Annotated in this window: 56 protein-coding genes and 1 pseudogene (1 of these 57 running past the window's edge); 22 read left to right on the top strand and 35 right to left on the bottom strand. The window is 57.2% G+C overall.

Going from position 1 to position 56,450, the window contains the following annotated elements; all coding sequences use genetic code 11:
- The 5 genes and pseudogenes from cspE to mgrB all read right to left on the bottom strand — a co-directional run.
- On the bottom strand, window positions 1-104 hold the 5' end (the start) of the coding sequence (cspE, locus tag DBY73_RS18195; protein ID WP_001062678.1) for a transcription antiterminator/RNA stability regulator CspE. It extends 106 nt beyond the left edge of the window; the window shows 104 of its 210 coding nt (coding positions 1-104); the start codon lies at window positions 102-104; its stop codon lies beyond the left edge, outside the window.
- Between the two features lie 13 nt (window positions 105-117).
- A pseudogene (locus DBY73_RS18190) lies at window positions 118-262 on the bottom strand (DUF2627 domain-containing protein).
- Between the two features lie 522 nt (window positions 263-784).
- On the bottom strand, window positions 785-1,774 hold the full coding sequence (locus tag DBY73_RS18185; protein ID WP_112012456.1) for an MBL fold metallo-hydrolase: 990 nt from the start codon (window positions 1,772-1,774) through the stop codon (window positions 785-787).
- 23 nt (window positions 1,775-1,797) lie between these two features.
- Window positions 1,798-2,088 (bottom strand): YebO family protein, encoded by a 291-nt coding sequence (locus DBY73_RS18180; RefSeq protein ID WP_112012455.1) that lies wholly within the window; start codon window positions 2,086-2,088, stop codon window positions 1,798-1,800.
- A gap of 73 nt (window positions 2,089-2,161) precedes the next feature.
- Window positions 2,162-2,305 (bottom strand): PhoP/PhoQ regulator MgrB, encoded by a 144-nt coding sequence (mgrB, locus tag DBY73_RS18175; RefSeq protein ID WP_112012454.1) that lies wholly within the window; start codon window positions 2,303-2,305, stop codon window positions 2,162-2,164.
- Window positions 2,306-2,464: 159 nt separating this feature from the next.
- Here mgrB and DBY73_RS18170 point away from each other — a divergent pair, with 159 nt between their 5' ends.
- Entirely contained in the window at window positions 2,465-2,704 is a 240-nt protein-coding gene (locus DBY73_RS18170; protein WP_112012453.1) for a YobH family protein, read from the top strand.
- A 65-nt stretch (window positions 2,705-2,769) separates the two neighbouring features.
- Here DBY73_RS18170 and kdgR read toward each other — a convergent pair whose 3' ends face one another.
- From kdgR to DBY73_RS18145, 5 genes are all read right to left on the bottom strand, one after another.
- Entirely contained in the window at window positions 2,770-3,561 is a 792-nt protein-coding gene (kdgR, locus tag DBY73_RS18165) for a DNA-binding transcriptional regulator KdgR (RefSeq protein WP_112012452.1), read from the bottom strand.
- Window positions 3,562-3,757: 196 nt separating this feature from the next.
- Complete coding sequence (gene htpX / locus DBY73_RS18160; protein ID WP_112012451.1) at window positions 3,758-4,639, bottom strand: protease HtpX; 882 nt, start codon at window positions 4,637-4,639, stop codon at window positions 3,758-3,760.
- A 193-nt stretch (window positions 4,640-4,832) separates the two neighbouring features.
- Window positions 4,833-6,881 carry a carboxy terminal-processing peptidase gene (gene prc, locus DBY73_RS18155; RefSeq protein ID WP_112012450.1) on the bottom strand — a complete coding sequence of 683 codons (2,049 nt, stop codon included), beginning with the start codon at window positions 6,879-6,881 and terminating at the stop codon, window positions 4,833-4,835.
- A gap of 19 nt (window positions 6,882-6,900) precedes the next feature.
- Window positions 6,901-7,581: an RNA chaperone ProQ gene (gene proQ / locus DBY73_RS18150; RefSeq protein ID WP_112012449.1), complete on the bottom strand. Its 681-nt coding sequence runs from the start codon at window positions 7,579-7,581 to the stop codon at window positions 6,901-6,903.
- 96 nt (window positions 7,582-7,677) lie between these two features.
- Window positions 7,678-8,175 carry a GAF domain-containing protein gene (locus tag DBY73_RS18145; protein WP_112012448.1) on the bottom strand — a complete coding sequence of 166 codons (498 nt, stop codon included), beginning with the start codon at window positions 8,173-8,175 and terminating at the stop codon, window positions 7,678-7,680.
- Window positions 8,176-8,307: 132 nt separating this feature from the next.
- On the opposite strand from DBY73_RS18145, the gene yebS reads away from it, so the two are divergent.
- The 4 genes from yebS (at window position 8,308) to DBY73_RS18125 (ending at window position 14,055) form a co-directional block, all read left to right on the top strand.
- On the top strand, window positions 8,308-9,591 hold the full coding sequence (yebS, locus tag DBY73_RS18140) for a membrane integrity lipid transport subunit YebS (RefSeq protein WP_112012507.1): 1,284 nt from the start codon (window positions 8,308-8,310) through the stop codon (window positions 9,589-9,591).
- A complete protein-coding gene (locus tag DBY73_RS18135) occupies window positions 9,560-12,193 on the top strand; it encodes a PqiB family protein (RefSeq protein WP_112012447.1) in 2,634 nt (877 codons plus the stop codon). The genes yebS and DBY73_RS18135 overlap by 32 nt, the downstream gene beginning before the upstream one ends.
- A 77-nt stretch (window positions 12,194-12,270) precedes the next feature.
- Window positions 12,271-13,713 carry a 16S rRNA (cytosine(1407)-C(5))-methyltransferase RsmF gene (gene rsmF, locus DBY73_RS18130; RefSeq protein ID WP_112012446.1) on the top strand — a complete coding sequence of 481 codons (1,443 nt, stop codon included), beginning with the start codon at window positions 12,271-12,273 and terminating at the stop codon, window positions 13,711-13,713.
- A 102-nt stretch (window positions 13,714-13,815) separates the two neighbouring features.
- Window positions 13,816-14,055 carry a YebV family protein gene (locus DBY73_RS18125; protein ID WP_112012445.1) on the top strand — a complete coding sequence of 80 codons (240 nt, stop codon included), beginning with the start codon at window positions 13,816-13,818 and terminating at the stop codon, window positions 14,053-14,055.
- Window positions 14,056-14,089: 34 nt separating this feature from the next.
- Here DBY73_RS18125 and pphA read toward each other — a convergent pair whose 3' ends face one another.
- A complete protein-coding gene (gene pphA, locus DBY73_RS18120) occupies window positions 14,090-14,734 on the bottom strand; it encodes a protein-serine/threonine phosphatase (RefSeq protein ID WP_112012444.1) in 645 nt (214 codons plus the stop codon).
- A gap of 166 nt (window positions 14,735-14,900) precedes the next feature.
- Between pphA and DBY73_RS18115 the strand changes: the two genes are divergently transcribed.
- The 3 genes from DBY73_RS18115 to DBY73_RS22190 all read left to right on the top strand — a co-directional run bounded on the left by DBY73_RS18115 (window position 14,901) and on the right by DBY73_RS22190 (window position 16,970).
- Window positions 14,901-15,842: a VirK/YbjX family protein gene (locus tag DBY73_RS18115; protein WP_112012443.1), complete on the top strand. Its 942-nt coding sequence runs from the start codon at window positions 14,901-14,903 to the stop codon at window positions 15,840-15,842.
- Between the two features lie 326 nt (window positions 15,843-16,168).
- Window positions 16,169-16,528, top strand: coding sequence for a hypothetical protein (locus DBY73_RS18110; RefSeq protein WP_112012442.1), 360 nt, complete (start codon window positions 16,169-16,171; stop codon window positions 16,526-16,528).
- A gap of 289 nt (window positions 16,529-16,817) precedes the next feature.
- Window positions 16,818-16,970, top strand: coding sequence for a hypothetical protein (locus DBY73_RS22190; RefSeq protein ID WP_181573258.1), 153 nt, complete (start codon window positions 16,818-16,820; stop codon window positions 16,968-16,970).
- Between the two features lie 121 nt (window positions 16,971-17,091).
- Here the strand turns inward: DBY73_RS22190 and DBY73_RS18100 are convergent, their stop codons facing one another.
- The 3 genes from DBY73_RS18100 to yobA are packed head-to-tail and all read right to left on the bottom strand — an operon-like array spanning window position 17,092 to window position 18,685.
- Window positions 17,092-17,433, bottom strand: a complete 342-nt coding sequence (locus tag DBY73_RS18100; RefSeq protein ID WP_112012441.1) for a YebY family protein — start codon at window positions 17,431-17,433, stop codon at window positions 17,092-17,094.
- Window positions 17,434-17,442: 9 nt separating this feature from the next.
- The gene (gene copD, locus DBY73_RS18095; protein WP_112012440.1) at window positions 17,443-18,312 is read right to left on the bottom strand and encodes a copper homeostasis membrane protein CopD; all 870 of its coding nucleotides are present in this window, start codon (window positions 18,310-18,312) and stop codon (window positions 17,443-17,445) included.
- 1 nt (window position 18,313) lies between these two features.
- Window positions 18,314-18,685: a CopC domain-containing protein YobA gene (gene yobA / locus DBY73_RS18090; protein ID WP_112012439.1), complete on the bottom strand. Its 372-nt coding sequence runs from the start codon at window positions 18,683-18,685 to the stop codon at window positions 18,314-18,316.
- Between the two features lie 137 nt (window positions 18,686-18,822).
- Here yobA and DBY73_RS18085 point away from each other — a divergent pair, with 137 nt between their 5' ends.
- The 3 genes from DBY73_RS18085 (at window position 18,823) to exoX (ending at window position 20,500) form a co-directional block, all read left to right on the top strand.
- Window positions 18,823-19,053, top strand: coding sequence for a DNA polymerase III subunit theta (locus DBY73_RS18085; protein ID WP_013096102.1), 231 nt, complete (start codon window positions 18,823-18,825; stop codon window positions 19,051-19,053).
- A 109-nt stretch (window positions 19,054-19,162) separates the two neighbouring features.
- Complete coding sequence (locus tag DBY73_RS18080; protein ID WP_112012438.1) at window positions 19,163-19,813, top strand: nitrilase-related carbon-nitrogen hydrolase; 651 nt, start codon at window positions 19,163-19,165, stop codon at window positions 19,811-19,813.
- Between the two features lie 24 nt (window positions 19,814-19,837).
- On the top strand, window positions 19,838-20,500 hold the full coding sequence (exoX, locus tag DBY73_RS18075) for an exodeoxyribonuclease X (RefSeq protein ID WP_112012437.1): 663 nt from the start codon (window positions 19,838-19,840) through the stop codon (window positions 20,498-20,500).
- Here exoX and ptrB read toward each other — a convergent pair.
- Entirely contained in the window at window positions 20,482-22,557 is a 2,076-nt protein-coding gene (gene ptrB, locus DBY73_RS18070) for an oligopeptidase B (protein WP_112012436.1), read from the bottom strand. The genes exoX and ptrB overlap by 19 nt on opposite strands.
- Before the next feature lie 85 nt (window positions 22,558-22,642).
- Entirely contained in the window at window positions 22,643-23,293 is a 651-nt protein-coding gene (locus DBY73_RS18065) for a tellurite resistance TerB family protein (protein WP_112012435.1), read from the bottom strand.
- Between the two features lie 171 nt (window positions 23,294-23,464).
- Between DBY73_RS18065 and purT the strand changes: the two genes are divergently transcribed.
- The gene (gene purT / locus DBY73_RS18060; protein ID WP_112012434.1) at window positions 23,465-24,643 is read left to right on the top strand and encodes a formate-dependent phosphoribosylglycinamide formyltransferase; all 1,179 of its coding nucleotides are present in this window, start codon (window positions 23,465-23,467) and stop codon (window positions 24,641-24,643) included.
- Window positions 24,644-24,687: 44 nt separating this feature from the next.
- On the opposite strand, the gene kdgA is transcribed toward purT, so the two are convergent.
- The 3 genes from kdgA to zwf form a co-directional block, all read right to left on the bottom strand.
- Window positions 24,688-25,329 (bottom strand): bifunctional 4-hydroxy-2-oxoglutarate aldolase/2-dehydro-3-deoxy-phosphogluconate aldolase, encoded by a 642-nt coding sequence (gene kdgA / locus DBY73_RS18055; RefSeq protein ID WP_006176036.1) that lies wholly within the window; start codon window positions 25,327-25,329, stop codon window positions 24,688-24,690.
- Between the two features lie 39 nt (window positions 25,330-25,368).
- Complete coding sequence (gene edd, locus DBY73_RS18050; protein WP_112012433.1) at window positions 25,369-27,180, bottom strand: phosphogluconate dehydratase; 1,812 nt, start codon at window positions 27,178-27,180, stop codon at window positions 25,369-25,371.
- Between the two features lie 231 nt (window positions 27,181-27,411).
- Window positions 27,412-28,887, bottom strand: a complete 1,476-nt coding sequence (zwf, locus tag DBY73_RS18045) for a glucose-6-phosphate dehydrogenase (RefSeq protein ID WP_112012432.1) — start codon at window positions 28,885-28,887, stop codon at window positions 27,412-27,414.
- 358 nt (window positions 28,888-29,245) lie between these two features.
- On the opposite strand from zwf, the gene DBY73_RS18040 reads away from it, so the two are divergent.
- Window positions 29,246-30,115: a MurR/RpiR family transcriptional regulator gene (locus DBY73_RS18040; protein ID WP_112012505.1), complete on the top strand. Its 870-nt coding sequence runs from the start codon at window positions 29,246-29,248 to the stop codon at window positions 30,113-30,115.
- A 123-nt stretch (window positions 30,116-30,238) separates the two neighbouring features.
- Window positions 30,239-31,681 carry a pyruvate kinase gene (gene pyk, locus DBY73_RS18035; protein ID WP_112012431.1) on the top strand — a complete coding sequence of 481 codons (1,443 nt, stop codon included), beginning with the start codon at window positions 30,239-30,241 and terminating at the stop codon, window positions 31,679-31,681.
- Between the two features lie 51 nt (window positions 31,682-31,732).
- On the opposite strand, the gene lpxM is transcribed toward pyk, so the two are convergent.
- From lpxM to znuA, 3 genes are all read right to left on the bottom strand, one after another.
- Complete coding sequence (gene lpxM / locus DBY73_RS18030; protein WP_112012430.1) at window positions 31,733-32,704, bottom strand: lauroyl-Kdo(2)-lipid IV(A) myristoyltransferase; 972 nt, start codon at window positions 32,702-32,704, stop codon at window positions 31,733-31,735.
- A 117-nt stretch (window positions 32,705-32,821) separates the two neighbouring features.
- On the bottom strand, window positions 32,822-34,141 hold the full coding sequence (gene mepM / locus DBY73_RS18020; RefSeq protein ID WP_112012429.1) for a murein DD-endopeptidase MepM: 1,320 nt from the start codon (window positions 34,139-34,141) through the stop codon (window positions 32,822-32,824).
- Between the two features lie 15 nt (window positions 34,142-34,156).
- Window positions 34,157-35,101: a zinc ABC transporter substrate-binding protein ZnuA gene (znuA, locus tag DBY73_RS18015; protein WP_146745791.1), complete on the bottom strand. Its 945-nt coding sequence runs from the start codon at window positions 35,099-35,101 to the stop codon at window positions 34,157-34,159.
- A 77-nt stretch (window positions 35,102-35,178) separates the two neighbouring features.
- On the opposite strand from znuA, the gene znuC reads away from it, so the two are divergent.
- A complete protein-coding gene (gene znuC, locus DBY73_RS18010; RefSeq protein WP_112012428.1) occupies window positions 35,179-35,934 on the top strand; it encodes a zinc ABC transporter ATP-binding protein ZnuC in 756 nt (251 codons plus the stop codon).
- On the top strand, window positions 35,931-36,716 hold the full coding sequence (znuB, locus tag DBY73_RS18005) for a zinc ABC transporter permease subunit ZnuB (RefSeq protein WP_112012427.1): 786 nt from the start codon (window positions 35,931-35,933) through the stop codon (window positions 36,714-36,716). Before znuC ends, znuB begins: the two co-directional genes overlap by 4 nt.
- A 59-nt stretch (window positions 36,717-36,775) precedes the next feature.
- Here znuB and ruvB read toward each other — a convergent pair whose 3' ends face one another.
- The 6 genes from ruvB to aspS all read right to left on the bottom strand — a co-directional run bounded on the left by ruvB (window position 36,776) and on the right by aspS (window position 42,153).
- The gene (ruvB, locus tag DBY73_RS18000; RefSeq protein ID WP_112012426.1) at window positions 36,776-37,786 is read right to left on the bottom strand and encodes a Holliday junction branch migration DNA helicase RuvB; all 1,011 of its coding nucleotides are present in this window, start codon (window positions 37,784-37,786) and stop codon (window positions 36,776-36,778) included.
- An 8-nt stretch (window positions 37,787-37,794) separates the two neighbouring features.
- Complete coding sequence (gene ruvA / locus DBY73_RS17995) at window positions 37,795-38,406, bottom strand: Holliday junction branch migration protein RuvA (RefSeq protein WP_112012425.1); 612 nt, start codon at window positions 38,404-38,406, stop codon at window positions 37,795-37,797.
- Between the two features lie 205 nt (window positions 38,407-38,611).
- On the bottom strand, window positions 38,612-39,133 hold the full coding sequence (gene ruvC / locus DBY73_RS17985) for a crossover junction endodeoxyribonuclease RuvC (RefSeq protein WP_014884319.1): 522 nt from the start codon (window positions 39,131-39,133) through the stop codon (window positions 38,612-38,614).
- Between the two features lie 34 nt (window positions 39,134-39,167).
- A complete protein-coding gene (locus DBY73_RS17980) occupies window positions 39,168-39,908 on the bottom strand; it encodes a YebC/PmpR family DNA-binding transcriptional regulator (RefSeq protein ID WP_003859747.1) in 741 nt (246 codons plus the stop codon).
- A gap of 27 nt (window positions 39,909-39,935) precedes the next feature.
- Window positions 39,936-40,379 (bottom strand): dihydroneopterin triphosphate diphosphatase, encoded by a 444-nt coding sequence (nudB, locus tag DBY73_RS17975; protein WP_112012423.1) that lies wholly within the window; start codon window positions 40,377-40,379, stop codon window positions 39,936-39,938.
- A gap of 1 nt (window position 40,380) precedes the next feature.
- Window positions 40,381-42,153: an aspartate--tRNA ligase gene (gene aspS, locus DBY73_RS17970; RefSeq protein ID WP_112012422.1), complete on the bottom strand. Its 1,773-nt coding sequence runs from the start codon at window positions 42,151-42,153 to the stop codon at window positions 40,381-40,383.
- A 263-nt stretch (window positions 42,154-42,416) separates the two neighbouring features.
- Here aspS and DBY73_RS17965 point away from each other — a divergent pair, with 263 nt between their 5' ends.
- The 5 genes from DBY73_RS17965 to cmoB are packed head-to-tail and all read left to right on the top strand — an operon-like array spanning window position 42,417 to window position 45,997.
- Window positions 42,417-42,983, top strand: a complete 567-nt coding sequence (locus DBY73_RS17965) for a hydrolase (protein WP_112012421.1) — start codon at window positions 42,417-42,419, stop codon at window positions 42,981-42,983.
- The gene (locus tag DBY73_RS17960; RefSeq protein ID WP_112012420.1) at window positions 42,980-43,798 is read left to right on the top strand and encodes a DUF72 domain-containing protein; all 819 of its coding nucleotides are present in this window, start codon (window positions 42,980-42,982) and stop codon (window positions 43,796-43,798) included. Before DBY73_RS17965 ends, DBY73_RS17960 begins: the two co-directional genes overlap by 4 nt.
- Window positions 43,799-43,849: 51 nt before the next feature.
- Entirely contained in the window at window positions 43,850-44,245 is a 396-nt protein-coding gene (locus DBY73_RS17955) for an MAPEG family protein (protein ID WP_112012419.1), read from the top strand.
- Between the two features lie 40 nt (window positions 44,246-44,285).
- The gene (cmoA, locus tag DBY73_RS17950; RefSeq protein WP_112012418.1) at window positions 44,286-45,029 is read left to right on the top strand and encodes a carboxy-S-adenosyl-L-methionine synthase CmoA; all 744 of its coding nucleotides are present in this window, start codon (window positions 44,286-44,288) and stop codon (window positions 45,027-45,029) included.
- A complete protein-coding gene (gene cmoB, locus DBY73_RS17945) occupies window positions 45,026-45,997 on the top strand; it encodes a tRNA 5-methoxyuridine(34)/uridine 5-oxyacetic acid(34) synthase CmoB (RefSeq protein ID WP_112012417.1) in 972 nt (323 codons plus the stop codon). The genes cmoA and cmoB overlap by 4 nt, the downstream gene beginning before the upstream one ends.
- A 192-nt stretch (window positions 45,998-46,189) precedes the next feature.
- Here the strand turns inward: cmoB and cutC are convergent, their stop codons facing one another.
- Window positions 46,190-46,933 (bottom strand): copper homeostasis protein CutC, encoded by a 744-nt coding sequence (gene cutC, locus DBY73_RS17935; RefSeq protein WP_112012415.1) that lies wholly within the window; start codon window positions 46,931-46,933, stop codon window positions 46,190-46,192.
- 69 nt (window positions 46,934-47,002) lie between these two features.
- The gene (locus DBY73_RS17930; RefSeq protein ID WP_112012414.1) at window positions 47,003-47,572 is read right to left on the bottom strand and encodes a VOC family protein; all 570 of its coding nucleotides are present in this window, start codon (window positions 47,570-47,572) and stop codon (window positions 47,003-47,005) included.
- Window positions 47,573-47,811: 239 nt separating this feature from the next.
- On the opposite strand from DBY73_RS17930, the gene argS reads away from it, so the two are divergent.
- The gene (argS, locus tag DBY73_RS17925; protein WP_112012413.1) at window positions 47,812-49,545 is read left to right on the top strand and encodes an arginine--tRNA ligase; all 1,734 of its coding nucleotides are present in this window, start codon (window positions 47,812-47,814) and stop codon (window positions 49,543-49,545) included.
- 35 nt (window positions 49,546-49,580) lie between these two features.
- Here argS and DBY73_RS17920 read toward each other — a convergent pair whose 3' ends face one another.
- The 5 genes from DBY73_RS17920 to flhB all read right to left on the bottom strand — a co-directional run bounded on the left by DBY73_RS17920 (window position 49,581) and on the right by flhB (window position 56,181).
- On the bottom strand, window positions 49,581-50,720 hold the full coding sequence (locus tag DBY73_RS17920) for a glycoside hydrolase family 105 protein (protein WP_112012412.1): 1,140 nt from the start codon (window positions 50,718-50,720) through the stop codon (window positions 49,581-49,583).
- A gap of 4 nt (window positions 50,721-50,724) precedes the next feature.
- Entirely contained in the window at window positions 50,725-52,308 is a 1,584-nt protein-coding gene (locus DBY73_RS17915) for an MFS transporter (RefSeq protein ID WP_112012411.1), read from the bottom strand.
- Window positions 52,309-52,569: 261 nt separating this feature from the next.
- A complete protein-coding gene (locus DBY73_RS17910; RefSeq protein ID WP_146745788.1) occupies window positions 52,570-52,965 on the bottom strand; it encodes a flagellar protein FlhE in 396 nt (131 codons plus the stop codon).
- Window positions 52,962-55,040, bottom strand: a complete 2,079-nt coding sequence (gene flhA / locus DBY73_RS17905) for a flagellar biosynthesis protein FlhA (RefSeq protein ID WP_112012409.1) — start codon at window positions 55,038-55,040, stop codon at window positions 52,962-52,964. Before flhA ends, DBY73_RS17910 begins: the two co-directional genes overlap by 4 nt.
- Entirely contained in the window at window positions 55,033-56,181 is a 1,149-nt protein-coding gene (gene flhB / locus DBY73_RS17900) for a flagellar biosynthesis protein FlhB (protein WP_112012408.1), read from the bottom strand. Before flhB ends, flhA begins: the two co-directional genes overlap by 8 nt.
- Window positions 56,182-56,450 lie beyond the last annotated feature (269 nt).

Raw genomic sequence — 56,450 nt, 5'->3', positions numbered from 1 at the left:
GCAGAGAAGTGTACGAACACGTCTTTGCTGCCGTCAGCAGGAGTAATGAAGCCAAAACCTTTAGATTCGTTGAACCACTTAACTTGACCTTTAATCTTTGCCATTTTGCAAAATTCCTTAGAGTGTTTTCTTAGCCCGCAGGCATTAACTGAGATAAAACTGAGACATTACTGCATGAGGCACTAATATAAGGTTCGGCAGAGAAGCGGTATTCAACGACAACGTGTTTACTCAGGACTTCTTTACTGAAAATGCCACACATAAACAGAACTGTACCTCGTTTGACCCAAAACGTGTTATCACATACAACGTTTAATATGGCAAGCCATTTTTAAACGTGTCTCGATCCGCCGCACAAATTCTGGCACTCTCCCGTGCTGCTTTGCGCATTTATGCGCTAAGAATTGGGCACGCTGCCAGCCCTGACCGCCTGACCGCTGCATTCGCAACCGCTGTAATCAAAGACTTTTTTACCATAGCTCAATCATTTCAAACCGTCCAGGCGAAATGGAAACTTTCTTTAATGCTCTGCCTGAGTTAGAACAAATTGTGAAAAGTTATGCAGGAAACGGTACAACGCCAAGAAAGTGTGTCTATGTAAGCCACGCGTTTTAAACACGCGTAAGCTGTATTAAAAAGCAACAGTTAATAACAGGTGTTATGCACTAAAATAATGAAACTTTTATGACTTTGCCTCAAAAAAAGGCAAGCAAAACGTTTCGATAAAAATAAACGTTATGTTGAAGTTTTCAAATACAGAATATATGCAAAGTGCATTTCTTTTTTACAAGGATAAATATTCACCAATTTTCAGTGATCTAAAAGAGGGATTAACCGGAGCTAAATCATTTAGCGCCTGCGCGAGCTCATGAACCGGCTCATCGAGCGATTCATCCCCCAGCTCAAACACGCCCCAGTGGATGGGAAATGCCAGCGGCTGGCCTAAAGCGGTCCAGAGATCGACGGCGCTCTGCGGGTCCATATGGTGGATGGACATGAACCATCGCGGTGCATATGCACCAATAGGCAGCGCGGCGGCGTCTATCTTTCCCAGCCGCTCGGGGATCGTCAGCAGCTCCGGGGAGTATCCCGTGTCGCCGCTAAACCAAAAGCGTCGCTGACGCCCCTCAAACACCCAGCCGCACCACAGGGAACGATTGCGATCCCACAGGGTTCGCATACTCCAGTGCTGTGCCGGGACGGCGGTAAAGGTCATTCCCCGCCACGTTATGCTCTGCCACCAGTCGAGCTCAACGATGTTTCGTGCGCCGCGCCGACGAAACCATTCCCCCAGGCCAAGTGGGATAAACACGGTAAGGGCTGGAAAACGCCTGAGGAGACAGCGCACCGTCGCGGTATCAAGATGATCGTAATGGTTATGGGAAATGACCAGCGCATCCAGATGGGGCAGGCGTTCAGGAGTGATACAGGGTGGCGTTTTGCGCCGGGGCCCCATAAACGGCAAAGGAGACGCGCGTTGGGAGAGAACCGGATCGGTCAGGATAGTGTTGCCGTCCATTCGCAGCAGCACGCTGGCATGGCCAAGCCACCATGCTCCATCTTCAGCGAAGTCATTAAGCGCGGCGGGCTGCCACCAGCGCTTGAGAAATGCGTCGTATCCCAGCGAGGGGGGCTTTGGCAAACCGGTGGCTTTACGCGCTTTGCGCCACCGTTCAACGTCGCCTGGCTGATGCCCGACAGACGCCGTGTTGCGAAAACCCTCTTCAGTATGGTGCTTCAGAGAGGCGTCGTACCAGGGATTTTTCCAGACCACGGCCACCTCCTGCAAATCACCGGTTAGCGCTCCGCCACCAGGCGAATAAAATCGTCTTCATCTTCCCGACCGCCCGCTACGGCCGCGTTAGCATCAGCCTTCTCTTCCGGCTCGTTCGCTTCGCACAGACGGCGCAGCAGCGCAGTCTGACGCTTTTGCTGATCGAGCAGCGCTTCCAGCAGCTCAATGTGTTCATTCGTACGGGAGCTGGCGCGGTTAACGAAAAACCACAGGATTAGCCCAACGACCAGAACAACGAACGACACCACCAGGGAAGCCATACCCAGCAGCCCCGAATTGATTAACTCACCCATTTTACCACCTCATAAAAACGGCTAGTTTACCACTGGCGGGAAGGAAGGAAATCACCTGGCAGAAAAATGCTAACTACCAGGGAATAAACTGGTTAATTGCACAAACGCCGCTAAAAAATTGTACGTCCTGATCGCACATCACGTTGATTGTTTGCGTCCACAGCAGCACGCATGCAATCAATACAATAATCAGAACCACCCAGCGTATTTTTTTCACTCCACACTCCGTTTTATGACCCGATGCGACCAGGTTAACACGGCCACCTTAAACAGAAACTAACCGTAAGCCAACAGGCTCATTTCAGAATCATGCACTTGTTTCCCCCGCCAAACGCTTTACGCTTACTGTATGAAAACAACGATAAAAGAGGCAATGATGCGTTTAATCATTCGTACTGTTATAGCGGTCGCTATTTTATGGATTGGCCTGCTGTTAACGGGCTATGGCGTGCTTGTGGGGAGCACCGAAAATGCGGCAGGCTTAGGCATTCAGTGCAGGTATTTAACCGCTCAGGGCATGAGCACCGCACAGTATATCCATTCGGACAGCGGCATCATCGGGATGACCCACTGTCCGGTCCTGCGTAAATCATCCGTCGTGATTGATAACGGCTAATTCTGCCTGCCGGACGCATAAAAAACGCCGCAAAACATGCGGCGTTTTTTATTTTTGTGTAAGGTTTAGAACGGATAGTCGTTATAGCCCATCTGCTCAGAAATTTTGCGCGCGGCAGTGTGCAGCATAGCAACGTACTCGTGCAAACGTTCTTCCGAGAAGCGCAGCGTCGGGAATGAGATGCTCAGGCCAGCAATCACCACGCCAAACCTGTCGAATACCGGTACGCCGATACAGCGCAGTCCTTCTTCCTGCTCTTCGTTATCTTCGCCATAGCCCTGCTCACGCACTTTATCGAGCACCGTTAGTAGTTCGTCAGTGGTCGTGATGGTGCGCTCGGTGCTGCGCTTGTAATCAACGCCGCCGAGGATCTGCTTCACTTCTTCACGATCGCGCCACGCCAGCAGCACTTTACCAATCGCGGTGCTGTACAGCGGGTTGCGGCGACCAATGCGTGAATACATGCGCAGGTTGTACATGGAGTCGATTTTGTGGATGTAGACAATGCTGTCTTCGTCCAGCGCCCCCAGGTGAATAGTCTCTTTGGTCAGGCGAGATAGCTCACGCATCTGGATATCTGCGCTGCGGACAAGATCCACGTTCTGCAACGCACGAGCGCCTAACTCAAAGAGCTTAAGCGTGAGGGAATATTTTTCTGACTCCCCTTCCTGAGCGACATAGCCTAACGACTTCATGGTTTGCAAAAAGCGATAAACGGTGCTTTTCGACATCATCACACGCTGTGATAACTCTGTAATACCAATTTCACGCTCTTCTCCAAGCGCCTGTAAGATGCCAAACACCTTCAGCACGGAAGAAACAGAATCTGGCTGCTTATCCAAATCTGCAATTGCCATTTATCACCTCATGGAGAGTGTTTTATAAAAATCAGAACGATTTTTTATTATAATTTCAAGCGGTCCCTGCCGCAATCAGTCTGGATGCACTTCGTTAGAAATCTGCGACATAACCTCGCGGCAGCGCTCCTGTCAGAGGGATACCCTACAGGCGTAAAAAAGCCGGGCAATTGCCCGGCTCGTTTAACGTGTGCTGTTACTTAAGATACTCACCGCTGCGCAGCGCTTCAATGCGCTTATCCAGCGGCGGGTGTGACATAAATAGCTCACTGAGCGATTTGGATTTACCGTTAATGCAGAAAGCCATCATGCTGTTTGCTTCCTGCGGCTCATAGCTGGTTTTCAGGCGCTGGAGCGCAGCAATCATCTTCTCACGGCCAACAAGCTTCGCAGAGCCCGCATCCGCGTGGAACTCGCGGTGGCGCGAGAACCACATGGTAATGATGCTCGCCAGAATACCGAACACCAGCTCCAGCACCATCGATACCGCGAAATAGATCAGCGGGTTGCCGTTGCTCTCTTCGCCTTCGTCGCGGTTGCCACCCATGAAACCGGCCGCAATCTGCGCCAGAATACGCGAGATAAAGATAACGAAGGTGTTCACCACGCCCTGAATCAGGGTCATGGTGACCATGTCACCGTTGGCAATATGGCTGATTTCATGGGCGATGACGGCTTCGGCTTCGTCACGGCTCATGTTCTGCAACAGCCCGGTGCTCACCGCCACCAGAGACGCATCGCGACGGGCACCCGTTGCAAAGGCGTTAATATCCGGCGCATGGTAAATAGCCACCTGCGGCATAGCGATGCCTGCCTGGCGGGACTGCTGGGAAACCGTATCCACCAGCCAGCGTTCCATATCGTTGCGCGGCTGCTCAATCACCTCCCCGCCTACGGATTTCAGGGCCATCCACTTTGACATCAGCAGGGAAATGAAGGACCCGCCAAAACCGAACAGCAGCGCCATAATCAGCAGACCCTGAACGCTGCTCGATTGTATTCCCGTCAGGCTTAGCACGAGCCCAAAGACCACCATAACCGCCAGGTTGGTGAGCAGGAAGAGCGCGATTCGCATCATAATTTTCTTTTAACCTCTGTTTAACAAAACGCACTATGCGATTACCCACATCGTATGGGTATTGTGGCTATTTTCAAGGATTCAGGGGGCGTAAGTCACCAGAAAGACACAACTTTACACAATTGAAGCATGGACTGACGGGACGATGCAGAACTAAAAAAAACAGGCACAATGTCTTGTGCCTGTTGGGGAGTTATTTTGCCGGTGCGGGCTGCACGGCAGGTTTGTCTTTTTCCAGACGGGCCAAATCGAGTGCGATATGTACCGTTTCATCCAGATAGGGATCCGGCTCCTGGTAATCTTTAGGAAGATCGTCCAGTTTCTTGAGCAGCGGTTTGCCTTCACGTTTGAAGCGGTCATTGACTCGCGCAAGGCGTGTTGCATCGTCCTCATTGTTCTCTTTTTCACGCTGGGCGTAGTTCAGAGAAACAATATTCCGCTTGTCTTTCAGGGCATTGAAGCGAGCAATATCCTTCATGATGTACTGGAACTCAGGATCTTTAGCAATACGCTCGTTATGACTTTTCAGCAGCTCAGGACCAAACGGCGTCATGTCACCGGATTTCACGAACGTTGCGGCGTTAATGCTATCCCACGGCAGTGCGTTGTCTTCAAACTTCTCGCCCGTTTCGGTCTCTTCCGTGCCCGTTGGCATCAGGATATCCGGCGTGACGCCTTTACGCTGGGTACTGCCACCGTTCACGCGATAGAACTTCTGAATGGTGTACTGTACGGAACCCAGTGCAGGCCACTCAGGACGCAGCATCTGGTCGTAAATGCGGTTCAGCGAACGGTACTGCTGAACGGTACCTTTACCAAACGTCGGTTCACCGACAATTAGCGCGCGTCCGTAGTCCTGCATAGCGGCAGCAAAGATTTCAGATGCCGAGGCGCTGAAGCGATCGACTAAGACCACCAGCGGGCCTTTGTAGTAGACCACGCCATCGGTGTCCGCATCTTCACGCACTTTACCGTTGTTATCCCGGACCTGAACAACCGGTCCAGAAGGAATAAACAGGCCAGACAGGGAAACCGCTTCGGTTAATGCCCCGCCGCCGTTGGTGCGCAGATCGATGATAACGCTGCTGACATTTTGCTTTTCAAGCTTCTGCAGCTGTACCTTTACATCGTCCGTCAGGCCAACGTAGAAGCCCGGAATATCCAGCACGCCAACCTTTTCTTTACCCACGGTTTTCACCGACATTTTCACCGCGCGATCTTCCAGACGGATACGCTCACGGGTCAGGGTAACGATGCGGGTTTTGGTGCCCTTGCCCGCAGGCAGGATTTCAAGACGCACCTTGCTGCCTTTCGGACCTTTAATCAGCGCAACCACGTCATCAAGACGCCAGCCGATCACGTCAACCATGCCCTTGCCGGTTTGGCCTACGCCGACAATACGGTCACCCACGCTGATCGCTTTGCTTTTCGCAGCAGGGCCACCGGCGACCATTGAGTTAATAACGGTATAGTCATCGTCCATTTGCAATACCGCGCCGATACCTTCCAGAGACAGGCTCATCTCGGTATTGAACTGCTCAGTGTTGCGCGGAGAGAGGTAGTTGGTGTGCGGGTCGATTTCGTGCGCGAACGCGGTCATCGCCAGAGAGAACACATCTTCGCTGTTGGTTTGCGCCAGACGACGAATGGCAAACTTGTAGCGGCGATTGAGGGTTTCACGAATTTCTTTTTCGTCTTTCCCCGCCAGCTTCAGGCTGAGTTCGTCATATTTAACTTTCCCGTCCCACAGCGCATTCAGCTCGGCTTCGTCTTTTGGCCAGGGCGCTTTGCTGCGGTCCAGGTTGAAATTGTCGTTGCCGGTAAAGTCCATCGGACGTTCCAGCACTTTCAGCGCGTATTGATAACGTTCAAAGCGGCGCTTTTGCGACAGATTATAGAGATCGTAAAACAGATCTAGCTTGCCGGAGCGCAGCTCATCACCCACTTCGGTTTTGCGTTTGGCAAACTGTTCGACGTCGCTGGCCAGAAGCACGTTATGGCTGTAATCCAGCAGGTTCAGATAACGGTCGAAAATTTTGGCCGAAAAGGCCTGATCAAGATCGAACTGACGATAGTGCGAACGAGTGAAGCGCGACGTCACGCGCTCACTCACCGTCGCGTGCTGGGTCTCTTCCTTTAAAACCGGAAGCTGATCGGCACGCGTAATATCGTCCACAGCGAAAGCGTGGCCTGTTATAGCAAACAGGCCAGCCAGCGCGGTGAGCTTAAAAAAAGTGTTCATGCCAGGCTTGGCCTCCGTTTCAGAACAACAAGTGTTCTGCGCGTACAATCATTGACATACCAGAAGTCAGCTGTACACGAACGCCATCTTTGGTGATTTCCGTTACGGTGGCGTCCATCGCGTTGTTGCCCGCTTTGACCTTCAGCGCCTGGCCTACGTTCAGCGCGTTGATGTCAGAGACAGGGGTATGCTGCTGTTCTTCACGCGGTGCACGCGGGGCTTTTGCCGGTTTGTCAGCACGCGGTTTACGATCGTTATTGTCGTTACGACGCGGTGCAGGGCGCGGTTTACGCTCACGACGCGGCGCTTCTTCACCGTTCGCCGCGGCGGCTTCGCGTTTCTTCGCCTGCTGCTCGGCACGCTGTGCCTGAACGCGCGCTTTGGCTTCTTCAAGCTGCTTGCGGGCATGCTCTACGTGCTGCTCATCCAGCTCACCACACGGGTTGCCATCAAGATCGACACGCGTTGCGCCCGGTTTAATACCGTAAAGGTAACGCCAGCTCGAAGTATAAAGACGTAAAGCAGAGCGGAGCTGAGTTTTGCTGAGATTCATCTCACCCTCAACGCGCGCTACCAGATCCTGAAAAATACCGACCTTCAGGGGACGCGCCTCACCCTCAGCGCTGAAGCACTGTGGGAAACGCTCTGCCAGAAATGCGATAACTTCTTTACTGCTATTCAACTTAGGTTGATTTTCCATGAAATTTCCTGATTACAACGGACGTTGCCAACTCGCGCAGGCATGAACAGGCGACATTATAATGACGTCATCCGTAAATGCTACGTTATCCGTTGATTATCCTGCGACGCTCGCAAAGAATTTATGATAATCGGTGGCTTCGAGCACCGTCTCCAGATTGGCCACCAGCTCGCGCAGCCCCTGCTCATCCTCGGCGGTAAAGCGGCCGAAGGCAGTGCTGTCGATATCCAGAACGCCAATAATCTGATTTTTTACCACCAGCGGCAGTACGATTTCAGCGTTGCTCGCCGCATCGCAGGCAATGTGCCCGTCGAATGCATGCACGTCTTCCACGCGCTGAACCTGGTTAGTCGACACGGCTGTACCGCAAACGCCGCGCCCCACCGGAATACGCACGCAGGCAATTTTGCCCTGAAATGGCCCCAGCACCAGCGTTTCACCTTCAAGAAGATAAAAGCCGGCCCAGTTAACCTCAGTAAGGCGTTCAAACAGCAGCGCGCTGGTATTTGCCAGAGTGGCTAAGAAACTGGTTTCACCTGCCATTAATGCCTTAAAATCGCGGTTGAGATCCGCGTAAAATTCTGTTTTGTTCATTCTTAAACCATTTAGTTATCTTACAAATTTTCCGCATAGCCTATTAAAATAAGCATTAAATGCGCTCATGCTCAAGATGAATCCGTACATGAGTTATTATAACTATCAACAATACATTTCTCTGTGCAACCGATGGCCTTAAAAATACCCAGAATTACGCCGGCAAAGAAGATTACCGTTCATACGGTCAGCGAAGCGTTGCCTCGTGCACATTATCAGCGTTGTCCGCAATGCGATACGCTTTTTATGCTGCCAAAAATGAAATCGCACCAAAGCGCTTTCTGCCCCCGCTGCGATGCCAAAATTCGCGACGGCCGCGACTGGTCCTTAACCCGGCTCGCGGCAATGGCGACGGCGATGCTGCTCTTGATGCCCTTCGCCTGGAGCGAACCGCTGCTGAAACTCTACCTGCTTGGCCAGCGCATTGATGCTAACGTCCTGCAGGGCATCTGGCAGATGACGCGCCAGGGCGACCCGCTGACCGGCGCAATGGTGCTTTTCTGTACCGTTGGCGCGCCACTCGTGCTGGTTGCCGCTATCGCTTACCTTTGGTTTGGCAATATTCTGGGCATGAACCTGCGCCCCGTACTGCTGATGCTGGATAAGCTCAAAGAGTGGGTGATGCTGGATATCTATCTGGTCGGCGTTGGCGTTGCCTCTATCAAGGTGCAGGACTATGCGTTTTTACAGCCGGGCATTGGCCTTTTCGCCTTTATCTCGCTCGTTTTGCTCAGCATTCTCACGCTCATTCACCTGAACGTTGAGCAGCTATGGGAACGATTTTACCCGCAGCGCCCCGCCACCCGGCCTGACGAAAATCTCCGCGTCTGCCTGGGCTGCCACTACACCGGCCTGCCCGACGCGCGCGGCCGCTGCCCGCGCTGCCATATCCCGCTTTTGCTCAGGCGTAACAACAGCCTGCAAAAATGCTGGGCCGCGCTGATTGCCTCGCTGGTGTTTCTGATCCCGGCCAATCTGCTGCCGATTTCGATTATTTATGTCAACGGTGGACGCCAGGAAGACACTATACTCTCGGGAATTATCTCCCTCGCCCACAGCAACGTTGGCGTCGCGGCGATTGTGTTCATCGCCAGTATCCTGGTGCCGTTCACCAAAGTTATCGTTATGTTTACGTTGCTCATCAGCATTCACTTTAAATGTGAGCAAGGACTGAGAACGCGGATTCTGCTCCTGCGATTTGTCACCTGGATAGGTCGCTGGTCGATGTTGGATTTGTTTGTGATTTCGTTGATGATGTCGCTCATCAATCGCGATCAGCTACTTGCATTTACTATGGGACCCGCGGCTTTTTATTTCGGCTCAGCGGTGATATTGACTATTCTTGCAGTTGAATGGCTGGACAGCCGCTTACTTTGGGACGCACATGAGTCAGGAAACGCCCGCTTCGCCGACTGAAGCGAGAATTAAAACGAAACGCCGCATTTCACCTTTCTGGCTGCTGCCCGTCATCGCACTGATGATTGCTGGCTGGCTGATCTGGACGAGCTACGAGGATCGCGGAAACACCATTACCATTGATTTCCAGTCCGCCGACGGGATCGTCGCCGGACGCACGCCCGTTCGCTTCCAGGGCGTTGAGGTCGGTACCGTTCAGGATATTTCGCTCGGCAAGGGGCTGAATAAAATTCAGGTCCGCGCCAGCATAAAGTCCGATATGAAGGACGCGCTGCGCAGCGAAACGCAGTTCTGGCTGGTCACGCCAAAAGCCTCCCTGGCCGGGGTTTCCGGGCTGGATGCGCTGGTTGGCGGTAACTACATCGGGATGATGCCGGGCAAAGGCGAGCCGCAGGAGCATTTCGTTGCGCTGGATACGCAGCCGAAATATCGCCTGAACAACGGGGATTTGATGATCCACCTGCAGGCACCTGACCTTGGCTCGCTGAACAGCGGCTCGCTGGTCTATTTCCGTAAAATTCCCGTCGGGCGCGTCTATGACTACGCCATTAATCCGAACAAACAGGGCGTCACTATCGACGTGCTGATTGAGCGCCGGTTTACTAACCTGGTGAAGAAAGGCAGCCGCTTCTGGAACGTCTCCGGGGTGGATGCGGACCTGAGCCTGAGCGGCGCGAAAGTGAAGCTTGAGAGCCTGGCCGCGCTGGTTAACGGCGCGATTGCCTTCGACTCCCCGGAAAACTCCAGCCCAGCCACCGCCGACGACACCTTCGGGCTGTATGCCGACCTGGCGCACAGCCAGCGCGGGGTGATCGTCAAGCTGGCCCTGCCCGACGCCAAAGGGCTAAAAGCTGGATCCACGCCGCTTATGTATCAAGGGCTGCAGGTCGGTCAGCTGACCAAACTTACGCTCAACCCGGGGGGTTCCGTGACCGGGGAAATGACGGTCGACCCGAGCGTGGTCGATCTTCTGCGTGAAAAAACCCGCATTGAGATGCGCAGCCCTAAACTGTCGCTGAACGATGCCAGCCTCAGCACGCTGCTGACCGGCAACACGTTCGAGTTAATTCCGGGCGAAGGCCAGCCGAGCAATAGCTTCACCATTGCCCCGGCGGATAAAGCCCTGCTGCAAAAGCCCGGCGTGCTGACGCTGGCGCTTAACGCACCTGAAAGCTACGGCATCGAAGCCGGCCAGCCGCTGATTTTACACGGCGTTCAGGTGGGGCAGGTGCTTGAGCGCGAGCTCACGGAAAAAGGGGTCAGCTTCTCTGTTGCCATCGATCCACAGTATCGGGATTTGATCCACGGCGACGCTAAGTTCGTGGTAAACAGCCGCGTTGACGTGAAGGTAGGCTTAGACGGCGTTGAGTTCCTTGGCGCCAGCGCCAGCGAGTGGGTTAACGGCGGCATCCGCGTGCTGCCGGGTGAAAAAGGCGCCATGCGTGAGAACTACCCGCTGTACGCCAACCTCGATAAAGCGATCGAAAACAGCATGAGCGACATGCCGACCACCACGCTGACGCTCAGCGCCGAAACGCTGCCGGACGTGCAGGCAGGCTCCGTCGTGCTCTATCGAAAGTTTGAGGTCGGCGAGGTGATCGTCGTCCGTCCGCGCGCCGATGCGTTCGACATTGAGCTGCACATTAAGCCCGAGTATCGCAAGCTGCTCACGCCCAACAGCGTGTTCTGGGCCGAAGGTGGTGCGAAGGTACAGCTAAACGGCAGCGGCTTAACCGTACAGGCATCACCGCTGTCCCGCGCCCTGCGCGGCGCAATCAGCTTCGATAACCTGAGCGGCGCGGGGGCAAATATCCGCAAGGGCGATAAGCGCATCCTTTACCCTTCCGAAACCGCTGCTCGCGCGGTGGGCGGGCAGATTACGCTTCACGCGTTTGACGCGGGCAAGCTGGCCGAAGGCATGCCAATCCGCTATCTCGGCATCGATATCGGTCAGATCCAAAAGCTGACGCTGCTAACCGCGCGGAACGAAGTGCAGGCAACCGCCGTGCTTTACCCCGAATACGTCCAGACGTTTGCCCGCAACGGCTCGCGCTTCTCGGTCGTCACGCCGCAAATCTCCGCGGCAGGCGTTGAGCATCTCGACACCATTCTGCAGCCCTACATCAACGTCGAGCCGGGACGGGGCAACGCCCGCCGCGACTTTGAGCTGCAGGAAGCCACCATTACCGACTCGCGCTATCTTGACGGCCTGAGCATCGTGGTTGAAGTCCCGGAAGCCGGTTCGCTGAACATCGGCACGCCCGTTCTGTTCCGCGGTATCGAAGTGGGTACGGTCACCGGCCTGACGCTCGGCACGCTGTCCGACCGCGTAATGGTTGGCCTGCGCATCAGCCAGCGCTACCAGCACCTGGTGCGCAATAACTCGGTGTTCTGGCTTGCCTCCGGATATTCTCTGGATTTCGGCCTGACGGGCGGCGTGGTGAAAACCGGTACGTTTAACCAGTTCATACGCGGCGGAATTGCCTTCGCCACCCCACCGGGAACGCCGCTGGCGCCAAAAGCGCAGCCGGGGAAACACTTCCTGCTGCTGGAGAGCGAGCCGAAAGAGTGGCGCGAGTGGGGAACCGCCCTGCCGCGCTAATCAGCAAGGCTCCGGTGTCAACGCGCCGGAGCCTTTATGCTACACTGCGCACCTGAATTTTTCCCTGTGGTGTGCCCGTGGCTCAAAACTCCGTATTTCTTCCTGAACAATTCCTGACGCAGATGCGCGAGGCGCTTCCCGCTCATCTCTCCTTCGACGATTTTATCGCGGCCTGCCGGCGCCCGCTTCGCCGCAGCATTCGCGTGAATACGCTGAAAATTAGCGTTGCCGATTTCCTGAACCTGGTGTCGCCGTACGGCTGGCAGCTCGCGCCCGTTCCGTGGTGCGAAGAGGGCTTTTGGATCGAGCGCGACGACGAGGATGCGCTGCCGCTGGGCAGCACCGCCGAGCATCTGAGCGGCCTGTTCTACATTCAGGAAGCCAGCTCGATGCTGCCGGTTACGGCGCTGTTTGCCGATGGCAATACGCCGGAGCGGGTCATGGACGTTGCCGCCGCGCCGGGCTCGAAAACGACGCAAATCGCCGCCAGAATGGGCAACCGCGGCGCGATCCTCGCCAACGAATTTTCCGCCAGCCGCGTTAAGGTTCTGCACGCCAATATCAGCCGCTGCGGCATTCACAACGTCGCCCTTACCCACTTCGACGGCCGCGTGTTTGGCGCGGCGCTGCCGGAGGCATTTGACGCCATCCTGCTGGATGCCCCCTGCTCGGGCGAAGGCGTGGTGCGTAAAGATCCCGACGCGCTTAAGAACTGGTCGGTTGAAAGCAACCTGGACATCGCGGCGACGCAGCGCGAGCTGATTGACAGCGCTTTCCACGCCCTGAAGCCGGGCGGCACGCTGGTCTACTCTACCTGTACGTTAAACCGCGATGAAAACGAGGCGGTGTGCCTGTGGCTAAAAGCGCAGTATCCGGACGCCGTTGAATTTCTGCCGCTGGACGAACTTTTTATCTCCGCAAAAGACGCCCTTACCCCGGAAGGGTTCCTTCACGTCTTCCCGCAAATTTACGACTGCGAAGGCTTCTTCGTCGCGCGCATGCGTAAAACCCGCGCGGTTCCCGCCCTGCCCGCGCCCGGCTTTAAGGTCGGTAAATTCCCGTTCGCGCCGCTAAAAGGCCGTGAAGCCGCGCAGGTTGAGGCCGCTGCAAGCAGGGTCGGGCTGGTCTGGAATGACAGTCTGCATCTCTGGGCGCGTGACAAGGAGATTTGGCTTTTCCCGGCAAACATCGAGCCGCTGATTGGCAAAGTGCGTTTTTCGCGGCTGGGCATTCGGCTGGCAGAGGTGCACAACAAAGGCTATCGCTGGCAGCATGAGGCCGTTATCGCCCTCGCAGGTAGCGATAACACCTTTGCCCTGACGCATCAGGAAGCAGAAGAGTGGTACCGCGGTCGGGACGTTTATCCGGACAGCGCGCCGGAGCAGGATGAGGCGATCGTGACGTATCAGGGATATCCGCTGGGCCTGGCCAAAAAAGTGGGCTCGAGGCTTAAGAATAGCTACCCGCGCGAGCTGGTACGCGACGGACGGCTGTTTACCGGTAACGTTCGTACCGCGTAAAAAAACGCACTTTTTTACTGGCGATATTGCTCTCCTTAGCTACGCTAAAAAATGGACGCCCATACTGGTCGTACCAGATTTTTCCCAAACCCGGAGAGCATTATGACGAAAACCAGCGTGCGGATTGGCGCTTTTGAGATCGACGACGCGGAGCTGCGCGGCGAAGCTCAGGGCGAGCGAACGTTAAGTATTCCCTGCAAATCCGACCCGGATTTGTGCATGCAGCTGGATGCCTGGGATGCCGAAACCAGCGTCCCGGCAATTCTTGATGGCGAACATTCCGTTCTTTACCGCGAGCACTACGATCGTAATACCGATGCCTGGGTCCTGCGTCTGGCCTGACCCAAAGAGAACCCGCCCGAAGGCGGGTTATTTATTACTGCAGCTGCACCAGCGTTAGCACGCCGCCAAATACCGCCCCGGTATCGATATAGTGCAGGTTGCCAAAATCATAGCGTTTATCAACGGGCGTATGCCCAAACCAAAAGTGGTCAGCGCCGCTGATTCCCTGCCCTTTGCCGATCATAAACCCCATCAGCCGCTCGCGATCCCACAGAGTATGCTGAGCGCTCACCGGCTTATTCCAGACGTATTCCGCAGACGGATAATCCGCATGGGCGATAACGTTGAGGCCATTCGCACAGCGGATTTCAATAATATGCGGCAGTGAACGGCACGCTTCCAGCAGCGCCAACGCCTTTTTTCGCTCGCCGACGCCAAGCTCAGAAAACCAAATACCGCCGTTCAGCGTCCAGAGCGAAAAATCATTATCGTTAATACTGTCCAACGCCATTTGCTCATGATTACCGCGTACGGCGCGAAACCATTTTTCCTGCATAAGCCGCAGGCATTTAACGCTGTCTGGCCCGCGATCGATAATATCGCCAACGGAGATAAGCAGGTCATGCCTGCGATTAAAATGGCGCCGGCTAAGTTCGTCCATAAGCCATTGATAGCAGCCATGTATATCGCTCACCACCCAGATATGGCGCCACTGTTCGCCGTCGAGTCTCTGATACATTACGCCTCCGCTATAAGTATAGCGCCCTAATTGATGGGCATTGGATGATTCCTGGCTTTCACAAATCCCAACGAACGGTAAACCAAGCGTGAATAAAGACGCCGGGCCTATTACACCTCTTTTACCGCGCATTTAGAATATCGGCAAAATAACGAGAGGTATTAACGTGTCTAACACTCAATTACAAAGCGAAGCGTTATACCCGCATCGCACAAATATTATTTCAGAGCTGGTGAAAGGTAATCGCGTTCCCGGCCCAATATGGCAAAAGCGCGATTATCGGCTGAAGTTTCTTTTACGCACGCTTGTTTTCTGGTCATCCACCCACCGCATGCTGGACGCCTTATCCAGCCGGAGTGACTTTGACAGACTGCTGGCCTCCCAGATCACGCTGCCAAGCAAAACGCATCGCCAGTATCTGATGCGTGGCCTGAACGCCCGCGACCGGGCGGAGGCTATCGTAAGCCACTACTGCTGGATCGACAGCCTGAAAAACGCGGCTCTGGCACACGCCCTGACGAGCCCGGAAGAACAGCCGATTGTGCATTTTCACGCGAAAAATGCCGCCCGCTTTAGCGTCAACGCGTCGTCGGCCCGCAAGGCAGAGCGTGAAGGTGAAAGTACGCTGTGGCTGCACGATAGCGAAAATACGCTGCTTGCCAGCCTGACGTTTACCGTCACCCGCCGAAACGGCCAGTCTGCCCTGATCGTGGGTGGCCTGCAGGGCCCCCGTCGCGACGTCTCCCGGGATGCCATCAAGCAGGCAACGCGCGCGTGCCACGGGCTGTTCCCCAAGCGCATCCTGCTGGAGGTGGTCTACCAGCTGGCGGCGCAGTCCAACATTAGCGCCATTTTTGCCGTGGGCGATGAAGGGCACGTGTTTCGCGCGCTGCGCTACCGCCTGAGCAAGGGCCGCCACTTCCACGCCAGCTACGACGAGTTCTGGGGCTCCCTCGAAGGCAAAAAGCTGTCGCCCTTCTGCTGGCAGCTGCCGCAGCGGCTAGAGCGTAAATCCCTTGATGAGATCGCCAGTAAAAAACGCGCCGAATACCGCCGCCGCTTCGAACTGCTTGATGAGATTGAGGCGTCCGTGACGTCGCGTTTTTAAACGCCCCGCCGCTTTTGCCGGTCAGAGACTAAAATCTTACAAGACGGTTATTAGGGCGGGACTTTCACCTGGCGTAGCGTGAAGAGGTTTCTCAAATTTGCTGGGACATAGTTCACCCACATGTTTCAGCGCATTCTGCTACAGCCAAATTTCACCGCTTCGAGCTCACGGTTCCTGGCACCTTAATGTTTCAGCAAATCATATTGATACGCTAACTGTATTTGGTTGTATATATCACCATCACTTAAACTTTCAGCATGATTCAACTCAAAGAAAGGAAAATCTGAAGATGTCATAAATTTCGGACACTCACAGGATTTTTCTTAATGAAATACGTCATTACTTTTGCATTAGCCTTTTTTTACTCAGTTACATCCCATGCTTTATCCCTCGAAAACTCTGACATCAGGTTGCTTTGCCCACACCGTGGCCAGATTGAAGTCATCCTTCACCGTTACGATCATACGCAAGAGTCATGGGGTGTTAATCAGTTTGAAACAGGAGGAGGACACTTTCGTAAGGGGCCACTTCTTATGTTCCAGTTTGCCAATCTTGATCAGATGATTTATGACCAGACCACCGGGCAATTTTCGTTCTGGTTTGCAGACATGAAAAAGCTGGTCGGCTGCCGATTGATCGGTCTGACAAATACTTACCCTACCGATATACCCTATTTTCGCGAATAAGCGTCGAAGGGAGAACATATCAAAAGGCGTAGTTATCCCCTTCTGACCTTACGGCTCGCCGCAGCGATAAGAAATTGAACCGGGTTAAAATGAGCCCCCTCTCCATGAGATCGGAAGCCCGGCAGGTGGGCTCAATGAAAAGCAGCGTGGAGAAGAATATGCGCAACGTTTACTCGGCCACAAAAATTTAACAATCACCCAAAAATACCTGGACGCACGCGGTATAGTGTATGTTATGGTTTAGAGAGAATATGGAATGTTCGGTTAATTTTCGGGGGGATTTCATGTTATGGCTGAAAAAGCCCTCGATGAACAAAGAGATAAAAAGAGACCGAATACGATTCCTGTATTCGGTCCAGGGAAATGGCTCTTGGGAGAGAGCCGTGCGCTAAAAGTTGGCATTAATGCAGGCTCAATCGCCTTGCCCTTTAAGAATAGATGACGACGCCAGGTTTTCCAGTCCAGGGTAAAAGTGTGCTGAAAAAAGGCGAATGAACATCATCAAAAACAAAAAACCGCAGAGCGTTCGCACGCGACTGCGGTTTTTTATTGGAAGCAGAAAACTAGCAGAGCTTTTCGGCGCGCTCGACAAACGGAGCCAGGCTCATCTTTTGGCCTGGGTTTGCCGGATCGTCAATCTGAATCACGCTGATAGGCTGCCCGTTACTTTTACCGCTGGCCACCTGCTGCTCTGCAACGTCGTTTAACGGATACTGCACCAGTGTGCTGGGGTTGATCGCGTACAGCGCGTGACCTGGACGGCAGGTGAGCATCACCTCTTCGCGGTTAAACGCCCATTTGTCTTTACCCACTTCAAAACGGCTGACGGTAATCACCTGCGGCGCGGCCAGCGCGCTTCCCGCGCAGGTTAACAGTAAAAGGGAAAGCAGTGTCTTTTTCATAATTAAACCTTGTCAGAAGGGTTCCCAGGTCGCAAACAGGCTGACCGCTGCCAGTACGGCCGCGCCAAGCGCCACCTCGGCCTGTGTCATCCTGATAAAAATCTGCTGTGCACGTCCGGCGTCCGAACGAAAGCGAGGTACCAGAAAATACCGATTCACCAGCGCAATTGCCACCATCATCGCCACCAGCGCACATTTGAACAACAGCAGCTGAACGTAGCCGGTGCGCCAGGGTACGCTAAACCCCAGGATAAAGAGCGCGTTGAAAATGCCGGTTAGCAATACGCCCGCCACGGCGTAATGCCCCACGCGGGAAAAGCGCATCATGGTATAGATAGCCGCGTTCTGCCAGCGCCCCTTTGCCAGCCGCATGCAAAACAGCAGAGGAAGGAGTCCTCCCAGCCACGCGGCGGCACAAAGCAGATGCACGGCGTGATTAAGGCGCTGTGCGGCCCCCGCCAGGCCCTCGTTCATGGTCGCGTGCCCTACCCCGGCCAGCAGCATAAATTGCCCCATGGCGAGCAGCAGCATCCGCGATCCTTTCATCGGCGCGAGCCACGCCGCGCAGGCGGTAACAAAAGCCAGGATGATTTGCCATAGCCAGACGCTGCCAAACTGGGTTTGAAGCACAATGCGCCAGACGTCAGGACGCGGCACGTCGCCCCAGCCGTTGCCCATTAACCCGCCCTGCAGGGCGAACATGGCCAGCGCGGTTGCCAGGCCCAGCAGCGCGGCGATCTTTTGCTGCGTCTGAAAGCGGCGCGTCATCAGGCGATGCAGCGAAGAAGGAGCAAACCAGGCGCTGTACAGCGCGTTGCCGAAGAGGAGCATCAGTGCGCCAAAGTGAACAAAGCGCAGCGCGACGTAGCAAAGCGCCAGCATGTTATTTGACGCTAAAGCTGTAGCTGCCTTTGGTTTTGTGGCCGTCCACGGAGACCACGTGCCAGTCAACCCGGTAGGTACCTGTCGTCAGCGCCTGGTCAAGCGGAACAATCAGCCGTGCCTTATCCTTTTCATCGCGTTTAACCGCGCCGGTCTTTACAACCTGCTGCTGCGCATTGGTGATAACAACGCCGCTGAAGCCAGGCTCTATGCCTTCAGAAAATGCCAGCGTAATGCGCTGCGGTGCCTCAACCACGCTGTCCACGGCGGGCGTAGGCTGCTTCAGATGCGCATGCGCCCAGACGGACGGTGCTATGGCGGTGGAAGCCAGAAAAACGAGCGCGCAAACCGCGCGAGATGCGGAAATGCCCATAGAAATCATTCCTTTTTGTTATGCCTGTATGGCCAAGAATAACTCTGTATAATAACCGAGTCGAGGATCATCCTGCGCCCGCTTGTCATCGTCATGCAATCGCGGTAACGTTGCCGCCGCATAATAAGGAGAAGGAAATGAAGATCAATCTGGCCGCTCTTCCTCAGGACGAGATGGATAAAGTGAACGTCGATCTCGCCGCCGCAGGCGTCGCCTTTAAAGAGCGTTACAACATGCCTATCGTGGCGGAAGTGGTTGAGCGTGAACAGCCCGCACACCTGCGCGACTGGTTCCGCGAGCGACTCATAGCACACCGCCTCGCCTCGGTTAACCTGTCGCGCCTCCCCTACGAGCCGAAAGTTAAATAAGCTTAACGTGACGTTACACTTCCTTACACGGATTATGGCAGGATCAGAAGACCCTTATTAATTTAGGTGTATTCTTAAATTCTGCGACTCTGTGCATAAGGAAATCACGATGTCACGATGGAATATTGCCGCTGCCCAATACGCAGCGCAGCATCATCACGTTGAAGAACACGTAGAACACCATCTGCGGTTTATTGTCGAAGCCGCCCGCCAGCAGTGCGATTTACTGGTCTTCCCCGAGCTTTCGCTGACGGGGCCCGCGACGGCCTCTCTCCCCGCGCCGCCGGACGATCGCCAGCTTGCCCCTTTGCTGGCCGCCGCCAGGGAGCATCGCATCACGCTCATTGCCGGTATCACGATCGACAGGCACGGCCAACGTCACAAAGGGCTCGCCCTGTTTTCACCCAAACGCGATACCCTTCTGCGCTATCCACAGGGAAGCGGCGCAAGCCTGATCCCGGGGGACATACAGCTCACCCTTATCGACCCTCAGTCCGACGAGCCGAACCTCGATCCGCAGGCAGCGCTGTTTACCAGCAGCCAGGCGGTCGGCGATCGTCGCTGGTGCCAGTCGATCGGCATGCTGCAGCGCTTTGCACATAAATACGCCATTGCCGTGCTGATGGCGAACGCACGCAGCGGCAGCGCCCTGTGGGATGAAAAAGGCCAGCTTATCGTTCGCGCGGACAAAGGGGAGCTGCTGTTAACCGGTTCGTTAAGCCGACAGGGTTGGCAAGGCGATATCATTCCTTTAGGCTAAACGTTTTATGGTCAGGAGCGATCAATGCTGCGCGTCATCGACACCGAAACCTGCGATCTCCAGGGCGGAATAGTGGAAGTGGCTTCTGTCGACGTTATCGACGGAAAAATAGTCAACCCAATGAGTCATCTGGTCCGCCCGGATCGTCCGATCAGCCCGCAGGCGATGGCGATTCACCGCATTACCGAGTCAATGGTGGCGGATAAACCGTGGATTGAAGAGGTTATTCCCCACTATTACGGCAGCCCGTGGTACGTGGCGCATAACGCCAGCTTTGACCGCCGCGTGCTGCCCGAAATGCCGGGCGAGTGGATTTGCACCATGAAGCTGGCCCGCCGCCTGTGGCCGGGCATCAAATACAGCAATATGGCGCTCTATAAGTCCCGCAAGCTGAGCGTGCGCACCCCGGAAGGGCTACATCATCACCGGGCGCTGTACGACTGCTACATCACCGCCGCGCTGCTGATTGATATCATGAACGCGTCCGGCTGGACGCCGGATGATATGGCGACGATCACCGGCCGTCCCGCGCTGATGACCACCTTCACCTTCGGCAAATATCGCGGAAAACCGGTGTCGGAAGTGGCGGATAAAGATCCGGGCTATCTGCGCTGGCTGTATAACAACCTCGACAAGATGAGCCCGGAACTGCGCCTGACCCTGAAGCACTATCTGGGCGAAGCCTGACCTTCACTGCGGCCTGGCAGCGTCCCCTGCGCCAGGCCAATCAGAAACGCATACTCCAGCGCCACGCCCTCATAGGATTTAAAGCGTCCCGATTTCCCTCCGTGCCCTGAATCCATATCCGTACAAAGCAGCAGCAAATTATCATCGGTTTTCAGCTCGCGGAGCTTTGCGACCCATTTTGCCGGCTCCCAGTACTGCACCTGCGAATCGTGAAGCCCCGTCGTCACCAGCAGGTGCGGATAGGCTTTTGCCTCCACGTTGTCGTAAGGGCTGTACGCTTTCATGTAGCGGTAGTAGGTTTCGTCCTGCGGATTTCCCCACTCTTCAAATTCGCCGGTGGTCAGCGGAATCGACTCGTCCAGCATCGTGGTCACCACGTCCACAAACGGCACCTGGGCGATAACGCCTTTGAAGCGTTCGGGGCGCAGGTTGATTGCGGCCCCCATCAGCATGCCGCCCGCGCTGCCGCCCATGCCGAAACAGCGCGACGGATCGCCGTAGCCTTGTTCAATCAGCGCGTCGCAGACGTCGAGATAATCGTTAAAGGTGTTTCTCTTTTTCAGGAATTTGCCGTCTTCATACCAGTGCTGCCCAAGTTCGCCGCCGCCGCGGATATGGGCAATAGCGTAGACGAACCCGCGGTCAAGGAGGCTTAAGCGGCTGCTGCTGAAGTCGGCATCGATGCTGGAGCCGTAGGAACCGTATCCGTAGACGAGAATCGGGTTTTTCCCCTTCTGGAAGCAGTCCTTGCGGTACACGAGCGATACAGGAACTTCCACGCCGTCGCGGGCAATCACCCACAGGTGCTCGCTGCGGTACAGGTCGGAATCGAAGCCGCCGATCTCGGCCTGCTTGATCACCTGCCGCTGGCCGGTGTCCATATCAAGCTCAAACAGCGTGTCCGGGGTGGTCATCGAAGAATAGCCGTAGCGCAGGCGGGATGATTCCGGCTCGGGGTTAAAGCCGATCCACGTCACGTACGCCGGATCGTCGAAGGCGATCCCCACCGCCTCGCGCGTTTTGCGATTGATCTGCCGGATGCTGGTGAGCCCGCGCTGGCGCTCTTCCACCACCAGCCAGTCGGTAAACAGCGTAAAGCCTTCGAGCATCACCTGCTCGCGCGCCGGAATGAGCACCTCCCACCTGCGCTCGTCGCGCACCTTGGTTTTGTACAGGCCAAAGTTTTTGCCCTCGCGGTTAGAGCGCAGGTAAAAGCTGTGCTGGAAGTGGTCGAGGCTATACTCATGGTCCTTACGACGCGGCAGGAAGCAGAGCGGCTGCGCGTCCGGCAGCTCGGCGTCCAGCAGCAGCACTTCAGAGGTCGTCGCGCTGGCGAGGTAAATGATGACGTAGTGGCGCGACGAGGTTTTATGCAGGCTGACGTAAAACGTCTCGTCCTTCTCCTCATACACCAGCTCGTCCTGGGCGGACGCGCTCCCCACCGTGTGCCGCCAGACCTGGTAAGGCAGCAGCGTGGAGGCATGCTTTTTGACGTAGTAGACCGTTTCAGAATCATTGCCCCAGACGAAGTCCGGAGAGACATTATCCAGCATCTCCGGATACCAGTTACCCGTCTCCAGGTTGCGGAACCGCAGGCCGTACTGCCTGCGCGAGAGATAGTCTTCGGCCAGCGCCATGATGGCGTTATCCGGGGAGATCGACATCCCTCCCAGGGTATAAAACTCGCTGTGTGCAGCGCGCTGATTGGCGTCCAGCAGCAGATCCCACGCGTCCCACTCCGCGCTCAGCACCGACTGGCGCTGATAAATGGGATACTCGTTGCCCGGCTCGTAGATATGGCGGTAGCGGTAGCCGTTTTTGGTCCACGGGGCTGAAATATCGCGCTGGGGAATGCGCTGCACCATCTCGGCCAGAAGCGCGTCCTGCAGCGCCTGCTGGCTGGCCATGACCTTGCGGCCATAGTCGTTCTCGGCGTGGAGATAGTCGAGCACGTCCGGCTGGGAACGCGTGTCGTCCCGCAGCCAGTAGTAGTTGTCGATGCGCGTATCGCCGTGGGTGGTGATGGCGTAGGGAGTTCGTCGGGCTTTCGGTGGCATAGCGTTTTACTTGTCAGTTTCACACCCTATAAGGGTGGCAAAACCCACGCATGATGCAAGCGAAACGTGACCGCCACCGCTGTCGCTACCCCTGAATCGCCTGCTTTTGCGCCAGGATATCTTTTTCAATACCGTCGCGAACGTCCTGCGGGATCTTCAGCGCATCGCCCAGCGCGTTCAGGTAGCTACGCTCCATAAAGTGGTCGACATCGATGGCGGCGCAGCTCAGAAAATAGAGCTCGAGCGCCTCCTCTTCGTTTTTGACGCTCTGCGCCAGGCGCTGGGGATCGAGCGGCTGTTCGATAGCCTGGGCAACCAGCGCTCTGCCCTGCTCCTCAACGCCCGCCTCGCGCATCTGCTGTTCGATGGCGGCCCGTTCCCTGTCGTCAATATGCCCGTCGCTTTTGGCCGCGAAAACCAGGGCGAGGATCAGCCTTTCCGTTCGCAGATCTAAAGGAGAGGTATGCTCGCCATAGTGAGGCTCGTCCCGGTGCGCGGTACGCACCTTGTCTTTGTACTTATTCCACAGCACCGAGCCGGCAATGGCGCCTCCGCCCGCCAGCAGCGCGCCGGTGCCGTACTTCGCCAGCAGCTTGCGCGATGATTTATTGGCTACCAGCAGCCCTGCCAGGCCGCCAAGCGCGCCGGGCACAAGCAGCTTGCTCAACCCCTGCTCGCCGGAAGATGACGTTTTCTGACCCAACATCGATTGCAATTGATTCAACCAGCCTGACATGACTTCCCTCACTTAACGGTGATTAACGATCACAGCCTATGCGAGCGGACGTCAGGAAATGTCTGGTTGCGCTAAAGAAGCGCAAATTTCCTCTCACCATTGCCCATGTGCAGCCATGACATACGCAAACGTTTTCGTTTATACTGCGCGCAACTTTTTTAGGGAGATGCTATGACTCGTTTAGGAACTGCGCTGCGCCCTGCCGCCACGCGCGTCATGCTGTTAGGATCGGGTGAACTAGGCAAAGAGGTTGCCATTGAGTGCCAGCGCCTGGGCGTAGAGGTCATTGCCGTAGACCGCTATGCCGACGCGCCCGCCATGCACGTTGCCCACCGCTCGCACGTTGTTAATATGCTCGACGGTGATGCCCTGCGCGCGCTGATCGCACAGGAGAAGCCTGATTTCGTCGTGCCGGAAATCGAAGCGATTGCCACCGACACGCTGGTGGCGCTTGAGCAGGAAGGCCAGCGCGTGGTACCCACCGCGAACGCCGCGAAGCTCACCATGAACCGCGAGGGCATTCGGCGGCTGGCTGCCGAAGAGCTGGCGCTGCCGACCTCCCGCTACCATTTCGCCGGAAATAAAGAAGAGTTCGTGCAGGCGGTCAGTGAAATTGGCTACCCGTGCATCATTAAGCCGGTCATGAGTTCGTCCGGTAAGGGGCAGAGCTTTGTTCGCGATATGACGCAGCTTGATAAGGCCTGGGACTATGCGCAGCAGGGCGGGCGCGCCGGAGCCGGACGCGTAATTGTGGAAGGCGTCGTGAAGTTTGACTTCGAAATCACCCTGCTGACCGTCAGCGCGATCGACGGCGTTCACTTCTGCGAGCCTATCGGCCACCGTCAGGAAGACGGCGACTACCGTGAATCCTGGCAGCCGCAGCGGATGAGCGATCTGGCGCTGGAGCGCGCGCAGGAGATTGCCCGCAAGACCGTGCTGGCGCTCGGCGGCTACGGCCTGTTCGGCGTTGAGCTGTTCGTCTGCGGCGACGAGGTGATTTTCAGCGAGGTTTCTCCTCGCCCGCACGATACCGGGATGGTGACGCTGATTTCGCAGGATCTTTCCGAGTTCGCCCTGCACGTGCGCGCCTTCCTCGGCCTGCCCGTTGGCGGCATTCGCCAGTATGGTCCGGCCGCATCGGCGGTGATCCTGCCGCAGCTGACCAGCCAGAACGTCACGTTTGATGGCGTTGACGGCGCGGTCGGCGCAGGTTTGCAGCTGCGCCTGTTCGGCAAGCCGGAGATCGACGGCGCGCGCCGTCTGGGCGTGGCGCTGGCGACGGGAGAAAACGTTGACGATGCGGTGGCGAGAGCCAAAGCGGCCGCTGCAGCCGTTAAGGTTGCGGGATAAAAAAACGGGCCGCTTGGCCCGTTTTTTTTACGCATAAGGGTCGCTTACTGCTTCGCGCCTTCAACCGCTTCGCGAGCCAGCTTAGTAATGCGGTCCCAGTCGCCGGCTTCCAGCGCATCCGCCGGAACCAGCCACGAGCCGCCGATGCACAGCACGCTTTTCAGCGCCAGATAGTCGCGGTAGTTGGCCGGAGAGATGCCGCCGGTCGGGCAGAAACGCACCTGAGAGAATGGACCCGCGATCGCCTGCAGCGCCTTGGTGCCGCCGTTCGCTTCCGCCGGGAAGAATTTGAACTCCTTCAGGCCGTAGTCCATGCCCAGCATCAGTTCAGAAACGGTGCTGATGCCCGGGATCAGGGGAATGGTGCCTTCGGTGGCCGCTTTCAGCAGCGGCTCGGTCAGGCCCGGGCTAATCGCAAACTGCGCGCCGGCTTCGGTCACGTCCGCCAGCTGCTGGGCGTTCAGTACCGTACCCGCCCCGATAATGGCGTCCGGCACCTCTTTGGCGATAGCGCGGATGGCGTCCATCGCGCAGGCGGTGCGCAGCGTCACTTCCAGCACGCGCACGCCGCCGGCAACCAGGGCTTTCGCCATCGGAACGGCGTGCTCCAGTTTATTCACCACGATAACCGGCACGACAGGGCCAGTGGTCAGGATTGCTTCTGCACTTGTTTTCCAGTTTTTCATCAGAGTTTTCTCTCGCCAGATCGATTAAATCACGTCGTCTTAAAACGTCATACAGGTTGCGCCCTGCTCCGCGCCGGACAGCTTCTCACGCAGCGCACTGAACATTTCGCGTCCGGTGCCCACGCGTGACGCGCTCAGGTCAGGAATATGTGGCTGACGCGCAGCCAGCTCAGCGTCATCGACCAGCAGGGTAAGTTCGCCCGTCTGGCCGTTCACGCGAATCATGTCGCCGTCGCGAACCTTCGCCAACAGGCCGCCGTCATACGCTTCCGGAGTCACGTGGATCGCAGAAGGCACTTTACCGGATGCGCCAGAGAGGCGACCATCGGTGACAAGCGCAATTTTGAAACGGCGGTCCAATAATACACCAAGCGGCGGCATAAGTTTATGTAATTCTGGCATGCCGTTCGCTTTCGGCCCCTGATGACGCACCACCACTACGCAATCCTTATCAAGCAGCCCGGCGTCAAACGCGGGCAGAACGTCGTGCTGGCTTTCAAACACCACGGCCGGGGCTTCGATGATTTGATTCTCTTCCGGCACCGCAGAGGTTTTCATCACCGCGCGGCCCAGGTTGCCGCTCAGCACCTTCGTGCCGCCGTGATGGGAGAACGGTTTGTCGAAGGTGGCGATGACCTGCGGGTCAAGAGACGCCTCTGCCCCTTCGCGCCAGTCCAGCTCGCCGTTATTCAGCCACGGCTCAAGGGTGTAACGCTGCAGGCCAAATCCGGCCACCGTGTTCACGTCTTCATGCAGCAGGCCGCCTTTCAGCAGCTCGCGCATCAGCACCGGCACGCCGCCCGCGGCCTGGAAGTGGTTGATGTCCGCCGGGCCGTTCGGGTACAGGCGCGCCATCAGCGGCACCACGGCAGAGATGTCGGAGAAGTCATCCCAGTTGATTAAAATGCCCGCCGCGCGCGCCATCGCCACCAGGTGCATGGTGTGGTTGGTTGACCCGCCGGTTGCCAGCAGCGCCACGATGCCGTTGACGATAACTTTCTCGTCAACCATTTTGCCCAGCGGCATCCACTCGTTGCCGTTGCCGGTCAGGCGGGTAACCTGACGCGCGGCGGCCTCGGTCAGCGTTTTACGCAGCGGCGCATCCGGCTGAATGAAGGATGAGCCAGGAAGCTGCATCCCCATAAATTCCACCACCATCTGGTTGGTGTTGGCAGTGCCGTAGAACGTGCAGGTTCCCGGCGCGTGGTAGGACGCGGCTTCGGCTTCCAGCAGCGCCTGACGATCCGCCTTGCCTTCAGCGTACAGCTGGCGAATGCGCACCTTCTCTTTGTTTGGCAGGCCGCTGGCCATCGGGCCGGACGGAACGAAGATCGCCGGAAGATGACCGAACGACAGTGCCGCCATCGCCAGCCCCGGGACAATTTTGTCGCACACGCCGAGATAGAGCGCGCCGTCGAACATGTTATGGGAGAGGCCAACGGCCGCGGACATCGCGATCACTTCACGGCTGAGCAGGGAAAGCTCCATGCCGTCCTGCCCCTGGGTTACGCCGTCGCACATGGCCGGCACGCCGCCCGCCACCTGGCCTACCGCATTTACGCTGTGCAGAGCTTTACGGATGATGTCCGGATAGGCCTCGTAGGGCTGGTGCGCGGAAAGCATGTCATTATAGGAGGTGATGATGGCGATATTGTTACGCAGCATGCTCTTCAGCGAGGCTTTATCGTCGGCCTGGCAGGCCGCGAAGCCGTGGGCCAGGTTACCGCAGGCGAGCTGCGAGCGGTGAACGGTGTCACTTTTTGCCTGCTCGATGCGGGCGAGGTAGGCTGAACGGGTCGTTCTCGAGCGTTCGATAATGCGTTGTGTTACGCGTAACAATGTCGGATTCATAAATGCTCCTCTAAATTATCTGGCCGGGCTCGGGAGTCTACAAAGTGTCTGACGGTTGTTAACAACGCTGAAACGCTTGATGTCCGGAGCTCAGGGGCAAAATCACTTCCGGCAGTGTAATAAAAAAAGCTCCGCGGGTGAATCCACGCGGAGCTTAAAATTTAAATATTATTCCACTAGCTGTGTTAGATCATGTTACCGGTAAAATAATATCTGTGGAGTAAAGCGCAATTACTCAAACTCGTTCCAGGAACGACCGTCACGGGTGATCATTGCCACGGACGCCACAGGGCCCCAGGTTCCCGCCTGATACGGTTTTGGCGCATCCTGGTCGGCAGCCCAGGCTTCGGTGATGGAGTCAACCCACTTCCACGCCTCTTCCACTTCGTCACGGCGAACAAACAGCGCCTGAATGCCGCGCATGGTCTCCAGCAGCAGGCGCTCGTAGGCGTCGGCCAGGTGCGTCTGATTGAAGGTCTCGGAATAGCTCAGGTCCAGCTTGGTGGTCTGCAGGTTGTGCTTGTGATCCAGGCCCGGAACTTTGTTCAGGATCTGAATATCCACGCCCTCGTCCGGCTGCAGGCGGATGGTGAGCTTGTTCTGCGGCAGCTCCTGCCAGGACTCTTTGAAGAGGTTCAGCTCTGGGTTTTTGAAATAGACCACGACTTCGGAGCATTTGGTCGGCAGACGCTTGCCGGTGCGCAGGTAGAACGGTACGCCCGCCCAGCGCCAGTCGTCGATATCAACGCGGATCGCCACAAACGTCTCGGTATTGCTGGCCTTGTTGGCGCCCTCTTCTTCCAGGTAGCCCGGCACTTTTTTGCCCTGGGCAAATCCGGAGGTGTACTGACCGCGCACGGTTTTCTCGCGAACGTTTGAGCGGTCAATGCGGCGCAGTGATTTGAGCACTTTCACCTTGGCGTCGCGGATGCTGTCTGCCGTCAGGTCGGACGGCGGAGACATGGCGATCATGCACAGGATTTGCAGCAGGTGGTTCTGGATCATGTCGCGCATCTGGCCGGCCTGGTCAAAATAGCCCCAGCGCCCTTCGATACCCACCTCTTCCGCCACGGTAATTTCCACGTGGTCGATGGTGCGGTTATCCCAGTTGTTCACGAACAGGGAGTTGGCAAAACGCAGCGCCAGCAGGTTCAGCACCGTCTCTTTGCCGAGATAGTGGTCGATACGGTAAACCTGGCACTCTTCGAAATATTCACCGACCTGATCGTTGATTTCGCGAGAGGTGGCAAGCGACGTGCCCAGCGGTTTTTCCATCACCACGCGCGCTGGCTTAGCGTTGAGCTTCGCTTCGCCCAGGCCTTTGCAAATCGCGCCGAAGGTGCTTGGCGGCATGGCAAAATAGTTAATGGTAACGCGGTTTTTCTGGTCGAGCATGTCGCCCAGGCGTTTAAACGCCTTCACGTCGTTAACGTCCAGGTTACAGAAATCGAGACGTCCGCTCAGCGTATCCCACAGCGCTTCGTCAATTTTCTCTTTCATGAAGGTTTCGAGCGCTTCGCGCACGATTTTTGTATACGCGTCCTTGTCCCAGTCGGCGCGCCCTACGCCCAGGATGCGGGTATCCGGATGAAGTTGGCCCGCTTTCTCCAGTTGGTACAGGGAAGGCAGCAATTTCCGGCGTGCAAGGTCGCCTTTCGCGCCGAAAATGACCAGGTCACATGCCTGGGCTGTTTGCGTTACCGCCATGTCATTCTCCTCAGTTGGATAACCTGGTGCTTTTGCCAGGTATCGTTGTAATTTTATTACAATGCACTGTACTGCTTTTACGTCATTCCCGAAACCATTAGCGCTTAACGTCGCGTGCGATAACGCGATTTTTTGCCCGTCCGGCGCATGCGGGGCGGAAATGCCGCACCAATCCGTTTATTCTTTGCTCCGTCACGCTTCTGTAAAACCCGACAGCGATCAAGTTATGAAAAAAAACAACACCTTTTCGTGTCGCCTGATACCCTATAAAGAGGCCACAGGGGTAATATCGGCTAAATCGAATCAACATTTCATCTATAGATGAAATCGTTTTGTCCCCACGAGCGCCGTGTTAATGATGAACATGCTGGAAAAAATTCAGTTTCAACTGGAACACCTTAGCAAATCCGAGCGAAAAGTGGCTGAAGTTATTCTCGCCTCTCCCGCGCAGGCCATTCATTCAAGCATCGCCGCTTTGGCGCAGGAGTCAGGCGTCAGCGAACCCACGGTTAACCGGTTCTGCCGGAGCATGGAAACCCGCGGCTTCCCGGATTTTAAACTGCATCTGGCACAAAGTCTGGCAAACGGCACCCCGTATGTTAATCGCAACGTGGATGAAGACGACAGCGTTGATGCCTATACCGCAAAAATTTTTGAATCCGCCATGGCAACGCTCGACCACGTTCGTCAGTCGCTGGATATGAGCGCGGTGAATCGCGCCGTCGATTTGCTGACGCAGGCTAAACGCATCGCGTTCTTTGGCCTGGGCTCCTCTGCCGCCGTGGCGCATGATGCCATGAACAAATTCTTCCGCTTTAACGTGCCGGTTATCTATTCTGATGACATTGTCCTGCAACGCATGAGCTGTATGAACTGTAGCGAGGATGACGTTGTAGTACTGATTTCTCATACCGGACGAACCAAAAGCCAGGTTGAGCTGGCACAGCTGGCGCGTGAAAACGATGCGATGGTTATTGCCCTGACCACCGCGGGCACGCCGCTGGCGCGGGAAGCGACCCTGGCCATCACCCTGGACGTGCCGGAAGACACCGACATGTATATGCCGATGGTGTCCCGCCTGGCGCAGCTGACGGTCATCGACGTGCTGGCGACCGGTTTTACCTTACGACGCGGCGCAAAATTCAGAGATAACTTGAAGCGGGTCAAAGAAGCGCTTAAGGAATCGCGTTTTGATAAAGAATTGCTTATAAAGAGCGATATATCCTAATAGTTAATAACTAAGTTGTAACGATTCACGGCATCCGGTCAGTTCCCTGCTGCCTTGCAGCAGAAAGAAGATCGATTCAATGTTCACGCAACACCAAAGTTGTTTCAGTCAACGGAGTATTACATGTCCAGAAGGCTTCGCAGAACCAAGATCGTCACCACCTTAGGCCCGGCCACCGACCGCGATAATAACCTCGAAAAAATTATCGCCGCAGGCGCCAACGTGGTGCGAATGAACTTCTCTCACGGTACGCCAGAAGACCATAAGTTACGTGCCGATAAAGTCCGTGAGATTGCGGCAAAACTGGGCCGTCACGTCGCGATCCTCGGCGACCTTCAGGGTCCCAAAATTCGCGTTTCCACGTTTAAAGAAGGCAAAGTTTTTCTCAACATTGGCGATAAATTCCTGCTGGACGCCAACCTGAGCAAAGGCGAAGGTGATAAAGAGAAAGTCGGTATCGACTATAAAGGCCTGCCGGCTGACGTTGTGCCCGGCGACATCCTGCTGCTCGACGATGGGCGCGTACAGCTGAAAGTGCTTGAAGTTCAGGGGATGAAGGTCTTTACCGAAGTGACCGTCGGCGGCCCGCTTTCCAACAACAAAGGCATTAACAAGCTCGGCGGCGGCCTTTCAGCGGAAGCGCTGACCGAGAAAGACAAAGCGGACATCGTCACCGCGGCGCAAATCGGTGTGGATTACCTGGCCGTCTCCTTCCCTCGCTGCGGTGAAGATCTGAACTACGCCCGCCGCCTGGCGCGCGACGCAGGCTGCGATGCCAAAATTGTGGCCAAGGTTGAGCGCGCGGAAGCCGTCTGCGATCAGGACGCGATGGACGACGTAATCCTGGCGTCCGACGTAGTCATGGTTGCCCGCGGTGACCTCGGCGTTGAAATCGGTGACCCTGAGCTTGTCGGCATTCAGAAAGCCTTGATCCGCCGCGCGCGCCAGCTGAACCGCGCCGTGATCACCGCGACCCAGATGATGGAGTCGATGATCACCAACCCAATGCCAACGCGTGCGGAAGTGATGGACGTGGCGAACGCCGTGCTTGACGGTACCGATGCGGTGATGCTGTCTGCGGAAACGGCGGCGGGCCAGTACCCGGCGGAAACCGTCGCGGCAATGGCGCGCGTGTGCCTGGGCGCTGAAAAAATCCCAAGCATCAACGTCTCTAAACACCGCCTGGACATCCAGTTCGACAACGTGGAAGAAGCGATTGCGATGTCCGCAATGTATGCCGCTAACCACCTGAAAGGCGTGACCGCGATTATTACCATGACCGAGTCAGGCCGCACCGCGCTGATGACGTCGCGCATCAGTTCCGGCCTGCCGATCTTTGCGATGTCTCGCCACGAGCGCACGCTTAACCTGACGGCGCTATACCGCGGCGTGACGCCGGTTCACTTCGACAGCACCAATGACGGCGTAGCCGCCGCGCACGACGCCGTTAACCTGCTGCGCGACAAGGGCTATCTGGTGTCCGGTGATATCGTCATCGTGACCCAGGGCGACGTGATGAGCACCATCGGCTCAACCAACACCACCCGCGTATTGACCGTCGAATAACGTACGCCCCCCTCTCCCCCGCTGGGGAGAGGGGCAACGTGAGGGGAAATTTTATTTCTTCGGGAACAGTTCGTTGCGCTTGTACGGCTCCGTTTCGCCCGGCTTGCGCGTTTTGAGCAACTTCAATATCCACGTGTACTGTTCGGTATGCGGCCCTACCAGAATCTCGACCTCTTCATTCATCCGACGCGCGATAGTGTTATCGTCTGCGGTCAGCAGATCGTCCATCGGCGGACGCACCTCAATGCTCAGACGATGAGTTTTACCGTCGTAAACCGGGAATAGCGGAATGACGCGGGCGCGGCACACTTTCATCAGACGGCCAATGGCGGGCAGCGTCGCTTTATAGGTGGCGAAGAAATCGACAAACTCGCTGTGCTCGGGGCCGTGATCCTGGTCCGGCAGATAGTAGCCCCAGTATCCCTGTCGCACGGACTGGATAAACGGCTTAATGCCGTCGTTGCGCGCGTGCAGGCGCCCGCCGAAGCGGCGGCGAACCGTATTCCAGACGAAATCGAAGATTTTATTTCCCTGGTTGTGGAACATCGCCGCCATTTTCTGGCCCTGGGACGCCATCAGCATCGCAGGAATATCCACGCCCCAGCCGTGCGGCACGAGGAAAATCACCTTTTCATCGTTGCGGCGCATCTCTTCGATGATTTCCAGCCCTTTCCAGTCGACGCGGTTAACGATCTTTTCCGGCCCGCGCAGCGCCAGCTCGGCCATCATCGCCATCGCCTGCGGCGCGGTTGTATACATCTCATCAATGATTGCCTCGCGCTCGGCGTCGCTTTTTTCAGGGAAACAGTAGTACAAATTGATCTGCGCCCGGCGGCGCGCGCTTTTGCCTAAACGCCCGGCGATGCGGCCGATTTTACCCAGCACCGGATCGCGCACGGCGGCGGGCAGCAAAGCAATACCCGCAAAGGCATACACGCCCAGCCACGAGCCCCAGTTGCGCGGATGGCGAAATGATTTTTCAAACTCAGGAATGTATTCACTATTATTTTTTTTGGGTTCCATGCTGGTTCCAGGGTCTGGTGACGCAAATATATGGCAATAGTGTAGCGAGGCAGTGGCTCGCACACAAAAGAAAAAGCCGGCGCAATGAGAGGCCGGCTTTATGATTAAATTCAGGGCTTAGTCGAAGCGCAGCTGCGGCAGAACCTCTTTTACCTGCGCCAGGTATTCGGAACGATCTTTACCCGTCAGGCCTTCGGTGCGCGGCAGTTTCGCCGTCAGCGGGTTCACCGCCTGCTGGTTGATCCACACCTCATAGTGCAGATGTGGCCCGGTCGAACGCCCGGTATTGCCCGAAAGCGCGATGCGATCGCCACGCTTCACCTTCTGGCCCGGCTTCACCAGCAGCTTGCGCAGGTGCATATAGCGGGTGGTATAGGTACGACCATGACGAACCGCCACGTAGTAACCTGCCGCACCGCTACGTTTCGCAACAACCACTTCACCATCGCCTACCGCCAGCACAGGCGTCCCCTGCGGCATGGCGAAGTCTACGCCTCGATGCGGCGCGACGCGCCCGGTGACCGGGTTGAGACGACGCGGGTTAAAGTTGGAAGAGATGCGGAACTGCTTCGCCGTCGGGAAGCGCAGGAAGCCCTTCGCCAGACCGGTACCGTTCCGATCGTAGAATTTGCCATCCTCTGCGCGAACGGCATAATAATCTTTACCGTCTGAACGCAGGCGCACGCCCAGCAGCTGGCTCTGCTCGCGCTTACCGTCGAGCATTTCTCGGGACATCAAAACGGAGAACTGATCGCCTTTTTTCAGCTTGCGGAAGTCCATCTGCCACTGCATCGCCCGGATCACCGAGCTGATTTCAGCGCTCGTCAGGCCAGCATCGCGCGCGCTGGCAACAAAGCTTCCGCCAACGGTGCCTTTCATCACGCTATTGACCCAGTCGCCCTGCTGCATCTCGCTGGTCATCTTGAAACCGTTTGCAGTGCGATCGTAGGTGCGCGTTTCGCGACGAGACATTTCCCAGGTCAGACGCTGTAAATCACCGTCTGCGGTCAAGGTCCAGGACAGCTGCTGACCAATTTTCAGGTTACGCAGCTCTTTATCCGAGGCGGCAAGCTGGCTGATATCACCCATCTCGATGCCGTACTGGTTGAGCACGCTGCTTAAGGTATCGCCCGTTGAGACGACATACTCGTGGATGCCCGCTTCGTTGGCGGTTTTATCATCCAGCTCGTCCTGAGGAATCGCTTCGTCTTCCTGCGCGGCCTGATCGATTGGCTCACTGGCCTCAGGCAAAAGTGAACGAATCTCGCTCTTTTCAAGCTCGATCGTCTTGATGATAGGGGCAGAACTGGGGTGGTACACATACGGCCGCCAGACGGCGACCGCAAGTGTGAGAACGGTAAGCGACCCCAGCATAACGCGATGGGGACGCGGCAGATTGTTAAATGCCAGAGCGACAGAGCGGGCTATCTGTTGCACGTATTCACTTCCTCGTTAATCTCCTTTCAGGCAGCTCGCATACTGGTTCGCCAGTTGGCTGAGAAACTGCGAGTAGCTCGCTTTGCTCAACTGGATGTTCGTTCCTAGCGGGTCAAGGGTTCCCATGCGCACGGAAGTTCCCCTGGCCACGGCTTCTACGACCGCTGGCCTGAACTGTGGCTCAGCAAAAACGCATGTCGCTTTTTGCTCAACCAGCTGTGTTCTGATTTCATGTAAACGCTGCGCACCAGGCTGAATTTCAGGGTTGACGGTAAAGTGACCCAGCGGGGTCAGGCCGTAGTGTTTTTCGTAATAGCCGTAGGCGTCATGAAAAACGAAATACCCTTTTCCTTTCAGCGGCGCGAGCTCGTTACCCACCTGCTTATCGGTTGCGGCTAATTGTGCCTCAAAATCCTTCAGGTTGGCGTCTAGTTTGGCTCGACTTTGCGGCATAAGTTCCACTAATTTGTCATGGATTGCAACCGCCGAGAGCCGCGCTATCTCTGGGGAGAGCCAGAGATGCATGTTATATTCTCCGTGATGGTGATGTTCGTCACCTTTTCCTTCGTTTGCGCGATCGTGCCCATGCTCGTCTTCGTCGTCGTCGTCACCTTTCATAAGCAGCGGTTTAACGCCCGTCAGCTCGGCGATGGTCACCTTGTTTTGAGCGGGAACCTGCTTTGCTGACTTTTGCATAAACGCTTCCATTTCTGGACCAATCCAGACAACTAAGTCTGCGTTTTGTAAGCGTTTTACATCAGAAGGGCGCAGAGAATAATCATGCTCGGAGGCACCATCAGGCAGTAAAACCTGGGTCTCTGTCACCCCATCAGCGATGGCTGATGCAATGAACCCAAGCGGCTTGAGCGATGCAACAACGGCAGCGTTAACATCTTGTGCTGTTGTGCCCCAAAGGGCGGTGGATAATGCTGCGAAAAGAAGCGTATTTTTATGTAACATAATGCAACTTATCATCGTAATGAATGCGGGGAATGTGATATTATAACATTCGTTGACTTCTGCAAGCATAAATTGACATGACTACTCTGGTTTCTCTTGAAAATGTTTCGGTCTCTTACGGCCAGCGCCGCGTCCTCGCTGACGTCTCTTTGCAGCTTAAGCCTGGAAAAATACTGACGCTGCTGGGTCCTAACGGCGCGGGTAAATCGACGCTGGTGCGCGTAGTCCTTGGCCTCGTAGCACCCGACGCAGGCGTCATCAAGCGTGACGGCCAGCTGCGCATCGGCTACGTGCCGCAAAAACTGCATCTTGACGCGACCCTGCCGCTAACGGTCAGCCGCTTCCTGCGGCTGCGCCCCGGCACGCGCAAAGCGGATATCCTACCGGCGCTCAAACGCGTGCAGGCGGGCCATCTTATTGACGCGCCCATGCAAAAGCTCTCCGGCGGCGAAACCCAACGCGTGCTTCTTGCCCGCGCCCTGTTGAGCAGCCCGCAGCTGCTGGTGCTGGACGAGCCGACTCAGGGCGTGGACGTCAACGGCCAGGTTGCGCTTTACGATCTTATCGATCGGCTGCGTCAGGAGCTTAACTGCGCGGTTTTGATGGTGTCGCACGACCTGCATCTGGTGATGGCAAAGACGGATGAAGTGCTGTGCCTGAACCACCATATTTGCTGTTCCGGCACGCCGGAAGTGGTCTCTATGCATCCCGAGTTTATCTCTATGTTTGGCTCTCGCGGCGCTGAACAGCTCGGCATTTATCGCCATAATCACAATCACCGCCATGATTTACAGGGACGAATCGTCCTGCGTCGGGGAAATGGACACTCATGATTGAACTGTTACTGCCCGGCTGGCTGGCCGGGATTATGCTTGCCTGCGCCGCGGGCCCGCTTGGCTCGTTCGTAGTATGGCGCAGAATGTCTTATTTCGGCGACACGCTGGCCCACGCCTCTCTGCTTGGGGTGGCCTTCGGGCTGCTGCTGGACGTGAATCCGTTTTATGCGGTGATTGTCGTCACGCTGCTGCTCGCGGCGGGCCTTGTCTGGCTGGAAAAGCGCCCCCACCTTGCCATTGATACCCTGTTAGGGATCATGGCGCACAGCGCGCTGTCGCTGGGCCTGGTGGTCGTCAGCCTGATGTCCAACATACGCGTTGACCTGATGGCCTACCTGTTCGGGGATTTACTCGCCGTCACGCCGGAGGATTTACTTTCCATCGCGATTGGGGTGGCGATCGTGCTCGGCATTCTGCTGTGGCAATGGCGTAACCTGCTGGCGATGACCGTCAGCCCCGATCTGGCGTTCGTTGACGGCGTTAAGCTGCTGCGCGTTAAGCTGCTGCTGATGCTGGTGACGGCATTAACGATTGGCGTGGCAATGAAGTTTGTTGGCGCGCTGATTATTACGTCCCTGCTGATCATTCCGGCCGCTACGGCGCGCCGTTTCGCGCGTACACCGGAGCAAATGGCGGGCGTAGCGGTAATTATCGGAATGATTGCCGTCACCGGCGGGCTCACCTTCTCGGCGTTTTATGATACCCCTGCGGGGCCGTCGGTGGTGTTGTGCGCGGCGGTGTTGTTTATCTTCAGTATGTTGAAGAAGCCGGCAAGTTAGCATTGAGGGCGCTGATGCCCTCATCCTCCCCCTCTCCCACCGGGAGAGGGAACAAAGCACTACGGCATTGCAGGCGGCGTAATCCCGAAATGATTCCATGCCCTGACCGTTGCCATCCGCCCGCGCGGGGTTCGCTGCAGGAACCCCTGCTGGATCAGATACGGCTCCAGCACGTCTTCAATGGTCTCACGCTCTTCACCGATCGCCGCCGCGAGGTTGTCCAGCCCCACCGGACCGCCAAAGAATTTATCCAGCACCGCCAGCAGCAGCTTGCGGTCCATATAGTCGAACCCTTCCGCATCCACGTTAAGCATGTCCAGCGCCTGCGCGGCAATCTCGGCGGAAATGGTGCCGTCGTGCTTCACTTCGGCGAAGTCGCGCACGCGGCGCAGCAGGCGGTTAGCGATACGCGGCGTCCCGCGAGAGCGTTTAGCCACCTCAAACGCGCCCTCTTCGCTCATCTCCAGGCCCATATAGCGCGCGCTGCGCCCGACGATATGCTGAAGGTCTGGAACCTGGTAGAACTCGAGGCGCTGCACGATGCCGAAACGGTCGCGCAGCGGTGAGGTCAGTGACCCGGCGCGCGTCGTGGCCCCGATCAGCGTGAAGGGCGGCAGGTCGATTTTGATCGAGCGCGCGGCCGGTCCTTCGCCAATCATGATATCCAGCTGATAGTCTTCCATCGCCGGGTAAAGTACCTCTTCTACGACCGGAGACAGGCGATGAATTTCATCGATGAACAGCACGTCATGCGGCTCAAGGTTAGTCAGCATCGCCGCCAGATCGCCCGCTTTCTCCAGCACCGGGCCGGAGGTGGTGCGCAGGTTAACGCCCATTTCGTTGGCGACGATATTCGCCAGCGTGGTTTTACCTAACCCCGGCGGACCAAAAATCAACAGGTGATCGAGCGCGTCGCCGCGCAGCTTGGCCGCCTGGATGAAGATTTCCATCTGGGAGCGAACCTGAGGCTGACCAATGTATTCATCCAGCAGTTTAGGGCGGATCGCGCGATCCACCACATCTTCCGGCATGCTGGTGGCGGCCGAGACCAGGCGGTCTGCTTCAATCATCCTTTACCTCACAATGCGGCGCGTAGCGCTTCACGAATCAGGGTTTCACTGCTGACATCCGGCGTGGCAATTTTGCTTACCATTCGGCTGGCTTCCTGAGGTTTATAGCCCAGCGCCACCAGCGCGGCAACCGCTTCCTGCTCGGCATCGTCGGAGGATGGCGCGCCCGGCGAAGTCAGCACCAGGTCGGCGGCAGGCGTAAAGAGATCGCCGTGCAGGCCCTTAAAGCGGTCCTTCATTTCAACTATCAGGCGTTCTGCGGTTTTCTTACCGATGCCCGGCAGCTTAATCAGGGCCGCGGGATCTTCGCGCTCAACGGCGTTCACAAACTGTTGAGCAGACATTCCGGACAGGATCGCCAGCGCCAGCTTTGGCCCAACGCCGTTGGTCTTAATCAGCTCACGGAACAGCATCCGCTCCTGCTTGTTGTTAAAGCCGTAGAGCAGCTGCGCGTCTTCACGCACCACGAACTGGGTAAAGACAATCGCCTCTTTGCCCGCATCCGGCAGCTCGTAGAAGCAGGTCATCGGCATATGGACTTCGTAGCCTACGCCGCCCACTTCCAGCAGCACTAGCGGGGGTTGTTTTTCAAGGATGATGCCTCTAAGTCTGCCTATCACGTGACGCTCCTGCGTTCTGGAAAAAATTTACTGACGACATATACCCTAAATAATTCGAGTTGTAGGAAGGCGGCAAGGGAGTGAATCCCCAGGAGCTTACATGAGTAAGTGACTGGGGTGAACGAGTGCAGCCAACGCACATACAACTTGAAGTATGACGGGTATAATAAAAAAAGGCTGGATAAACATCCAGCCTGATTTGTCATTATCGTAACCTGCCTCGCGCCAGATTGAGCCGCGACTCGCTCATTTGCATCGCGTTCTGGCTGACGTGACAGTGGGTAATCGCAATCGCCAGCGCATCGGCGGCATCCGCCTGAGGGTTGGCGGGAAGCTTTAGCAAAGTACGCACCATGTGCTGCACCTGGCTTTTCTCCGCGCTACCAATCCCCACCACCGTCTGCTTGACCTGACGTGCGGCGTATTCAAACACCGGCAAATCCTGGTTCACCGCGGCAACAATCGCGACGCCGCGCGCCTGGCCGAGCTTTAGCGCTGAATCGGCATTTTTCGCCATAAAGACCTGCTCGATGGCAAAAAAGTCCGGCTGGAACTGGGTGATGATCTCCGACACGCCCGCATAAATGAGCTTCAGGCGCGACGGCAGATCGTCCACTTTAGTGCGAATACAGCCGCTGCCGAGGTAGGTTAGCTGGCGTCCAACCTGACGGATAACGCCATAGCCGGTAACGCGCGAGCCGGGGTCAATCCCGAGGATAATCGACATCACGCGTCTCCCGTAAACGGCTTATACGCTCTCATCAGAGAGTCGCTGCAACCTCATCAGAGATTTCACCGTTGTGATACACTTCCTGCACGTCGTCGCAGTCTTCGAGCATGTCGATCAGACGCAGCAGCTTAGGCGCAGTTTCCGCATCCATGTCCGCTTTGGTGGACGGGATCATGGAGACTTCAGCGTTATCCGCTTTCAGGCCAGCCGCTTCCAGCGCATCGCGCACGGCGCCCATCTCTTCCCATGCGGTGTAGACGTCGATAGCGCCGTCGTCGTAGGTCACTACGTCTTCTGCGCCCGCTTCCAGCGCGGCTTCCATGATCGCATCTTCATCGCCCTTCTCGAAGGAGATCACGCCTTTTTTGCTGAACAGGTAGGCTACGGAGCCGTCGGTGCCCAGGTTCCCGCCGGTCTTGGTGAACGCGTGGCGCACTTCGGCAACGGTACGGTTACGGTTGTCGGACAGACACTCAACCATGACGGCAGTACCGCCAGGGCCGTAACCTTCATAAATGATGGTTTCCATGTTCGCGTCTTCATCACCGCCCACGCCGCGCGCGATGGCACGGTTCAGGGTGTCACGCGTCATGTTGTTGGACAGCGCTTTATCAACCGCCGCGCGCAGGCGTGGGTTAGAGGCCGGATCGCCGCCGCCCAGGCGTGCTGCTGTTACCAGCTCACGAATGATTTTGGTAAAGATTTTACCGCGCTTGGCATCCTGTGCCGCTTTGCGGTGTTTGGTGTTGGCCCACTTACTATGACCTGCCATAAAAAGTTCTCCAAAAATCGCGCCCTCTCAGGCAGCGTTAATTACAAATTCTTCAATCGCCTGCCGGTTACTCCACGACTTGGTGAGCGCGGCGGCATCCGCCGCATTCACCCAGCGGTAGGTCAGGTGCTCAGTGAACACAATCTCCCGCTCGTGGGGAAGCGCGAGACAGAACCACGATTCCGTATTGCGCTCTATGCCCGGCGCATAGCGATGACGTAAATGGCTAAAAATTTCAAACTCCACCGTGCGCTGACAGTCCTTCAGGGTCAGTTGCTCACGAGCAACGTCGATGGTGACCTCTTCCTTTACTTCACGCGCGGCGGCCTGCGGCGCGCTCTCCCCGTCTTCCAGACTGCCGGTAACCGACTGCCAGAAATCAGGGTCGTCTCGCCGCTGCAACATCAGCACCCGCTTCGTGTCCTGGGCGTAAATTACAACTAAGACAGAAACGGGACGCTTATATGCCATATCAGTTTTTCTCTTCCTTCTTCACCACTTCAATGCCCAGCTCCGCCAGAGAGGCAGGGTTAGCAAAGCTCGGCGCTTCGGTCATCAGACACGCCGCGGCGGTGGTTTTCGGGAAGGCGATAACATCGCGAATGTTGTCGGTGCCGGTCAGCAGCATGGTCAGACGGTCAAGACCGAACGCCAGGCCCGCGTGCGGCGGCGTACCGTATTTCAGCGCGTCCAGCAGGAAGCCGAACTTCTCGCGCTGTTCCTGCTCGTTAATGCCCAGAATGCCGAACACGGTCTGCTGCATTTCACCGCTGTGAATACGCACGGAACCGCCGCCCACTTCGTAGCCGTTAATGACCATGTCATAGGCGTTCGCCACCGCGTCTTCCGGTGCCGCTTTCAGCTCCGCCGCCGTCATGTCTTTTGGCGAGGTGAACGGGTGGTGCATCGCGGTCAGGCCGCCTTCACCGTCGTCTTCAAACATTGGGAAGTCGATAACCCACAGCGGCGCCCATTTGCCTTCATCGGTGATGTTCAGGTCTTTGCCGACCTTCAGACGCAGTGCGCCCATTGCATCCGCAACCACTTTCCTGTTGTCCGCGCCGAAGAAGATCATGTCGCCGTCCTGTGCGCCGGTGCGCTCAAGGATCGCTTCCACGATGTCCGCATTCAGGAATTTCGCCACCGGGCTGGTGATGCCTTCCAGGCCTTTCGCACGCTCGGTCACTTTAATATAGGCCAGGCCTTTCGCGCCGTAGATCTTAATAAAATCGCCGTAGCCGTCAATCTGCTTACGGCTCAGAGCCGCGCCGCCCGGCACGCGCAGGGCCGCCACGCGACCTTTCGCATCGTTAGCCGGACCGGCAAAGACCGCGAACTCGACGTCTTTCACCAGGTCCGCCACGTCCACCAGCTCCATTGGGTTACGCAGGTCCGGCTTGTCGGAGCCGTAGCGGCGCTCGGCTTCGGCGAAGGTCATGACGGGGAAATCGCCCAGCTCTACGCCTTTTACGTCGTTCCACAGGCCGCGCACCAGCGCTTCCATCACTTCACGCACCTGTTCGGCGGTCATGAAGGAGGTTTCCACGTCGATCTGGGTAAATTCTGGCTGACGGTCAGCGCGAAGGTCTTCGTCGCGGAAGCATTTAACGATCTGATAGTAGCGGTCAAAACCGGACATCATCAGCAGCTGTTTGAACAGCTGCGGTGACTGCGGCAGCGCGTAGAATTTGCCTTTATGAACGCGGGACGGGACCAGGTAATCGCGCGCGCCTTCCGGCGTGGCCTTGGTCAGCATCGGGGTTTCGATATCAAGGAAACCGTGGTCATCCATAAAGCGGCGCACCAGGCTGGTGATTTTCGCACGGGTTTTCAGGCGCTGTGCCATCTCCGGGCGACGCAGATCCAGGTAGCGATATTTCAGACGCGCTTCTTCCGTGTTGACGTGGTTGGAGTCCAGCGGCAGCGCTTCGGCACGGTTGATGATCGTCAGATCGGACGCCAGCACTTCAATTGCGCCGGTCGCCATGTCGGCGTTGACGTTTTTCTCGTCACGCGCACGCACGGTGCCGGTGACCTGAATGCAGAACTCATTACGCAGCTCGGAGGCCAGCTTCAGCGCGTCCGCGCGATCCGGATCGAAGAACACCTGTACGATACCCTCGCGGTCGCGCATATCGATGAAGATAAGGCTACCGAGATCGCGACGACGATTGACCCAACCACACAGGGTAACCTGCTGCCCGACGTGGGACTGACGCAGCTGCCCGCAATATTCTGTACGCATGAGATATCCCTTAATTAGCCGCAGGCTAAACGTTGCCTGATTTCAGGCTACTATGTCGCAGCTTTCTGTATGTCACAACTGGATGAAAAAAGGCGGCTATTATACTGGAAATTCCGCCGGACGATAAGTGCGAAGCGCGCTCTGACGCTCGTTTGCTGCGCTCTTATTGCGCATCCTCACAAAAATTAACAAAATTATCCGAACGATAACAGCGCATCACGTCGTAAGGTGTAGGCAAAGCGATTAATTTTACTGGAGTTACTATGTTTACGCTCGACGCCACCAAAACCGCACTCGTTGTAATTGATCTACAGGAAGGGATCCTACCGTTTGCCGGCGGCCCGCACGGCGCTGACGATGTGGTCAGCCGCGCCGCACGCCTGGCGGAAAAATGCCGCGCCGCGGGCGCGCCTGTGGTCATGGTGCGCGTCGGCTGGTCCGCTGATTTTGCCGAAGCGCTGAAACAGCCCGTCGACGCGCAGGCCCCGGCGCACGCGCTGCCGGACAACTGGTGGACGTATCCGGTCTCGTTGGGTAAACGCGATACGGATATCGAGGTGACCAAACGCCAGTGGGGCGCCTTCTACGGCACCGATCTCGAGCTACAGCTTCGCCGTCGCGGCATCGACACCATCATCCTGTGCGGAATTTCGACCAACATCGGTGTGGAATCCACCGCGCGAAACGCCTGGGAGCTGGGCTTCAGCCTGGTCATTGCGGAAGATGCGTGCAGCGCCGCCTCTGCGGACCAGCACCAGGGCAGCATGACGAACATCTTCCCGCGCATCGGCCGCGTGCGCAGCACCGACGAGATATTACGCGCGCTATGATCTACGTGGGCCTGCCCCAGTGGTCGCACCCGAAATGGGTGCGCCTGGGCATCACCGGACTCGAGGAGTATGCCCGACACTTTAACTGCGTCGAAGGCAATACCACCCTGTACGCCCTGCCGCGGGCGGAGATCGTCGAGCGCTGGCGCGAGCAAACCACCGACGCGTTTCGCTTCTGCTTTAAGTTTCCGGCCACCATTTCACACAACGCCGCGCTGCGAAACTGCGGTGATTTAACGGAAGAATTTTTTACGCGAATGTCGCCGCTGGCTAACCGCATCGGCCAGTACTGGCTCCAGCTTCCCGCCGCGTTTGGCCCGCGCGATATGCCCGCGCTGTGGACGTTTCTCGACGCGCTCCCACACGAATTTACCTATGGCGTTGAGGTCAGGCATCCCGAGTTTTTTGCCAAGGGAGAGACGGAAAAAGCGCTCAACCGCGGGCTGCACGAACGCGGCGTGAACCGCGTGATTCTGGACAGCCGCCCGGTGCACAGCGCCGTGCCGCACAGCGAAGCCATCATCGACGCGCAGCGCAAAAAGCCGAAAGTACCGGTTCACGCGGTCGTGACGGCGCAAAACCCGATGGTGAGGTTTATCGGCAGCGACAACATGGAGCAAAACAAAGAGCTGTTCGCCGTCTGGCTACAAACGTTGCCGAAATGGGAACACGCCACCACGCCGTATCTCTTTTTGCACACCCCGGATATCGCGCAAGCGCCTGAACTGGTCGATGCTCTCTGGCAGCCCTTGCAGGACGCGGTTCCATCGGTAGGAAGCGCCCCGTCCATTCCACAACAATCTTCTCTTTTCTGAGTAAGACACCTATCATAGTGACGTGCCATCTGCCAAAAACAGGGAGTAAGTATGGTCAGCGCGCTGTATGCCGTGTTAGGTGCATTACTGCTGATTAAGTTTTCTTTTGACGTCGTGCGCCTGCGGATGCTGTACCGCGTTTCCTACGGTGACGGTGGCTTTTCAGAGCTGCAAAGCGCTATTCGCGTTCACGGCAACGCCGTCGAGTACATTCCCGTTGCGCTGATCCTGCTGCTGTTTATGGAGATGAACGGCGCGGAAACGTGGATGGTGCACGTCTGTGGCCTGCTGCTGATTGCGGGCAGGCTGATGCATTACTACGGTTTTCACCACCGCTTATTCCGCTGGCGTCGTTCCGGCATGAGCGCAACCTGGTGCTCGCTTTTGCTGATGGTGCTGGCTAACCTTTGGTATATGCCGTGGGAGTTGGTTTTCTCCTTCCATTAGCGCACAATACGCCACTTTATTTTTCCCGGATTTTTACGTTATGTCAGATCGCGACACGCTTTTTTCCGCGCCTATCGCCAGCCTGGGCGACTGGACCTTTGATGAACGGGTAGCCGAAGTCTTCCCGGATATGATCCAGCGCTCTGTCCCAGGCTATTCCAACATCATTTCCATGATCGGCATGCTGGCTGAGCGCTTCGTTCAGCCAGGCACGCAGGTTTATGATCTGGGCTGTTCGCTCGGCGCGGCAACGCTGTCGGTACGTCGTAACGTTCGCCAGGACGGCTGTAAGATTATTGCGGTCGATAACTCTCCGGCGATGATTGAACGCTGCCGCCGCCATATCGACGCCTACAAGGCGCCGACGCCGGTTGAGGTTGTGGAAGGCGATATCCGCGATATCGAGATTAAAAACGCCTCAATGGTGGTGTTGAATTTTACCCTGCAGTTTTTGGTGCCTGAAGAGCGCCAGCTGCTGCTGGACAAAATTTATAAGGGCCTGAACCCCGGCGGCGCGCTGGTGCTGTCTGAGAAGTTCAGCTTTGAAGATGCGGACGTCGGCGAACTGCTGTTCAACATGCATCACGACTTCAAGCGCGCTAACGGCTACAGCGAACTAGAGATCAGCCAGAAGCGCAGCATGCTGGAAAACGTGATGCTGACGGACTCCGTTGAAACGCACAAGGCGCGCCTGCGCAATGCTGGCTTCCAGCACAGCGAACTGTGGTTCCAGTGCTTTAACTTTGGCTCGCTGGTGGCGCTGAAGGGCGAGGACGCGGCATGATCGACTTTGGCAACTTTTATCAGCTTATCGCCAAAAACCACCTCTCCCACTGGCTGGAAACCCTGCCTGCGCAAATCGCCACCTGGCAGCGCGATCAGCAGCATGGCCTGCTGAAGCAGTGGTCAAACGCGGTGGAGTTTTTGCCCGAGCTGACGCCCCACCGTCTTGACCTGCTGCACAGCGTGACGGCGGAAAGCGAAGCGCCGCTCTCTGACGGGCAGCGAAACCGCATCGAAACGCTGATGCGTAACCTGATGCCGTGGCGCAAGGGCCCGTTCTCACTCTACGGTATTGATATCAATACCGAGTGGCGTTCGGACTGGAAGTGGGATCGCGTGCTTCCGCATCTCTCGGACCTGAGCGGGCGCACCATTCTCGACGTTGGCTGCGGCAGCGGCTATCACATGTGGCGCATGATTGGCGCGGGCGCGCACCTGGCGGTCGGTATCGACCCGATGCAGCTGTTTCTCTGCCAGTTTGAAGCGGTGCGTAAGCTGCTCGGCAACGACCAGCGCGCTCATCTTCTGCCGCTGGGCATTGAGCAGCTCCCTGCCCTAAAGGCCTTTGATACCGTATTTTCCATGGGCGTGCTCTACCATCGCCGCTCCCCGCTTGAGCACCTGTGGCAGCTGAAAGATCAGCTGGTCAGCGGCGGCGAGCTGGTGCTGGAAACGCTGGTCATTGAAGGCGATGAAAATGCGGTGCTGGTGCCGGGCGATCGCTACGCACAGATGCGCAACGTATACTTTATTCCTTCCGCGCTGGCGCTGAAGAACTGGCTGGAGAAGTGCGGGTTTGTGGACGTGCGCATTGCCGACGTCTGCGTGACTTCCATCGAGGAACAGCGCCGCACGGACTGGATGATCACCGAATCGCTGGAGCAGTTCCTCGATCCGGACGACCACGGCAAAACCATTGAAGGCTACCCGGCCCCGATGCGCGCGGTGTTGATTGCAACCAAGCCGTAGTTTTCCCCTCACCCCTGCCCTCTCCCCATAGGGGCGAGGGAGATAAAGACCGCACCGTGCAGTCCCCTCTCCCCAATGGGGAGAGGGTTAGGGTGAGGGGGATAAAAAAAGGCCCCTGTTGAAATTGCAGGGGCCTGGTACAAGCAAGCATCATATTGGGCGACATGATGCGCGGTAAAAATCGGTACGCTGCTACACGTGATAACGCTCAATTATCGATTTCATTACCGCAACCGACTCTCCCTCCACGCCGAAGCGCGAGTACTCATCCGCTTCGGCATCCGTCGACATAGACAACCCTGTATTGCGATAACGCATGGGCGAAGGCATCCACTTGCCCGCAGAGCTGTGAAGCTCCTCTACCCCTGCGTCTAAAAACAGTTTCAGATTTCCGGCGCGTACACCTGCGCCAGCCATAAGTATTGGAACACGGGAGTGTGATTTTAGTTCCGTAATTAATTTTAAACCTTTATCAGCGGACGACTGCTGCCCCGAAGTCAGAACGCGCGCCACGCCCAGTTCTGCAAGCGTTTCAAACGCTTGCAGAGGAGTTTTACACATATCAAATGCGCGATGAAAAGTGACCGCCATCCCCGTTGCCGCATCCATCACCTGACGCATACGGGGCAGATCGATATTGCCGTCTTCATCGAGCAGGCCGGTGACCAGCCCAGGGAACCCTAAATCACGCACGACGGCGATATCTTCAAGCATGGCAGCAAATTCATCCGCCGTGTAACAAAAATCACCGCCGCGGGGGCGGATGATGGGGTGTACCGGGATCGTAACTTCCCGGCGGGCAGATTTCAGCACGCCGTACGACGGCGTCAGCCCGCCCTCTTTCGGTGCTGCACACAGCTCAATGCGGTCGGCCCCGTGCTTTTGCGCCGTGACGGCACACGCCACGCTGTAACAGCAAATCTCCAGTAGCGCCATCTTTTCCTCCCTAAAATCGATTCAACACGCTATCGTGACACGCTCGCCGCAAGGGGTCTTCGCGTAGCGTCACAACTCTGATGCTTCGCTGGCCACGATCTGTTCGATCGTCCACGGATGAAACTTCACCGTGACCTGCCCATCCGTCACCGCCAGCGTCGGGTTAGGCAAGCGCTCGCGCTCGCCTTTTGGCGAGCTGGTTTTCACGAAAATCCCCGGCTTGCTTAAGCCTTCATCAGAAAGCAGCGCCAGCGCGCGCGCGTTCAGGGTTTCAGGCTCGCCCGGCAGCACAATCTCAATATGCTCCCAGCCCTCGTGCGGGTAGCGTTTCTCTCCCGGCCACGGCAGCTCAATTACCGTAAACCGCCAGTGCGCCACGCATACCGGCTCGTGCAGCTTAAACAGGCAGATAGGCCGACCGTTGATAATATTTTCAGAAAGCAACACGCCGCACTGCTCGAAACCGCGACGCCAGCGCTCGGCGGTAGCGTTCTGGTGGCAGCGCAGGGAAATGTGATCGGCCTCAAGCGGCGCAATATCCAGCCCCAGACGGGTGGCAAGTTCTGTGAACGCCTGAGTGAAGCGCGGTAAATCTGCGGAAATATCATGCAGTTCGTCAATGGATTGCCAGTTCGCCATACGTCAGCCTCTTATCGTGTCGCAAAGCCGCTAATTTACTCCGTTGCCGGGCTTCAACCAACCGCAGATTGGCAGATTTGAGGACTGCATGATTATGCACGCTTTCTCCGCTTATTTTCTGAGCGAACTCGGCGGCGCGCGGTGCTGACGGCAGAGGCCATTTGCAGTATACTCCCGCCCTAAATTCTTAAACTGGCGCGGGTTGTTTTTTCCCCGCATCAAAAACGTAAGGTATCCAGGTGAATATTCAGGCTCTTCTCTCAGAAAAAGTCAGTCAGGCACTGATTGCCGCAGGCGCGCCTGCGGATTGCGAACCGCAGGTTCGTCAGTCAGCAAAAGTACAGTTTGGCGACTATCAGGCTAACGGCGTGATGGCAGTGGCTAAAAAACTGGGCATGCCGCCGCGACAGCTCGCTGAGCAGGTACTGACGCATCTGGATCTCACCGGCATTGCCAGCAAAACCGAAATCGCCGGGCCGGGCTTTATCAACATCTTCCTGGAGCCTGCGTTCCTGGCAAGCCACGTTGACGCGGCGCTGAAGTCCGATCGTCTGGGCGTTTCCCAGCCGGAGCCGCAGACCGTGGTGATCGACTACTCTGCGCCAAACGTGGCGAAAGAGATGCACGTTGGCCACCTGCGCTCCACCATTATCGGCGATGCGGCAGTACGCACCCTGGAGTTCCTCGGCCACAAGGTGATCCGCGCGAACCACGTCGGCGACTGGGGCACCCAGTTCGGCATGCTGATCGCTTACCTGGAAAAACAGCAGCAGGAAAACGCGGGCGAGATGGCCCTGGCGGACCTGGAAGGCTTCTACCGCGAAGCGAAAAAGCATTATGACGAAGACGAAGCCTTCGCCGAGCGCGCGCGCAGCTACGTCGTGAAGCTGCAGGGCGGCGATCAATACTTCCTTGAAATGTGGCGCAAGCTGGTCGACATCACCATGTCCCAGAACCAGCTGACCTATAACCGCCTCAACGTTACCCTGACCCGCGACGACGTCATGGGCGAAAGCCTGTACAACCCGATGCTGCCGGGCATCGTAGCGGATCTGAAAGCGAAAAATCTGGCGGTTGAAAGCGAAGGCGCAACGGTCGTGTTCCTTGATGAGTACAAAAACAAGGAAGGCGAACCGATGGGCGTAATCATCCAGAAAAAGGACGGCGGCTACCTCTACACCACCACCGATATCGCCTGTGCGAAATACCGCTACGAAACCCTGCACGCCGACCGCGTGCTGTACTACATCGACTCCCGTCAGCACCAGCACCTGATGCAGGCGTGGACCATCGTGCGCAAAGCGGGCTACGTGCCGGATTCCGTGCCGCTGGAGCACCACATGTTCGGCATGATGCTGGGTAAAGACGGCAAGCCGTTTAAAACCCGCGCGGGAGGCACCGTTAAGCTTTCCGACCTGCTGGACGAAGCGCTGGAGCGCGCCCGCCGCCTGGTGGCCGAAAAGAACCCGGACATGCCTGCCGACGAGCTGGAAAAACTGGCGAACGCCGTGGGTATCGGCGCGGTGAAATACGCGGATCTCTCCAAGAACCGCACCACCGACTACATCTTCGACTGGGATAACATGCTGGCGTTTGAAGGCAACACCGCGCCGTATATGCAGTATGCCTACACCCGCGTGCTCTCCGTGTTCCGCAAGGCCAATATCGACGAAAGCGTGCTGGCAAACGCAACTGTGACCCTCACCGAGGATCGTGAAGCGCAGCTGGCGGCGCGCCTGCTGCAGTTCGAAGAGACGCTGACCGTCGTCGCCCGTGACGGTACGCCGCACGTCATGTGTGCCTACCTCTACGATCTGGCCGGCCTGTTCTCCGGCTTCTACGAGCACTGCCCTATTCTGTCCGCCGAGAGCGAAGCGGTGCGCAACAGCCGCCTGAAGCTGGCGCAGCTGACGGCGAAAACGCTGAAGCTGGGTCTGGATACCCTGGGTATCGAAACCGTAGAACGCATGTAATACAAAAAACCCGGCAAGCGCCGGGTTTTTTATTATCAAAAATATTTCCGCAAATATTCCGTCAGGCAGAGGATCGCCATTGCCTGGCCGTACGGCATAGACGTCAGCGGTATCTGGCGATAAAACTCAAGATCGCTCCCCATTCCCGTACCGAACGACGTCTGCAGCAGCTCCCCCTCCGGCGAGATATTGTTCACGATCCCGCGAATCGCCCTCTCGGCCACGTCGGCATACTCCGCCCCAACGTAGCGCTTGCGCACCGCTTTCAATATCCCGTAGGCAAAGCCTGCCGTTGCCGACGCCTCAAGATAGGAGTCCGGGTCGTCGAGCAGCGTATGCCAGAGGCCGCTGTCGTCCTGGCACGTCGCCAGCGCGGCGATTTGCGCATTGAGCACCTGTACCAGATAGCGGCGCACGGCGTTGTTTTCCGGCAGATCCACCAGCTCAAGGAAATCGGGGATGACGATGGTCAGCCAGCTGTTGCCGCGCGCCCAGCGGGCGTTGGCGAAGTTATGATTGCCGTCGTAGCTCCAGCCGTGGAACCACAGCCCGGTTTCCCGATCCATCAGGTTTTGCACGTGCAGCAGGAACTGGTACACCGCTTCCTCAACGTATTCGGGCCTGTTCAGCAGCTTGCCGATTTTCGCCAGCGGCAGCACGGTCATCATCAGCGTGTCGTCCCACATCTGCTGATGATTCTCTTCCGCCAGCGTAATGTGCTGCATGCCGCCGTGCTCGGTGCGCGGCATTTCGTTCATCGCCCATTCTGCCCAGCTCTCCAGCCACGGCAGCCACGCCGGGTTACGCGTCTCTTCGTAGCGATAGGCCAAAGTTAAGAAGGGCGACATGGTATTGACGTTTTTAGTGGTCGCGCCCTCCGCAAACCGCGCCGCAAACCAGCTGTCAATCACGTCGCGCATCCCCTCGTCCCCGGTCTGACAGTAATACTGCCAGATGCCGTAAAGCCCCACGCCGTGCGTCCATTCCCATCCCGCCCAGCCCTTGGTGTCTATCACGCGCCCGTCGTCCAGCCGAAGCAAAAATTCACCCGTTTTGTCGTGGATATTGACCAGGCTGTGCGTCACTTTTTCAATTAGCGCTTTTAGCTCGTCGCGGGCGATAAAGCGCTCGGGCTGGCACAGGAGGGGGCTATGTTTGACAGGCCAAACTTTCATCTTCTTAACCTCTGTTGAATGTCGAATTAAGTACCGCGCTCTCGGTCAGCGGCGGTGCTGCCGGCTTATTGCGGTTGAGATAACCGATGTTGTTATTGCCCCACAGCGAGGCAAACGGCATGCCGGCAAGCATCTCTACCGTCGCACGGGCCTGCGGCGTCGCGGCTTCCGGCACGGCGCGGCCGGACTCGCGCATTTTCACCGTCTCTTCGCGCAGCGTGCTGTGCGTTTGCAGGTTGAGCTTAAAGCGCAGCGAGACCATGAAGCCGCAGAACAGCACCAGAATCGTCCCCACGCTGAGGATCATCAGAATGGTGTGGCTCACCTCGGCGGGCTGAACCTTCTGGCCGCTGACGAAGCCGGACATCTGCATAACGATCCCCACCAGCATCACCGCCCCGGCCTGAGACGCCTTGCGGGTCAGGGTCATGATCCCGGCAAAAATGCCTTCCCGACGCTGGCCGGTGATCACCTCATCCACGTCCGCGATATAGGTATAGGTGTTCCACGGCACGTAGTTGATGCCGCCGCGTCCCAGACCGGCCACCGCGGAAAGCAGCAGCAGCAGCGCGTAAACGTCGCTCAGCCCGGCGTAGTACAAGACGGCGTAAGAGAGCGACGCCAGGCCAAAGAGCACCACCACCATGCGGTAAGACGGCGCGGGCCCGAAGCGGATGCAGAGCGGGATCATGGCGATCACGGCGATGAACTGGAAGATGGCCATCGTCCCCAGCAGGTTGGACGCCATCGACGCCTCCTGCATCAGCACGAACACCACGTAATAGGTAAACACCGCGTTAAAGACGTCCTGCGCGATGTAGCCGCCGAGGTACATGCCGAGGTGCTGGCGAAAGATTTTGATGCGCAGGGTGGAGCCTAACTCCACGAACAGGCGGTTGAGGCTTTGGCCAAGCGTGAGTTTTTTCTTCTCTTCTTCCGCGCGCAGCGCCGCTTCGGACCACTCTTCGCGCGGGCGCTCCCAGGTAAAGCACCAGACGAAGGTCAGCATCAGCGCGCACAGCACGGAGAAGACCAGGCTGGCATAGAAGAAGGAGATCGCGTTGTCTTTGCCAAACTGCGTCAGCAAAATGCCCGGCAGGAAGGAGGCCAGGATCGCGGACATTTGCGCCATCGAGATGCGCGCGCCGGAAAACTTGGTTTTCTGCTTAAAGTCATCGGTCATTTCCGGCACCAGCGTTTCGTACGGCACCAGAATCATGGTGTAGACGATGTCGAAGACCAGGTAGGTCAGCAGGTAATACCAGAAGCTCATGTCCCCGACCCACATCAGCGAGTAGCTGAACACGCAGGGGATCCCCAGCAGGATGAAGAACTTACGGCGGCCGAAGCGCTTGCCGAGCCACGTCGTGCCGAAGTTATCCGTCAGGAAGCCCATCAGCGGGCTGACCACGGCGTCTAAAACCCTGGCCGCGGCGAAAATGAAGGTCGCCTCAATCGGCGTAAGTCCACAGAAGGTGGTATAGAAGTACAATAGCCAGGCGGCCGTCAGAGCGGTCGTTCCCGCCCCGAGGAAATCCCCTGACCCGTATGCAAGATAGTTTGCGAGTCCAATTTTACGTGTTTTCATTGCCGTCAACCCTACGAAGTTTTGGGAGACTCCCTGTAAGCAAGCCTCATCCAGGAGTTTTTACACGGCTACAGTAAAAGTATCGCTTTGTTGATACCTTTTCGTTTCTGCCACCGCGGCGCGGCGGATGGCAAAAATGCAAAGAGCGTCGTTACGCGTGTCACTGATTTATAAAACAGCGTTTCTATTGCATCAAAAGGCGTTGTCAATTTTGCGAGCCAGCCATCAGAATCGACTGATGACTGGCGAAAAGGCAGGCAGTTAGCGGTAGTTAACGATGACGGAATTGCTCTGAACTTTCAGCGCCGGGATCAGCCGCCCGCCGCCGGGCACCTCCCAGATAAAGCGCAGCGGCTCAACGGCCGGCACGCCGCTGAAGGCCTGGGTGCTGCCGTTTTCCCCGTCGAGTTCGGTACAGCGGGTCTGGGAGCAGAGGCGCACGCGCAGCCCGGCCGGCGTCGGGCCAATCAGCCTATAGTTCCAGACCACCAGGCTCATCAGGCCGTTTACCGGCTCGCCCGCCGAAAGCGGGTTCGAAGACATCGACTCGCCGCGATGATTCAGGGTGACACCCATGCTGCTGGCCTGCCACATCCCCTCGCCTGCGGCCTGCGCCGCCAGCGGGAAAAGTAAAATGACTAACCATTTGCGCATTATTTCCCTCCAATGGTTGCCGTCATGCGGATATGACGATTGTCCGACAGCTCCAGGTTCGACAGCACCACCAGCTGGCTCAGGCTGCGGCGCAGGAAGCGCGACAGCAGCGGGCGCAGCGCGTGGTTGACCAGCAGCACCGGCGGCGCGCCCAGCATCTCCTGGCGCGCGAGCGCCTCCTGCGTTTGTTCCAGCAGGCGGTCGGCAAGGCCCGGCTCCAGCCCGCCGCCGCCCTGCAGGGCCTGCAGCAGCAGGCGCTCAAGCGGCGTGTCGAGGCCGATAACCTGCACTTCCCCCGTACCCGGGAACCACTGCTGGGTAATCGCGCGGCCCAGCGCCACGCGCACCACGGCCGTCAGCTCGTGCGGATCGCTTTGCAGCGGCGCGTGCTCGGCCAGCGTTTCCAGAATGGTGCGCATATCGCGAATCGGCACTTTTTCGTCGAGCAGGTTTTGCAGCACCTTGTGCAGCGTGGTTAATGTCACCACGCCCGGAACCAGATCTTCCGTCAGCTTCGGCATCTCCTGGGTGACGCGGTCAAGCAGCTGCTGCGCCTCCTGGCGGCCAAACAGCTCCGCCGAGAACTGCCCGATCAGGTGGTTGAGATGGGTCGCCACCACGGTGCTCGCCTCAACGACGGTGTAGCCCTGAATCTGCGCCTGCTCTTTGAGCGCGCTCTCAATCCAGATGGCGGCCAGGCCAAAGGCCGGGTCGATCGTCTGCTCGCCCGGAAGCGTCCCCGCCGCCGTGCCGGGGTTAATCGCCAGCCAGCGCCCCGGATAGGCGTCACCGCTGCCAATTTCCACCCCTTTCATCAGGATGCGGTAGCGCGCGGGCGGCAGGTCCATATTGTCGCGAATGTGAACTACCGGCGGCAGGAAGCCCATGTCCTGGGCGAATTTCTTACGGATGCTGCGAATGCGCCCCAGCAGCTCGCCGTCCTGCTGGAAGTCCACCATCGGGATCAGGCGATAGCCCACCTCCATCCCCAGCGTATCTTCCAGCTGAACGTCGTTCCAGGTCGCCTCGACGGCCTGGGTATTTTCCGGCATTTTGACGGGCGCAGGCTCTGCGGCCGGTCGGGTTTCGCGGCCGCGCATCCACCACGCCAGGCCCAGCAGCGCGGCGGTAAACAGCAGGAATACCAGGTTCGGCATGCCTGGCACCAGCCCCAGCAGCCCCAGCACCGCGGCGGCCAGCAGCATTACGCGCGGGTTGCTGAAGAGCTGCCCCACCATCTGCTCGCCCACGTCCTGGTCGGTGCTGACGCGGGTCACGATCACGCCCGCCGCGGTGGAGATCACCAGGGCCGGGATCTGCGCCACCAGGCCATCACCGATGGTGAGCAGCGTATAGCTTTCCGCCGCGTGGCCCATGTCCATGCCGTGCTGCAGCACGCCCACCAGCAGGCCGCCCACGACGTTAATCACCATGATCAGGATGCCCGCGATGGCGTCACCGCGCACGAACTTGCTCGCACCGTCCATGGAGCCGTAGAAGTCCGCCTCCTGGGTCACCTCGGCACGGCGCTTTTTCGCTTCATCCTCGGCGATGATCCCGGCGTTCAGGTCGGCGTCGATCGCCATCTGCTTGCCCGGCATCCCGTCCAGCACGAAGCGCGCGCCGACCTCGGCGATACGCCCGGCGCCCTTGGTGATGACCATAAAGTTGATGATAACGAGGATCACGAATACCACGATGCCGATGGCGAAGTTGCCGCCCACCAGGAAGTGGCCGAAGGCTTCAACCACCTTCCCCGCCGCCGCCGCGCCGGTATGGCCCTCCATCAGGATGATGCGCGTGGAGGCCACGTTCAGCGCCAGGCGCAGCAGCGTGGTAAACAGCAGGATGGTCGGGAACGCGGCGAATTCCAGCGTGCGCTGGGTGAACATCGCCACCAGCAGCACCATAATGGACAACGCAATGTTGAAAGTGAAAAGCAGGTCGAGGATGAACGCCGGCAGCGGCAGTACCATCATCGACAAAATTAGCAGGATGAGAATCGGCCCGGCAAGGATCTGCCATTGCGTCGATTTCAGGTTGCCGGGCAGGCGCAGCATTGCCACCAGATTAGCCATCAGTGTCCTTCTCGTTCAAAAAATCCAGCGCATCAGGCACCGGAAGGTTCTCAGGTTTCGCAGGCCGTTGACCGCCCGCCAGGCGCCAGCGCTTCAACTGCCATACCCACGCCAGCACTTCCGCCACGGCGGCGTAAAGCTGGCCCGGGATCTGTTGTCCGATTTCCGCGTGGCGGTACAACGCACGCGCCAGCGGCGGCGCTTCAAGAATGGGAACGCGGTTCTCGGTTCCAATCTCGCGGATGCGCAGCGCAATCAGCCCCGCCCCTTTAGCCACCACCTTCGGCGCGCTCATTTTGTTTTCGTCATAGCGCAGCGCAACGGAATAGTGCGTCGGGTTGGTGACGATAACGTCCGCCTTCGGGACGTCTTCCATCATCCGACGGCGCGCGGCGGCGCGCTGCATCTGGCGAATGCGTCCCTTAATGTGCGGGTCGCCTTCCATTTGCTTATATTCATCGCGAATGTCCTGGCGGGACATGCGCAGCTTCTTGATGTGGGTATAAATCTGGAAGATGACGTCAAACCCCACCATCGGAATAATGCTCAGCGCGACCAGCAGCGCGCACAGGCCGACCAGGTTCATCGCGTTGCTCATCGCGCTCAGCGGCGATTCGCCGATCAGGCGCATCATCTCGGGCCAGTGATGCAGCAGGAAAAAGCCCGCGGCGCTGCCCATCAGCGCGGATTTGAGAATCGCCTTCACCAGCTCGGCGCCGGTCTGGGCCGAGAACATGCGCGCAATGCCGGGGAGCGGATTCAGCTTGGAAAACTTGGGCTGCAGGGATTTACCGCTAAAGACCAGGCCACCGAGCAGCACGGGCGACACCAGCGCCACCAGCACCAGGCCGACGATCAGCGGCAGCAGCGCCACCATCGCCCCTTTCACCAGCAGGATTATCTGGCTCAGGATCAGGTTCGGGTCGTTGACCATGCTGTGGTCGAAGCGCAGCCCGGCGGAGAGCATCCCCGCCAGCCTTCGGGCAAGCCACTCTCCTCCCCACCAGATAATGCACACGCCAACGACCAGCATCAGCAGGGACGTCAGCTCGCGGGATCGGGGGATTTGCCCTTCCTCACGCGCTTTTTCAAGCCGGTGGGGCGTGGGGGCTTCCGTTTTGTCGTCGTTCTCTTCTGCCACAGTGCCTGCTCGCAGCCCATTAATTCAGGGGTATCATGCCACTGCGTCACGCTTCCAATGGGCGAATAAAGGCACATAACCGGGTCTTTTTAGTCAGTTTAGGATTGAGGAGGTACCGCCTGGCGGCTTAAAGAAAAGTGAAAAACGCAAGCGCCGCTGAGCGGCGACATTTGTAGATTATTTTTAGTTCAAAATAAATTAAGAAAAACTTAATTCACCGCTGACTTTGATCACAATAGTGGATATATTCTTACATTCCACACACAAAG

Origin of the sequence: Enterobacter sp. RIT418, assembly GCF_003057745.1 — a bacterium.
Lineage (GTDB): Bacteria > Pseudomonadota > Gammaproteobacteria > Enterobacterales > Enterobacteriaceae > Enterobacter.
The sequence above is the reverse complement of the archived record's forward strand: the minus strand, read 5'-3'. Positions and strand labels throughout refer to the sequence as shown.

Excerpts from the sequence above, each read along its gene's own strand:
- DBY73_RS18180 (WP_112012455.1), bottom strand. The coding sequence starts at position 2,088 with ATGGGTGAGTTAATCAATTCGGGGCTGCTGGGTATGGCTTCCCTGGTG.
- DBY73_RS18170 (WP_112012453.1), top strand. The coding sequence starts at position 2,465 with ATGCGTTTAATCATTCGTACTGTTATAGCGGTCGCTATTTTATGGATT.
- kdgR (WP_112012452.1), bottom strand. The coding sequence starts at position 3,561 with ATGGCAATTGCAGATTTGGATAAGCAGCCAGATTCTGTTTCTTCCGTG.
- htpX (WP_112012451.1), bottom strand. The coding sequence starts at position 4,639 with ATGATGCGAATCGCGCTCTTCCTGCTCACCAACCTGGCGGTTATGGTG.
- prc (WP_112012450.1), bottom strand. The coding sequence starts at position 6,881 with ATGAACACTTTTTTTAAGCTCACCGCGCTGGCTGGCCTGTTTGCTATA.
- proQ (WP_112012449.1), bottom strand. The coding sequence starts at position 7,581 with ATGGAAAATCAACCTAAGTTGAATAGCAGTAAAGAAGTTATCGCATTT.
- DBY73_RS18145 (WP_112012448.1), bottom strand. The coding sequence starts at position 8,175 with ATGAACAAAACAGAATTTTACGCGGATCTCAACCGCGATTTTAAGGCA.
- yebS (WP_112012507.1), top strand. The coding sequence starts at position 8,308 with ATGGCCTTAAAAATACCCAGAATTACGCCGGCAAAGAAGATTACCGTT.
- DBY73_RS18135 (WP_112012447.1), top strand. The coding sequence starts at position 9,560 with ATGAGTCAGGAAACGCCCGCTTCGCCGACTGAAGCGAGAATTAAAACG.
- DBY73_RS18125 (WP_112012445.1), top strand. The coding sequence starts at position 13,816 with ATGACGAAAACCAGCGTGCGGATTGGCGCTTTTGAGATCGACGACGCG.
- pphA (WP_112012444.1), bottom strand. The coding sequence starts at position 14,734 with ATGTATCAGAGACTCGACGGCGAACAGTGGCGCCATATCTGGGTGGTG.
- DBY73_RS18110 (WP_112012442.1), top strand. The coding sequence starts at position 16,169 with ATGAAATACGTCATTACTTTTGCATTAGCCTTTTTTTACTCAGTTACA.
- DBY73_RS22190 (WP_181573258.1), top strand. The coding sequence starts at position 16,818 with ATGGCTGAAAAAGCCCTCGATGAACAAAGAGATAAAAAGAGACCGAAT.
- copD (WP_112012440.1), bottom strand. The coding sequence starts at position 18,312 with ATGCTGGCGCTTTGCTACGTCGCGCTGCGCTTTGTTCACTTTGGCGCA.
- yobA (WP_112012439.1), bottom strand. The coding sequence starts at position 18,685 with ATGGGCATTTCCGCATCTCGCGCGGTTTGCGCGCTCGTTTTTCTGGCT.
- DBY73_RS18085 (WP_013096102.1), top strand. The coding sequence starts at position 18,823 with ATGAAGATCAATCTGGCCGCTCTTCCTCAGGACGAGATGGATAAAGTG.
- DBY73_RS18080 (WP_112012438.1), top strand. The coding sequence starts at position 19,163 with ATGTCACGATGGAATATTGCCGCTGCCCAATACGCAGCGCAGCATCAT.
- exoX (WP_112012437.1), top strand. The coding sequence starts at position 19,838 with ATGCTGCGCGTCATCGACACCGAAACCTGCGATCTCCAGGGCGGAATA.
- ptrB (WP_112012436.1), bottom strand. The coding sequence starts at position 22,557 with ATGCCACCGAAAGCCCGACGAACTCCCTACGCCATCACCACCCACGGC.
- DBY73_RS18065 (WP_112012435.1), bottom strand. The coding sequence starts at position 23,293 with ATGTCAGGCTGGTTGAATCAATTGCAATCGATGTTGGGTCAGAAAACG.
- purT (WP_112012434.1), top strand. The coding sequence starts at position 23,465 with ATGACTCGTTTAGGAACTGCGCTGCGCCCTGCCGCCACGCGCGTCATG.
- kdgA (WP_006176036.1), bottom strand. The coding sequence starts at position 25,329 with ATGAAAAACTGGAAAACAAGTGCAGAAGCAATCCTGACCACTGGCCCT.
- edd (WP_112012433.1), bottom strand. The coding sequence starts at position 27,180 with ATGAATCCGACATTGTTACGCGTAACACAACGCATTATCGAACGCTCG.
- zwf (WP_112012432.1), bottom strand. The coding sequence starts at position 28,887 with ATGGCGGTAACGCAAACAGCCCAGGCATGTGACCTGGTCATTTTCGGC.
- DBY73_RS18040 (WP_112012505.1), top strand. The coding sequence starts at position 29,246 with ATGAACATGCTGGAAAAAATTCAGTTTCAACTGGAACACCTTAGCAAA.
- pyk (WP_112012431.1), top strand. The coding sequence starts at position 30,239 with ATGTCCAGAAGGCTTCGCAGAACCAAGATCGTCACCACCTTAGGCCCG.
- lpxM (WP_112012430.1), bottom strand. The coding sequence starts at position 32,704 with ATGGAACCCAAAAAAAATAATAGTGAATACATTCCTGAGTTTGAAAAA.
- znuA (WP_146745791.1), bottom strand. The coding sequence starts at position 35,101 with ATGTTACATAAAAATACGCTTCTTTTCGCAGCATTATCCACCGCCCTT.
- znuC (WP_112012428.1), top strand. The coding sequence starts at position 35,179 with ATGACTACTCTGGTTTCTCTTGAAAATGTTTCGGTCTCTTACGGCCAG.
- znuB (WP_112012427.1), top strand. The coding sequence starts at position 35,931 with ATGATTGAACTGTTACTGCCCGGCTGGCTGGCCGGGATTATGCTTGCC.
- ruvB (WP_112012426.1), bottom strand. The coding sequence starts at position 37,786 with ATGATTGAAGCAGACCGCCTGGTCTCGGCCGCCACCAGCATGCCGGAA.
- ruvC (WP_014884319.1), bottom strand. The coding sequence starts at position 39,133 with ATGTCGATTATCCTCGGGATTGACCCCGGCTCGCGCGTTACCGGCTAT.
- DBY73_RS17980 (WP_003859747.1), bottom strand. The coding sequence starts at position 39,908 with ATGGCAGGTCATAGTAAGTGGGCCAACACCAAACACCGCAAAGCGGCA.
- nudB (WP_112012423.1), bottom strand. The coding sequence starts at position 40,379 with ATGGCATATAAGCGTCCCGTTTCTGTCTTAGTTGTAATTTACGCCCAG.
- aspS (WP_112012422.1), bottom strand. The coding sequence starts at position 42,153 with ATGCGTACAGAATATTGCGGGCAGCTGCGTCAGTCCCACGTCGGGCAG.
- DBY73_RS17965 (WP_112012421.1), top strand. The coding sequence starts at position 42,417 with ATGTTTACGCTCGACGCCACCAAAACCGCACTCGTTGTAATTGATCTA.
- DBY73_RS17960 (WP_112012420.1), top strand. The coding sequence starts at position 42,980 with ATGATCTACGTGGGCCTGCCCCAGTGGTCGCACCCGAAATGGGTGCGC.
- DBY73_RS17955 (WP_112012419.1), top strand. The coding sequence starts at position 43,850 with ATGGTCAGCGCGCTGTATGCCGTGTTAGGTGCATTACTGCTGATTAAG.
- cmoA (WP_112012418.1), top strand. The coding sequence starts at position 44,286 with ATGTCAGATCGCGACACGCTTTTTTCCGCGCCTATCGCCAGCCTGGGC.
- cmoB (WP_112012417.1), top strand. The coding sequence starts at position 45,026 with ATGATCGACTTTGGCAACTTTTATCAGCTTATCGCCAAAAACCACCTC.
- cutC (WP_112012415.1), bottom strand. The coding sequence starts at position 46,933 with ATGGCGCTACTGGAGATTTGCTGTTACAGCGTGGCGTGTGCCGTCACG.
- DBY73_RS17930 (WP_112012414.1), bottom strand. The coding sequence starts at position 47,572 with ATGGCGAACTGGCAATCCATTGACGAACTGCATGATATTTCCGCAGAT.
- DBY73_RS17920 (WP_112012412.1), bottom strand. The coding sequence starts at position 50,720 with ATGAAAGTTTGGCCTGTCAAACATAGCCCCCTCCTGTGCCAGCCCGAG.
- DBY73_RS17915 (WP_112012411.1), bottom strand. The coding sequence starts at position 52,308 with ATGAAAACACGTAAAATTGGACTCGCAAACTATCTTGCATACGGGTCA.
- flhA (WP_112012409.1), bottom strand. The coding sequence starts at position 55,040 with ATGGCTAATCTGGTGGCAATGCTGCGCCTGCCCGGCAACCTGAAATCG.